Below are 57,671 nucleotides of genomic sequence, written 5' to 3' on the forward strand. Positions count from 1 at the left end.
TAAGCCGCTCTACACCCATTCCCGTAGCCGCAATATTTATACTTGTAAACAATCCCATATTTTTTCCTCCGATTCCTTATTCTACTTTAAAACCGATTGTACCTGATTGTACTGAAAACCTGCCATCATACTTAAAAGCTGATACTGCATTTGAACTTTCAATACCTTCATAGCTTCATCTTCAGGATTTACATTATTTCCGTTTGCTTTTTCGGAACTCAAATAATCCAAAACACGTACGGGCTCAACCGTTCTATAATCTATAGGTTCATTTGATTTTATGTGTAAGGGATGAGTTGTTGCAAGCTGAAAAGCGCCTTTTGCATTTTTTTCCGAATCAAATGCCCTTTTTAGTTCCGATTCAAAATTTACCTCAGTCCTCTTAAAATTAGGAACATCCGAATTTGCAAGGTTATTTGACGTAACGGTATAGCGCAAAGAGCTCACATCCAAGGCTCTGTGCAATATATCAGTTGTTCTTAAAAAACTATTAAAACCCATAATTCACTCCTAAGAACATTTTCGGCAAATTTTAAATACCCCTTAACCATATTATAGAATATATCGGGATAAATCCTGGTCCTGTACTATATCCTTTAACCTTTCATCAACATAGGCTACATCGATTTTTACCGTTTCGCCTCCCATTTCGCTTGCATTAAACGAAATATCTTCCAAAAGCATTTCCATAATCGTATGGAGCCTTCTTGCCCCAATATTTTCGTTTTTGCTGTTTACATCGGCAGCTAAAAAGCTCATTCTATCAATAGCTTCATCCAAAAATTCAATTTTTACGCCTTCAGTTTGCAAAAGCTCTGCGTACTGTTTGGTCAAAGCATTTTTAGGTTCAAGAAGAATGCGTTTAAAATCTTCTGCATGCAAGGCTTCAAGTTCTACACGTAACGGAAAACGCCCTTGAAATTCAGGAATCAAATCGCTAGGCTTTGATACGCTGAAAGCACCGGCCGCTATAAAAAGAATGTGGCGCGTATCGACAACACCGTACTTAGTGGAAACCTTTGAGCCTTCAACTATAGGAAGAATATCGCGCTGAACCCCCTCTCTTGAAACATCGGGACCGCCGCCTCGATCGGAACGGGAAGCAACTTTATCGATTTCATCAATAAATATAATTCCCATTTGCTCAACTCTTTGTTTTGCCTCATCCGTTACCTTATCATGATCTACCATACGGTCAAGCTGTTCAGCCATTATAATTTCTCTGGCTTCTTTTATGCTTACATTTTTACGTTTTGATTTTGCGCCTCCCATAAGCATGTTGGAAATATTTGACATTGCAGATTCTATATCTTCCATATTTGAACCGCCTGCAAAAAATTCGAATGTGGGTGCTCCCATGGAGGGAGAAATAGTAACCTCAACCATCTTATCTTCAAGTTTATTTTCGCGGAGCATTACGCGGAACTTTTCCCTTGTGCCGCTCATATCGTTTTCATTTTGAACCTTATGCTCTTCCGCCGGAGCCGTAGAACTCACACTTGGAAGGATTATCGTTGTTCCGCTAGAGGCTTGAGAAACATTTTGCGGCTGAGCAGAAGTTGCAGCAGTTTTCTTTTTATTTGAACCGGGCAAAAGCAAATCCAATAAAGATTCTTCGGTATTTTTTTCTGCCTGTTCTCTTAATTTTTCCTGCATTTCACTTTTTACCATTGTGTAGCCCACAGCCATCAAATCTCTGATCATAGATTCGACATCGCGGCCTACATAACCTACTTCAGTATACTTTGTAGCCTCTACTTTTAAAAATGGAGCGCCCGACAACTTTGCAAGCCGTCTTGCAATTTCTGTCTTACCCACCCCCGTTGGGCCTATCATTAAAATATTTTTAGGGGCTATTTCATCCCTGATTTCTTCAGGCAGTTTTAGACGGCGCATTCTGTTACGAAGAGCAATAGCAACGGCCCTCTTTGCCTTGTTTTGTCCTATGATATATTTATCCAATTCTGCGACCGTTTGTTTAGGCGTCAAATCTTTTATTTCTTCGTTCATTATATTTCCTCCATAACTATTTTTCCGTTTGTGTAAATACATATTTTTCCTGCAATCTGTAAACTCTTCTCTGCAATTTCACGGGCGGAAAGGTTTGTGTTTTGCATCAAAGCCAAAGCCGAAGCATAGGCATAGTTTCCTCCGGAGCCTATAGCAAGTACATCTTCTTCAGGTTCGATAACATCTCCGTTTCCTGAAATTAAAAGAGTAGTTTTTGCATCGGCCACAAGTAAGAGGGCTTCTAAATTTTTTAACATCTTATCGGTACGCCAATCTTTTGCAAGCTCTACAGCAGCTCTGGTCAGATCTCCTGAAAATTCTTTTACCCTGATTTCAAACTTTTCCAAAAGAGTAAAGGCATCAGCCGTTGCACCGGCAAAACCTGTGATAATTTTTCCGTCATAAATTTTTCTTACCTTTCGAGCATTTCCTTTCATAACGGTTTCGCCCATGGTTACCTGTCCGTCTCCGGCCATAACAATTTTTCCGTCTTTTCTTACGGCAATCACCGTAGTACTTCTCATTTTTTGACTCATCTAAAACTCCTATGAATGAGGATGAGCAGCCTTATATAGATTTTGAAGCTGCGCAGCCGTAATATGCGTATATCTTTGAGTGGTTGAAACACTTTCATGACCAAGCAATTCCTGTACAACCCTTATATCTGCACCACGTGTAATCAATGTCGATGCAAAACTATGCCGAAAAGCATGGGGTGAAAGATGTTTTAATTCGGGAGATACTTCAACATACCTGTTTATTATATAACGAATTCCTTTGCTTGTTAAGGGTTGAGCTTTTTGATTTATAAAAAGAGCATCCCTTATTTTTCCCGTATTGTCTTTTTGAACTTTTCCTTTATGCTTTTCAACTAAGACTGTTCTTTCTTTTAAATACTCTCTTAAATACTCTTTTGCAAATTCTGCGAAAAATACCTTTCTTTCTTTTTTTCCTTTACCGAAAACAATGGCAGAGGAAAGAGATTTATCCAAATCTTTTATATTGAGTCCGGCTAATTCCGAAACGCGGCAGCCGGTAGAATAAAGAGAAGCAAATAAAGCAGCATCCCGCGCTTCCCATAAAATACCTGCATTTGAAGGCAGCTTACAAAATTCTTGAGCTTGTTTTGGAAACATAAACACCGGAAGTTTTTGAGCAAGTTTTAAATTTCTTACAGAAGATATGGGATTTATCTTTGTCAAGTTAAATCTTAAAGCATACTTATAAAAACCTCTTAGCGTAGACATCATTCTGTTAATAGAAGCCGGAGCAAATTTTTTATCGGCAAGTTCAGCAATAAAAATTCTAATGTCTGAAGCCTTTAAGTCAAAAACATTTAGTTCAAGTTCTTTCAGCCATTCTTCAAAAATAATCAAATCATTTTTATAAGAATCTATTGTTGCCTTTGTAAATTGCCGCACTCCCGCACTATAGGAAAGATAGTTTTCAAATACTTCATTCATCACTTCTATCTACCTCCACATCTTCTACACCTTCTACTACGCTGTGCAAATAATCGCAATTAGGATTAATACAAGCCTTATAGTTTCCGTTTTTCTTATCATACTTTTCTACCATAAACCATCTGCATTTTGGACAAGAGGCATTTATTGGTTTAAAGTGCGAAATAAAATCACATTTAGGAAAATTTGTGCATCCGTAAAATTCTTTTCCTCTCTTCTTGGATTTACGGGCAATGATATCTCCGCCGCATCCTTCACGCGGACATTTTGCCAAAGGAATGGATTTCGTGTTTTTACATTCAGGGAAAGCACTGCAAGCTAAAAACATTCCGAAGCGGCCTAGTTTTTTAACCATCTTATTTCCGCATTTTTCACAAACTATGTCCGTGACTTCATCCAATGAACCTTTAATACTTTCTATATTTTCCAAAGCGGTATCTACTTTTTCTTTAAATGGGCCGTAAAAACTTTTCATCAACTTAGGCCATTCTATTTTATTTTCGGCAACTTCGTCCAACTTATTTTCCATTCCGGCAGTAAAGTTCACATCTATTATTTCGGAAAAATTTTTGACTAAAAGATTGTTGATAATTCTACCTAATTGAGTCGGAACGAGTTGTTTATTTGATCGTGTTACATAATAGCGCTCAAGCAAAACGGAAATAATAGGAGCATATGTAGAAGGCCGGCCTATTCCTTTCTCTTCAAGCATCTTTACGATACTTGCATCAGTGTAGCGTGCAGGCCCCTGAGTAAAATGCTGTTCCGGTCTTAAATTTTCAACACTAATTGCATCTCCCTTTTTCATAGAAGGCAAAGATAATCCTTTTTCATCTTTTGAAATTAATGTTTTTGTAACGGTGTAAAAACCTTTTTCGGTTATTTTTGTAGAGGTTGCACGAAAAATTGCATTTCCTACTTTTATTTCATAACTTGCCGTCTCTGTCTTTGCATTTTTCATTTGGCTTGAAACAAATCTCTCCCAAATTAAAGAATAAAGTCTTAACTGATCACGGCTTAAAAATTCTTTTAAATAAGCAGGCGTATATTCAACATAAGTGGGACGTATTGCCTCATGAGCATCTTGAGCTTTTTTTCCTGCAGCATACACATTTTGTTTTTCAGGTAATTCCTTAGGATGATTTTCATTTATCCACTTACGTACAGCATCTATTGCCGTATCGGAAATCCTTATCGAATCGGTACGCATATATGTAATTAAACCTACTCTATTAGAACCTACAGCAACTCCTTCATAAAGCTGCTGGGCTACTTGCATTGTTTTTTTCGATGTAAAACCTATTCGATTTGCCGCAACCTGCTGCAATGTAGAAGTCGTAAACGGAGGGCGAGGCTTTATACTTTTCTCCGTTGTTTTAATATCCGAAACCGACGCCGGCAAAGAGCTTAATTCTTTTATAATAGCATCAACCTCTTTTTGATTTTTTAATTCAGGTTTATTGTCTTTGTATTTTACAAGCTGAGCCTCAAAAGAAGTTTTATTGTATTTAAAATCACCGTCAAGAGTCCAGTATTCATCAGGAATAAAATTTTCAACTTCTTCTTCCCGCTCACATATTAAACGTAATGCAACGGATTGAACGCGGCCTGCCGACAATCCGTTTTTTACTTTTTGCCAAAGAAGAGGAGATAGGTTATAACCTACCAGTCTATCCAAAACTCTTCTGGATTTTTGAGCATTAACCTTTCCCATATCTATATCCATGGGATTTTTTACGGCTTCTTGAATTGCATTAGGAGTTATTTCGTTAAAAACTATTCTTTTTATCGGAGAAGAACATTCCGGAACCAAAGCTTCTTGTAAATGAAAAGCTATAGCTTCACCTTCACGGTCATTATCACTTGCAAGAAAAATACTCGAAGATTTTTTTGCTTCCTTTTTTAGTTCTTTTAAAATTTTAGCACGGCCTCTAACCGTTATATATTCGGGAGTAAAATTATGTTCTATATCAATTGCCAATCTGGATTTAGGTAAATCTATCAAATGTCCCATTGAAGCTCTTACGATATAATCGCTTCCTAAATATTTTTCAATCGTCTTAGCCTTTGCAGGAGACTCGACTATAACCAAGCAATGCTGTTTAGTTTTTTTTGCAGTACGTTTAGTTTTTTTTGTTTCATTCATAGTGTTTTCCATAAATCAATACCTCATAATCTATAAATTAGTAAACAGCATATTTTGCTGATTGTTTTTTAAATGATTTTCCGTAGGATATTTCCAGTCATGTAAAATATCATCTATGGATTTTATAGCAAACGCCCCTTGTTCGTAAAGAGCTTTACCGCCTTCATTTTGTAATGAATTAAGGAGAAGATTGCATACGTAAACATCCCTGCCTTGCTCCAATGCAAAGTCGGCAGTAATAAGAGCCCCCGATTTTTTCGGAGCTTCTACAATTATAACCGAACGTGAAAGTCCCGAAATAATTCTATTTCTTTCGGGAAAGCGGTAGGACAAGGGTTCCGTTCCCGAAGCATATTCACTTAAAATGCAGCCGCCAGATTCCAAAATATTTACAGCAAGTTTTTTATTTGAACGGGGATAAATCATTTCCGGCCCGCAGGCCAATACGGCCAAGGTCTTACCCTTTCCTTCAAGGCAGCCTCTATGAGAAAAAGCATCTATACCGAAGGCCAATCCTGAAACCACCGGAATATTTTTTTCGGCACATTCTTTTCCTAAATTCAATGCTTGCTCAATTCCGTCCCCAGTCGGACGCCTTGTTCCTACCATTGCAAGCATAGGTTGTTCAAGAGACGGAAAATCCCCGCGATAAAACACGGTAAATGGATGATCGGGAATTTCCCGAAGCTGAGGAGGAAATACCGAGTCATAAAAATAAAGCATCCTTATATCGTATAAGTTCATAAGTTTTATACTTGAATCCGTAAGAGATTTAAGTAAATCTTTATCCCATTTTTTAGGTCTTACCGGCCTTTCTATAATTTCAGAAATATCCTTTATAGAAAGAGAAAGAAAGGAAGATAAGGAATCAAGTTTTTCAGACAAGATAAGCTTTTCTTTTCCTTTGAGAAAATAACAATGAGATAATCCTATATACAGCCTTTCTTTTTCGGATATATTCATTTTTATCTTCCTCCAGAACTCCTAATCTCCCTAATATTGCTTTCGGCCTTTGCTTTTTTTTCTGCACTGCTTGAAATTTCTATTATGCGTTCATAAACGGCAATAGCTTTTTCATTTTCACCTGTCATATAATAAGCAGTCCCAAGTAAAAATAAATGATCTATAGGCTTCTTTTCCCACTCTGCAATTTTTTCCAAAACGGGAATCGCATCCGCAGGTCTATTTAATTCAAATATATACAATACCGACAACGCATAAGCAGCCTTGGAATGTTTAGGATCTATTTCAAGCGCACGAGTGTGAGCAGAAACTGCAAGAGCAAAATATCTTTTTTTCTCAATATCGGTTCCGGTTAATTCAAAATCTAAAGAATTTTTTGCCGTTAAACTCGCAGCAAGTCCGGTTTGATAAAATAAATTTTGATTCTCCGGATAATATTCCAATGCAGATTGAAAGGCCTGTAATGCTTTCTTATACATTTTTTGATCCATATATCTTGACCCGAGTATTTTATACCAAATACCTATGCGTCCTTCTGCAATAATTATATCATCAACTCTTTTTTCATATTTTCTTATAGCATCCTTTAATTCAGCTTCTGTATTAGGGTTGCTTACACCCTCTTCCAACTCTTGAAGACGGCGAAGACTTGTAACCTTATTACAGCTTCCCAATATAAAAGCCAACAACAAAATAATTATGACAGCGCAAAAATATTTTTTCATTTTATACCTCTTTCTAATTCTTTAGTATCAAAGAATTTATTATGATACATCTGCAAAGACTTATCCTCAATGTGCGTATAAATTTGAGTCGTAGAAATATCTGAATGCCCCAAAAGACATTGTACGGATCTTAAATCCGCTCCTCCGGCAAGTAAATGCGTAGCATAAGAATGCCTTAAAGTATGAACCTTTGTTTCAATACCGGAAAAATTTGAAAGTTCATTTATTCTTTTCCAAATTCCTTTTCTGGTTAAAACAGAACCGTGATTATTTAAAAACACGGAACCTGAATTAAAAGTGTTTTCAGAATGCTTAGGTTTTAATAGCTCGGTACGGGCTTCAAGTATATATTTTTTAAGCCAGTACTTTGCAGCACTTCCAAAAGGAACTATCCTTTCTTTATTTCCTTTTCCGGTAACCTTAATTAAGTCTTCATCATAAAAAATATCTTCCAGCTTTAAATTAACAATTTCGCTGACTCTAAGTCCTGCCGAATAAATCAACTCAAACAATGCCCTATCTCTGATGTTATTGGGAGAATTCAAAGGAATTGCAGCAAAAAGACTGTCTACTTCATCCGGAGATAAAACTCTGGGTAAAGTTTTTTCTCTTTTAGGTCTTTCGATACTCTCACTCGGATTATCTTTTCTAACTCCTTCGATAATCAAAAATCTAAAAAAGGAATTAAGAGCTGCAATATCCTTAGCAATGGTTTTAGCCATAATCCCGGATTCGGATCTATACAAAATAAAATCAATACAGTCGGCTTCAGTTGCATTTTCAATTAGAGCGACGGACATATGCTCTTGGAATAATTGTAAAGTGTTAATATACGTTTGAGCTGTTGCCTTGGAATGAGATTCCGCTGAAATTAAAAATCCGTAAAAAGCCCTTAGCTGTATTTTTGTCAGTTTATTTTCCTCCTTTAATAAATCATCTTAATGCACTTTGATTTCTGTAATATGCAGGAGTATCCAAATCACTTTCTACGGGAGGAACAATTGAACTAAATGAAGGTTTTTTTTCTGAAGCATAAACACCTTCATATTGCTTTTCTAAAGGAGCTTCGGTTCTATTTCTTAATCCTAAACCGGAAAGACTTGGCGCCTTAGTTTTATTTAATATATTCCATTCGGTAGATGTCATAAAAGAATTATCGTTTAATGACGAGGCTTCTTCTTTTTCACGGGAAGATTTTACATTAACATTCAATTCATCCATCAAAAATGTATCATTAGGCCTAAAGCCGGTTGCGATCAATGTAACAACAACTTTATTGCCTACTGACGGATCAATAGTTGCCCCAAAAAATATAGCTGCATCGGGATCGGCACTTGCCGTTATAATTTCCATTATCTCCTGTATTTCATGCATGCTCAGCTTCTCATCACCACAAATATTTACCAAAATATTTTGAGCACCTTCAACTCTAGCTTCTTCCAAAAGGGGATTGTTTATTGCATTTGTTGCAGCATCCACGGCTCTATTTTGTCCTTCACCTACGCCTACGCCCATATGAGCATTCCCTTGAGCCTTCATTACTGATTTAACGTCAGCTAAATCAACATTAACTTCTCCATGTTGATAAATCAAATCGGAAATACCTTGAACGGCTTGACGTAATACATCATCAGCTTTTTTAAATGCCTCTACAACGGGAGTGGAAGGTTCTACCATTTTTAAAAGGTGTTGATTGGGAATAGTAATTACAGTATCAACCGATTCCTTTAATTTTTTTATTCCTTCTTCAGCAAGACTCATTCTTTTTCGGCCCTCAAATGCAAAAGGCTTTGTAACGACGGCTACAGTTAAAATCCCCTGTTCTTTTGCAATTTCTGCAATAATCGGAGCCGAACCGGTTCCCGTGCCTCCGCCCATTCCGGCAGTAATAAAAAGCATATCGGCATCCTTTATTGCATTTGCTATAGCCTCTCGGTCTTCAATAGCAGCCTGCTCGCCTATTTCAGGATCACCTCCGGAACCCAAACCCTTGGTAATTTTTGTTCCTATGGGCAATTTTAGCGGAGCATTTGAATGACTTAAAGCTTGAAGATCAGTGTTTGCAACTATAAAGTCAACATATCTCATATTGCTTGACAACATTCTGTTAACGGCATTTGATCCGCCTCCACCGGCACCTATAACTTTAATTACAGCCGGAGACCCTGCTCCAATTTGTTCGGTATTAACCTTATCTTCTACAATTTCATATAACATACCAATAACCCTCCCGTATGCAATTTTAAAATAATTCTTTTATAAAATCTTTTAATTTTGAAAAAACAAGTCCCGAATTTTCTTTTCTGGAACTTGAAATCCGACCAATCTTATTTTGATCATCGAATCTATGTAATATTAATCCCAACACTGTAGCAAATTCAGGGCTTCTATACTCGCCGACAAGACCTCCTATAGTTGAAGGGATTCCCAATCTGGCAGACTGCATTCCAAAAATTTCATCTGCTAACTCTGTAGTGCCGTTTAACAATGCGCCTCCGCCGCATATAACAACGGAGCCTCCAAGATGAATACCATGCAGCATACTGTCCACCTTGTTTTTTACCATTACGAAAATTTCAGCCATACGTGCCTGCAATATTTCGCATATTTCACTTCTATATATTTCTTCAGGCCCTCTGCCTCCAAAAGAAGGCAGCAAAACTTGTTCGTCGGATTCCACAAACGGCATCCAACAGCAACCGCTTGAAATTTTTATTTTCTCTGCCATATCAAACGGAATATTTTTTACAATTGCAAGATCATTTGTAACCTGCACTCCTCCTACAGGTAAAGAATATGTAATTATAGGACCTCCATTTTGCATAACAACTATATCGGTGGTCTCTGCTCCAATATCTATTAGAATTGAACCAAGTTCTTGCTCATCGGTTGTCATTACAGCTCTTACATCAGCCAATCCGTTATACATTAAGCCGTCAATATTTAAATTGGATCTTAAAACACAATTAGGTATATGCTTTATAGGCGTAACGGCACCTGTAATTACATGCACTTCCGCTTCAAGTCTGATACCTATCATGTTCAAAGGATCTTTAATTCCATGTTGTTTATCCACACTATAAGAATAAGGAATAACATGAATTATTTGTCTATCCATAGGAAGCTCAAAAGTTTTCGCCGAGTTAATTACAGCTTCTATATCCGTTCGATCAATCTCTTTATTGTTTTTACCCTTATCTCTTATAGGAAAAACGCCTTTAGAATTTATACCCTCTATATGAACTCCTCCTAATCCCACGGTACATTGAGAAATATCCACACCCGACATTACCTCAGCCTCATCTACCGCCTTATTTATTCCCTGGACAGTATTTTCTATATTTGTAACTATTCCCTTACGCATACCTGTAGACTCGCTTATTCCGATACCCGTAATTTGTAAATGGCCTTCTGCATTTTTTTCGGCAACAACAGCCCTAATATTTTTAGAGCCTATATCCAACCCTACAATTATATCATCACTCATACTCAGCCTCTCTTTTTATATAAACGGCATTAGCTCCCCGTAAATCAATTCCAATAATATCTTTCTCTAAATTTATATCTTTTACAACATCAAGAATAAGCATCATGTACCGTAAAGATTCATCCGTCAAAAATTTATCCGTTATTACAGATAATCGGCTTTTCAACGGGTAAATAACCAAATCATATCCTCCGTATTTTTTAGGTTGAATTTTTATTTCTGAAATTTCATTTACTAAAACCGGATATTTTTTTTGTAGAATATCAAGTTGAACAAAAAGCTGAGAGAGTTTTTCATTAATTTGCATACCTTCACGCGGATTTTTAAAAGTTAGTCCCGTAACAATCGGTAAATTCGTTTGAAGTATAGGAGAACCTATTCTAAAAACGACTCCGCATCCGTCAATCTCCATTGGAACAGTCTTTCCGTTAACTTCAGTAAAAGCTACGGCAACAGCTTTTCTCTCAACTATCTTAATCGAAACTTTATCAGGAAATTTTTTTTCTACTGTGGCAGATGATATTCCGGGATATGACACTAATCGTCTGGAAATTTCAGATGAATTTATACTAAGCCATTTGGTATTATTATCTATACCCGCAAGTTTTTTTACTTCGATGGAACTAATATCCAAACAACCTGATACATTTATGACAGCTATGGAATTATAAGGCAAAATAACGGCATAAAATACCGCTTCACCTATTAAAGTTAAAACAAGTGTAATAATAAAAATTTTAATTATAATAGGTTTAAATTTAGATTTTTTTTGAGATGCGGCTTTTTCATCTTTAAAAAACGCATCACTCAAATATTCATCTTTATTCCAATTATATAAAATATCCGCCATTTATTTCTCCTTTTTTTTCACATAGCCGGATGCATTTAAAACCAAACCGCATAAACAAAATGTAACTACCAATGAAGATCCTCCGGATGAAAAAAACGGAAGAGGTATGCCTGTAGCAGGAAGCAGTCTTGAAACAACAGCACAATTCACAAGAGACTGAATTATAATACAACTTACAGCTCCGAAAGATACATAAGCCCCGAATCTGTTTTTACAACCGAATGCTATGCGATAACCAAAAAATGCAAAAAACGCAAGCAGTGCAATATAAAAAATAACGCCGATAAATCCCATTTCTTCCGCCCATACAACAAAAATAAAATCGGAATATATTTCAGGTACACTTGCAATTTTTCGAATACCGTTACCTAAACCCTGCCCCCAAAAACCGCCGCTGGTTAAAGCATTAAGAGAGGCTTGTATTTGAAAACCAGAATCTAAAGGATTCCGTGAGGGATCTAAAAAAGAAAGAATCCGTTCCATTCTATATTCCTTTGTAACAATCATTAAAATCACGAGCGGACTAAACGACACTATAGCTTTTACAAACCATAAAAGAGGAACTCCTGCTATAAAAAACATAAGTACACCAATCAATAAAATAAATATTGATCCGAAAAAATCATTTCCCAAATATACTAATAAAGCAAAGAAGGACATTATAATAAAAGGTGTAATTACTGAAATTAAAGGCTGATCATAATTTCCTTTTTTCTTATCAAAAAAATTAGCTAAAAATAAAATCAAAGAAAGTTTAAGAAGTTCCGAAGGTTGAAATATAAAACCGGCGATATTAACCCATCTTAAAGCTCCGTTTCTCTCTTCTCCAATACCCGGAACAAACGGTAATAAACAAAAAATTAAAGTTACAAACATTATAGCAGGCAATATTTTTCTTATCATAGAAAAATCGGCAAAGAGAAAAAACGTCATTGCGATAATACCTAATATAAAATGTTTTATCTGTTTAGTTACAAAATAAAGATGATTATCAAAAATACGTTGAGCGTAATAAATAGATCCTGAATATAATGTTGCAAAACCAACTCCAAATAAAAGAAGAACGGACATAGCAAACACAAAATCATATTTTTCGGAACGAATATTTTTTTTTGCAATAATATGTTTTACCATTTAAAACTCCCCTTCTTTTAAAACAGGTTCCAGTCTTTCAAGAGCCATAGATCTTGAACCTTTTAATAAAACAAAATCATCCTTACATAAATTCATTTTAAGATTTGTTTTTAAAGAATCGAATTCATCCGTCTTAAACAAATATATTTTCTTTGAGCTATCAAATCTTGTATTTTCATAGGCGGCCTTACAGACAGCCTTACAGACAGCCTTACAGGCAGCCTTATAGGCGGAACAAATATCATCTCCAAAAAAATATAAACTATCGGCATTTGATTTTAATGCTTCCTCTATAATTTTTTTGTGTTGAATTTCAGACTCCTTTCCAAGCTCAAGCATTGAACCCAAAACATAGTGTTTTTTTGACTCGATGTTTAAAGAATTACAAAACCTGATTGCACTTTCCATTGAGTCGGGATTTGCATTATAACAATCTAAAAAATAGGTTACAAAGCCGTGCAGCACTTGAGATCTACCAAACAAAGGCCGCACAGCTTCTAAACCCGATTTTATTTCCTTAGCTGAAAATCCTTTTTTTTCCGATAAGGCTATACATAAAAGAGCATTTTTTACATTATAAACTCCGGGTAATGGAAATAAAATTTCTTCTCCTCTATAAAAAATTTTTGACCCCATCACTCCGGCATCTTCAACCTTTTGAACTAATGAAGAATCATTATCCGAAACCGTAAAAATCGAACCATGCAAAACATCTTTTAAAAAATCGGTAAATTCACATTCCGGAATAAAGCCTAAGGCATCATCATTAAAGCATGAAAAAATTTCTTTTTTTTCCTCAGCAATTGCCTGCTTTGTGCCGAGAATACCGATATGGGCGGTTCCTATATTTGTAATTATAGCTGCGTTTGGTAAAAGAACTTTTGTTATTTCAGCTATCTCACCCCTACGATTCATACCGAGCTCAAATATGCCGGCTTCATGTTCGGGACGGACATCAAAAATCGAAAGAGGTAAACCCGTTTCTGAATTCAAATTGCCCTTTGTCCAAATAGTATTATATTTTTGAGAATATATTGAAGCTAAAATTTCTTTTGTAGTAGTTTTTCCGCTCGATCCCGTTATACCGATTTTATATAAATTCGGAAATTTTTTCAGATAATAACCGGCAGCATCCTGCAAAGCTTTTAAATTATTTTTTACGGCAAGACAAGAAGCTCCATACTCTTTACAAAGAGAGATAAGATTGTTTTCATTTTTTTTAAGATGTTCAAAATCAACAACAAAAAATTTACTCCCCTTTTTTAACGCAGACTCTATATAAATATGTCCATCCTGATTTTCACCTCGTAAAGGAATAAAAAGAGAATTATTTTTTACCTTACGGCTGTCTATCGCTACAGAAGAAAAACTTTTCGACGGTAAAGATAAAAAAACAAGTTTACCCTCCGTACTTCGTAGCAGTTCTTCAAAGGTCATAAGAGGATATTCTAAATTTGTTTTGCAGTTTTCTTTATCCATCCTTATTCTCCTTTGAAATTGAAACCCTCAAAATCTCGCCCGACAAAGCCTTTCGCATTTTTAATTCTTCAACGGCAATTTTTTCTATACGCTCCGGTTTTGATAAAATTGAAATTCCTGAAATTTTATTTTTATTTTCTTCTACAATTCTAGCCTGTTCTTTATTATAATCCGCCAACTCCCTCTCAACACTTACATATCTTGATGATTGCAAAACAATCAAAAACAATAAAAGAGGAATTAGTAAAGTTAAAACGATTGCAAATATTTTTTTCATTTTTGAATCTCCCTATAATCAATTTTTCGTAAAACCCTAAGACGGGCACTTCGCGAGGGAGGATTCAATCTTATTTCTTCATCCGAAGCCTTAACGGCTTTTTTTGTTAAAATTTCAGCTTTAGGCCTGCCCCCGCACTTACATATCGGCACATTTTCAGGACAGGTACAGTTTTTTCCAAGTTCTTTAAAATAGAACTTTACAATTCTATCTTCAAGAGAATGAAAGGTAATAACTCCAAACCGTCCATTAGGAGCCAAAACCGAAAAAGCCGCCTCCAAAAGACGAGGAAGTCTATCCAGTTCTCCATTCACTGCAATTCTAAGAGCTTGAAAAGTTTTTGTCGCAGGATGAATTTTCCCATGTCTGTAGTTTTGAGGAACCGCCTTATAAATACAATCAGCCAATTCTTTTGCATTACTAAAAGCAGTCACGGATCTTTGTTCAACTATACGGGAAGCTATTTTCCTTGAATAACGTTCTTCGCCGTAATTAAAAATCAAATCCGCCAAATCTTTTTCATTATAAGAATTGACAATATCGGCGGCACTTACACTAAGCTCAGGATTAAGTCTCATATCCAATGGTTCGTCAGAAGAAAAAGAAAACCCCCTTCCCGATTTTACATAGTGAAACATAGATATACCCAAATCCAAAAGAATTAAATTGGGAGGAACAAAGTCTTTAGGATAGTTTTTAAAAAATCCATCTGACCAGCCTAAGTGAAAGTTCACACGATCTCCAAAAACCTTTAATCTTTCTTTTGCACGCTCTTGAATAGAAGCATCGGCATCAACACCTATCACCTTCAGTTGAGGATATCTTTTTAAAAAAGCTTCAGTATGCCCTCCTTCGCCCAATGTTCCGTCTACAAAAAGATTATCAGAAACATTCGGTTTTAATAATTCAAGACATTCTTCAAGCAATACCGATCTGTGAACTGGCTGCATAAAACCTAAAAACCTATTTCCCCTAAAGCTTCTGCGGCTTCAGAAAAATCCGGCTCACTCTCCTTTAAATATTTTTCATATTGCTTTAGATCCCACAATTCACAGCATTTACCGAGACCTAAAACAATGCAGTCTTTTTCGAGACCTGCACACTCGCGCAGACTCTGGGGAATAGATATACGGCCGTTTTTGTCAATCTCAATTTCTTGTGCAGGGGCAATTAACCGCCTCATAACCAACAAAGATTGAGCTTTGAATAAAGAAGTTTTCTTCATAATTTCATCCGAAAACTTTTTCCATTTATCTGCAGTAAAAATCCAAAGACAGTTATCTACACCTCTTGTAATAACTAAATTTGAGTCGGGTAATTCTGCACGGATTTTAGCCGGAAACATAATCCTTCCTTTTTCATCAAGAGTATTCTTATATTCTCCGGTCATTGCAAAATTACCCACTTTTTACTACTTTCTCCCACCTACACCCATTTTATCATAAAAATTTAGAATGTCAAGCGGGTTATCTAAAAAAAGTGTATTTTTTTTCGATTTTTTAATATTTTTTAAACTACTTGAATAAAAACGAACTTTCTTCTATTATTTATCGATATTTTATAGGAGGTGTGATAAACAGTTCGCCACAAATGGTGCCTCGCTGTTTATCTGCCGAGTTTTGTACCAAAGGTACAAAACGTCGCATTATTATATGCGGTTTGTAAACAAACCGCTTGAAAAAACTTTTTTCGGAAGCTGAAGCTTCCTACAAAAAGTTTTTATAGGAGAAGCTGATGCAATACAAAAAATCCGATGTTTATGATAATTATTTTGGAACTATCGTTCCTGATCCGTACCGATGGCTTGAAGATGATAATGCCCCTGAAGTCATAGACTGGGTAAAAGAAGAAAACAAAAAAACCGAAGACTTTTTATCCAAAATCTCCTTAAGAGGAGAGCTAAAAAAACGCCTTGAGGAAATTTGGGATTATGAAAAACGCTCAGGACTTTTTAAGGCCGGAAATTTTTACTACTTTTTTAGAACGGAAGGCTTACAAAATCAAAGTATCATGTACCGTCAAAAAGGAAGCGAAAAATCGGAAAACAATCCCGAGCTCTTTTTTGATCCGAATAAGCTAAGTTCGGACGGAACTACAGCTTTAAAAAACATAGCTTTTTCTAAGGATGGAAAATACATGGCCTATTCCGTCTCAGGAAGCGGCTCCGACTGGGAAGAAATCTTCGTCTTTGATTCCGAAAAAAAGACCGATACCGAAGAGCACATACATTGGGTAAAATTTTCCAATATAGCATGGTATAAGGACGGCTTTTTTTACAGCTTCTATGATGCTCCTGATAAGGGAAAGGCTTTAACCGAAAAAAATGAGTTTCAAAAACTCAAGTATCATAAACTTGGCACAAGCGAAAATGAAGATATCCTTATCTTTGAGGACAAGGATCATCCCTTGCGTTCTTTTACTGCAAACACAACTGAAGATGAGAAAACCCTCCTTATCACGGCTTTTGAAGCCGGAAGTGAGGGCAACATGCTTTTTGTTGCGGATCTAAGCGAAGGGATCCCCAAATCTTCACACTGTTTTAAACAATACAATAAAAATTTTAATGACAGTATATACCCTCTTGAAACGGAAAAGGGCTTTTTATATTTATCAACCAATAAAGAAGCCCCATTTTACCGAATTGTAAAGACATCTTTAAACAATATAAGTGAAGCAGCCATCGAAGAAGTAATACCGCAAAAAGACTGTCTTTTATCAAGTGCAGCCCTTTGCGGCGGGAAAATCCTTACGGTTTACTTGCGGGATGTTCAGGATGAAGCCTTTATCAGTGATCTTGACGGAAAAAACAGCACAAAAATAAATCTGCCTGCAAATGGAAGCATCACCTTTTCAGGAACACGAAAAAATGAAGACTCTTTATTTTTCAATTTTACCTCTTATACAACTCCCAACAAAATCATACGATATGATATAAAAACAAATACTTTAACCGATTTTTTTGTTCCTGCAATTCCAATCGACACGGAAGAATTTAAATGCGAACAAGTCTTTTTTAAGAGCAAGGACGGAACAAAGATTCCTATGCACATTGTTTCAAAAAAAGATATTAAACTCGACGGAAATAACCCAACGATTCTGTATGGGTACGGAGGCTTTGCTATTTCCCTTCCGCCAGCCTTTTCTGCAGCCAGAATGGCCTTTTTGGAAAAAGGAGGCATTTTCGCCTGTGTAAATTTACGCGGCGGTCTTGAATACGGAGAAGCATGGCACTCAGCCGGAAAAAAGATGAAAAAACAAAATGTTTTCGACGATTTTATTGCAGCAGGGGAATATTTGATAGAGCACAAATATACCTCAAATAAAAAACTTGCAATTCAAGGAGGCTCAAACGGAGGCCTTTTAATAGGAGCCGTAACAAACCAACGCCCAGATCTTTTTGCCGTTGCAATCCCTCAGGTTGGAGTTTTGGATATGCTCCGCTACCAGCATTTTACCATAGGTTGGGCTTGGGTTGATGAATACGGAAGCAGCGAGGACAGTAAGGAGATGTTTGAATATCTTTATGCCTACTCGCCCCTCCATAACGTAAAAGAAGGGATAAACTATCCTTCCATTATGATATGTACCGGTGACCATGACGACAGAGTTGTTCCTGCACACTCCTTTAAGTATGCTCAAGCCTTGCACGACACTTACAAGGGAAAAAACCCGATCCTCATCCGTATAACCGAAAAAGCAGGCCACGGAGCAGGCAAACCCACTGCAAAAATAATAGAAGAAACGGCCGATATCTACGCCTTTATATTTAATCAAACGGTTTAACCAAATCGGTTTTATTAAACAGGTTTACTAAACCGATTTTACTAAATCGGCCAAGAGAGCCTTTAAATCTTTTTTAAAGGCTCTCTACTTTTCTTCGGTTTTTCCAATTTCAACTTTTCCAAACTTTTTTAACATGGGCTGAATTGCATAGCTCAATAAAAGAAGAGCAACTCCAAACACCAAAGAAGTGATAACCTTCGATAAAATATTCAAAGTATTTAAGTCAACAATAATCAGCTTTGCCGCAACAAATATTATCAGCCCAAGCGAAATATAAACCATCTTAGCCCTTCCCTTCCGTAAATAATAAACAAATGAAGCTATGGAATAAAAAGCCCAAAGAAGGGTTAAGATACCTCCATTTTTTACGGGGAGATAAATATCTACAAAACTCAAGAAAACAAAGATAATACTTATAACTGCAAAGTAAAGAATTTGAGGCAGCTTTAATATCTTAAAAAAAGCAATCAATATAAGGGCATTGACAATATTTATTACAACCGAAATAGCATCTATATTCAAGATTTTAATGAGGATTGCATCCTGATGCGGCATACGGCTGTAAATAAACCCATAATAAAAAAATGCAACGGTAATCAAAAATATACGGCCAACGTTTAAACTTGCCTTATCCTTATTAAGCTTATTTTTATAAAATTTATCCAAGGCTAAAATAAAAAGTCCCGAAAGTAAAATTCCGTATCTAAATTGCTCTGCCGCAATAGAAAAGTCGAAGAGCAAAATTTTCAGCATTAAAATAAAAAAGCAAAGTCTGTAAAAAAATCGGGCATTTTCAGTTTTTTCTTTTATTAGAGAAAGACCGTAAACGGTAAAACTTAGAGCCGCTTCAATTCCAAAGAAAAGATATAAATAAGAGCGGTTCCATTTAAAAAAACAATTTAAAGTGTCTGCAAACGAAAATAAAAATAAAATAAAAATTCCCGCATCTACAGCCCGCTCATAGAACCATCCTTTTTTAAGTTTATGATGCATAAGGTTATAAACAACTATGAGGACGAGCACAAGGCCTTGAGCAAAAATTTCCGTCCTCTTCATATCAAGTTTATACAAACTGAAGATCAAAAATATAAAAATATAGGCTTGAAAAACAAATCCTTGATAAGCCTTTTTAAATTTTTCTTTTTGTACAAAAACCGATAAGCCCATCGGAACAAGATAAAAAGCTCCTTGAAGGAAAAAGAACAGCGGCATAAGATTGTCAAAATCCCGCCCAAGTGAAATTATCGCCATTATATAAGCTGCAGCAAAAAGAAGGTGAAGCAAAACAAAAACTTTTAATTCTTCTTTTTTGCGGAAAAGCCAAAATCCTAAAAAGGCCATACTTAATATAAGGACGGGCTGAATATCGTATGTAAACCTATCCACTACCGTTACATAAAGAGAAAGCAATGCCCCCGCAAGGTAAATAAGCCCCAAATTATCCATTCTTTTTTTTCGGAAAGCAAGATAGGCTAAAACTACATAAAAAAATGAAAAAATAAGATAGACGCTGCTTTGAGGCGCAAATTTATAAACAGAAAGTTTATATGTTAAAAATAAGGAAAAGCCTAAATTTAAAACGCCAAAAGCAGGAGAGAGAATTTTATCCCTTTTCTTTTCATCATCTTTTAAATAAAAATAAAGATCCGGAATGCTATGAACGGCCATCAATAAAAGCACAAGGCCGAAAAACAGAACCGCATCATCGACATTCAAAGCCGTGGTAAGTAAAAGGCGGGTTAAAATTCCTAAAAATGAAATCAGCGAGATAAACTGCAAAAGCCTCCATCGCTTAAAAAAGTAAACCGCCGATGAAAGGGTTGAAACTGCAAATACATAGAGCCCGAAGCCTGTCAAACCTAAAAAGCCTAAATCTACAGCAAAGGGTATTATAAGGGAACCAAGCAAGCCGATTATTGAGATTGATGAAGATGTGGTCATAATTGAGAGGGTGTAAGAAAGAGCCGTAATCAAGCTTAAAAATATAAAGGCAGAAAAATCCCCTAAAATACCGTACCTTAAATAGGCTGCGTAGGCAGTAATATAAAAGACGGCTATACCTCCCCCAAATAGAACCTGACTTAACACAAGCCTCGATTTAGCCGAGCTCCTAAAGCCAAAAAAGCAAAGAGCCGCACCAATCAAACCGCCTATAATCAAGGCGACTTCTTGCGTTATATATCCCTTGTCATAGCTTAGCTTAAAGATAAAGCCCACCCCTATCAAAAGAAGGATAATCCCCAGCTTACTGATAATGGATTCTATTGAAAATAATTTCTTAAAATAGGGAGAAAGAGCAGCATGTTTTTCTTTAATTCCTTTTTTTGTAGAACTTTCGCTTGAACAGGATTTATCTACAGGTGTAGCAGATTCTTTAATAAAAGAATAATTTTCATTTTCTTCATTCTTAAAACCTTCTCCAGCCTTAATCCATACTTCAGGCTTCGCTTCATCAGTCACAGACCCAACCTCTTCATAGGCAATATCAGGCACCTCAACCTCTGGAGAAACATTAGAAAATTTCAATTCCAAATCCGAAAGTTTAGTTTTTAAAAGAATAATTTCTTCTTTCTGTTTTTTTATTTCAACAGCATTTTTGATAGGAAAAAAAATAATATAAATTATAAGACAAATTAGAACAATCAAAAATAATACCATGACTTAACTCCGGTTTTGAACATAAGAGGTACATCCTAACATTTTTTAGTTAAATAATCAAGGAATGGACAATCCGATAAACCGGTGGTGGAATAAAAAAAAGCCAGGCAGCATCCTACTTTCCCACTTGATCAGCAGTATCATCGGCGTAAGAGAGCTTGACTTCCGTGTTCGGGATGGGAACGGGTATTACCTCTCCACTATGGCCACCTGGCAATAAAAAACAAATTAAGGACTTAAAACCGTATCTTCAGTTTTAAGTGCAAGAATAAGGTAAGAGAATGAAGAAAAAAGGTTAATTTTTTATATATAGAAAAAAGAAACAATAATATGGTCAAGCCTCACGACTTATTAGTATTGGTCGGCTTAACACATTACTGTGCTTAGACCTCCAACCTATCAACCTTGTAGTGTGCAAGGAGTCTTTAGGAGGGTTAAACCCTCAGGGATACGTAGTCTTGAGGCGGGCTTCCCACTTAGATGCCTTCAGCGGTTATCCCTTCCGAACGATAGCTACCCGGCAATTACCCTTGGCAGGATAACCGGTACACCAGAGGTTCGTCCATTTCGGTCCTCTCGTACTAAAAACAGCTCCTCTCACGTATCCAACGCCCATAGCAGATAGGGACCGAACTGTCTCGCGACGTTCTGAACCCAGCTCACGTACCGCTTTAATTGGCGAACAGCCAAACCCTTGGGACCTGCTTCAGCCCCAGGATGCGATGAGCCGACATCGAGGTGCCAAACATTCCCGTCGATGTGAACTCTTGGGGAATATCAGCCTGTTATCCCCGGAGTACCTTTTATCCGTTAAGTGACGGCGCTTCCACTCGCTACCGCCAGATCATTAAGACCTACTTTCGTATCTGCTCGAGCTGTCACTCTCGCAGTTAAGCCTCCTTGTGCCTTTACACTCGCTGCGCCGATTTCCAACCGGCGTGAGGAGACCTTCGCGCACCTCCGTTACTCTTTAGGAGGCGACCGCCCCAGTCAAACCGCCTGCCTATCACTGTCCCCATCCCGGCTTCACGGGAAGAGTTAGAAACCTGATTTATCAAGGGTGGTATTTCACTTGCCGGCTCCACTCAACCTAACGGCCAAGCTTCATAGCCTTCCACCTATTCTACACATGATAAACCAAGTCCCAATAATAAGTTGCGGTGAAGGTTCACGGGGTCTTTCCGTCTAACTATGGGTAACCGGCTTCTTTACCGGTATATAAATTTCACCGAGTCTCGCGTTGAGACAGTGCCCAGAATCGTTACACCATTCGTGCGGGTCGGAACTTACCCGACAAGGAATTTCGCTACCTTAGGACCGTTATAGTTACGGCCGCCGTTTACCGGGGCTTCAATTCAAAGCTTCACATTGCTGTTAACCTCTCCTCTTAACCTTCCGGCACCGGGCAGGTGTCACCACCTATACGTCCCATTGCTGGTTCGCAGATGGCTGTGTTTTTGATAAACAGTCGCCTGGGCCTGCTTTCTGCCGCCTCCTCAACTTTTAAAAAAAGGAGGCCACACTTTTTCCGAAGTTACGTGTGCATTTTGCCGAATTCCTTAACGCGAGTTCTCTCGAGCGCCTTAGATTTCTCATCCCATCTACCTGTGTCGGTTTACGGTACGGTCTTTTATAACCTAACCTTAGACAGTATTTCCCGGCACCTTGATTACGCCCGCTTCGCTCCACCTTAGTTTCACTCGCTGTCGCAGCTTACCTTGGATGACGGATTTGCCTATTCATCCTTTTTAACGGCTCGCTTACTTTGACCGGCATCCGTTAGCCGGCCGGGTTTCACCTCATGCGTCCTGCCATCGAAATTATAAAAGGTATCGGAATATGAACCGATTTCCCATCGACTATGACCTTCGTCCTCGCCTTAGGGGCCGACTTACCCTGGGAAGATTACCTTTACCCAGGAAACCTTAGATTTTCGGCGGGGAGGGATCTCACCTCCCTTTTCGTTACTTATACCTGCATTCTCTCTTCCATTTCCTCCAGCACCTCTCGCGAGTATGCCTTCATCAGTTAATGGAATGCTCCCCTACCGCCTTATGCTTTAATCGCATAAGACCCGTAGCTTCGGTATACTGCTTAGCCCCGTTACATTATCTGCGCATGGACACTCGACCAGTGAGCTGTTACGCACTCTTTAAAGGAATTGCTGCTTCTAAGCCAACCTCCTGGCTGTCTAGGTATCCACACTTCATTTCACACTCAAGCAGTATTTGGGGACCTTAGCTGACGGTCTGGGCTGTTTCCCTTTTGACTTGCGAACCTTAGCGCACGCAGTCTCACTCCCATACGTTGATTATCGGCATTCAGAGTTTAACTGGGTTTGGTAGGCTTTGACGCCCCCTAGTCCAACTAGTGCTTTACCTCCGATAATTTTATATGAGGCTGTCCCTAAAGGCATTTCGGGGAGAACCAGCTATTTCCGGGTTTGATTAGCCTTTCACTCCTAGTCACAAGTCATCCATACCTTTTTTAACAGATTATAGTTCGGTCCTCCACAAGGTTTTACCCTTGCTTCAACCTGCTCATGACTAGATCACTCCGGCTTCGGGTCTACGACATGCAACTAAACTTCAGCTTTCGCTGATACGCCCTATTAAGACTCGGTTTCCCTTAGGCTCCGGAACTTCTATTCCTTAACCTCGCTGCATATCGTAACTCGCAGGCTCATTCTACAAAAGGCACGCTACTACCCCATAAAGGGGCTGTAACATCTTGTTGGTTTACGGTTTCAGGTTCTATTTCACTCCCCTTACTGGGGTTCTTTTCACCTTTCCCTCACGGTACTTGTTCACTATCGGTAGCTTGAGTAGTATTTAGCCTTGGATCGTGGTCGACCCGATTTCCGACAGGATTCCTCGTGCCCCGCCGTACTCAGGTACTGCATCAACAAGTCCGATTTATTTCGCTTACGGGGGTTTCACCCTCTGCGCCAGGCTTTCCCAAAACCTTTCTGCTATAAATCGAATTTATCACTTGTCGGTCCCACGCCGATGCAGCCCTTCAACTCCCTCTATAAGGGTTTAGGCTCCTCCAATTTCGCTCGCCGCTACTTTCGGAATCTCTTTTGATTTCTTTTCCTTGAGTTACTTAGATGGTTCAGTTCACTCAGTATCGCTTTACCTCTCTATTTTATTCAAGAGCGTAATGTTAGTATCACTACTAACGGGTTACCCCATTCGGCTATTTCCGTATCACAGGATGTGTGCTCCTACACGGAACTTTTCGCAGCTTACCACGGCCTTCTTCGCCTCTCAGCTCCATAGGCATTCGCCATAAACCTATTTCTTCGCTTGACCATATTATTGTCCCTTCTTTCTTTCACTTTTCGCTTAAAAAGAAGTTTTGTATTTTTCTTAAGTTTCACGCTGTAATGTACTTACATTCCAGCGCCTTCATTCCCTTCCCTATCTATGTCAAATATCTTTTGCAAAATCCTAAAAGGACACGCTGAGCCGATTTTCAATCGGTTTGGGCCTGATTAGAGTTGAACTAATGACCCCTTCCTTATCAGAGAAGTGCTCTAACCGACTGAGCTACAGGCCCTATAAAAAAGAGTTTCAGGAAAGAACAGAAAGAAGTATCAAATTGTCTTGTGTACTTCAAGACTATTATACAAGTATTAGTTTGTATATTATTTAGAAAGTTAAAACAACCTTCTATACTTACCCTTTCTCTTAGAAAGGAGGTGATCCAGCCGCACCTTCCGGTACGGCTACCTTGTTACGACTTCACCCTCCTTACCAAACGTACCTTCGGCACCGTCCTCCTTACGGTTAGACTAGCGACTTCGGGTACCCTCGACTCGGATGGTGTGACGGGCGGTGTGTACAAGGCCCAGGAACGTATTCACCGCACCGTGCTGATGTGCGATTACTAGCGATTCCAACTTCATGAAGTCGAGTTTCAGACTTCAATCCGGACTACGATTGCTTTTTTGCGTTTTGCTTGACCTCGCGGTGTCGCTTCGATTTGTAGCAACCATTGTAGCACGTGTGTAGCCCTGGACGTAAGGGCCATGATGACTTGACGTCATCCCCACCTTCCTCCGATTTGTCATCGGCAGTTCCGCCAGAGTCCTCAGCTTTACCTGTTAGTAACTGGCAGTAGGGGTTGCGCTCGTTGCGGGACTTAACCCAACACCTCACGGCACGAGCTGACGACAGCCATGCAGCACCTGTCAAGAGCCGTATTGCTACGCTGCCATATCTCTATGTCATTGCTCTTGATGTCAAACCCAGGTAAGGTTCCTCGCGTATCATCGAATTAAACCACATGCTCCACCGCTTGTGTGGGCCCCCGTCAATTCCTTTGAGTTTCACCCTTGCGGGCATACTTCCCAGGCGGTACACTTAATGCGTTTGCGTCGGCACCGAAGCTCTTGCCCCGACACCTAGTGTACATAGTTTACTGTGCGGACTACCAGGGTATCTAATCCTGTTTGCTCCCCGCACCTTCGTATATCAGCGTCAATCATCGGCCAGAAACCCGCCTTCGCCACCGGTGTTCTTCCAAATATCTACAGATTCCACCCCTACACTTGGAATTCCGGTTTCCCCTCCGTGATTCAAGTTAAGCAGTACCCAATGCAGTTTACGAGTTGAGCTCGTAGATTTCACACCAGGCTTACCTAACCGCCTACATACCCTTTACGCCCAATAATTCCGAACAACGCTCGCCCCTTACGTGTTACCGCGGCTGCTGGCACGTAATTAGCCGGGGCTTATTCGCATGACTACCGTCATCAGAGAAGCATTCCCTCTTCCCCTTATTCTTCATCTGCAAAAGAATTTTACAACCTTTCGGCCTTCTTCATTCACACGGCGTCGCTCCGTCAGACTTTCGTCCATTGCGGAAGATTCTTAGCTGCTGCCTCCCGTAGGAGTTTGGGCCGTATCTCAGTCCCAATGTGTCCGTTCACCCTCTCAGGCCGGATACCCATCGTTGCCTTGGTGAGCCTTTACCTCACCAACCAGCTAATGGGACGCAGGCCCATCCTAAAGCGGAGCCGTAGCTCCTTTTCCTTATACGGCTTTATCCGTATAAGCACATTCGGTATTATCTAATATTTCTACTAGCTATCCCCATCTTCAGGGCAGGTCACCCACGCGTTACTCACCAGTCCGCCACTCTAGGGGAGAGCAAGCTCTCCCTTACCGTTCGACTTGCATGCTTAAGACGCGCCGCCAGCGTTCGTTCTGAGCCAGGATCAAACTCTCCATCATTATTATTTCAAGCCGCCCTTAAAGAGCGGTTGATTTCTAATTTTAGTTTGTCCCTTACTTATATTGTTAAGGAATTTGGTAAAGGTTAATCAGCTTAACCCTTACCGGTTTTTGATACTTTCCTTACCAAAAGCTTTTCGCTTTGGCTATTTTTGTTCTTTCCCTTCCCTCTTAGTTTCAAATATCATTTGCTAAAAAGCATAAAATGCTATTTAGCGAGCAAAAGTGAGTATACATTATTTCCTCACTTTTTGTCAAGTGCTTTCTAAAAGTTTTTTTATTTTTTTTAACATTTTTGCAGCTTTTAAACTGCTAAACTTAAGAAGCCTCGTCTTCATTCAAAAAGCAAAACTTTCAAAACTTTTCTGGTGTTTTCTGCGCTTTTCAATGCAATCCCGCCCTCTCAGACGGTGAAAGCGAATATATACCTTTCTACAACTTTTGTCAAGTCCTTTTTATAGGATTTTTTGTAAAATTTTCATTTATTTTTAACAAAAACAGAAAGACATTGATTTGATATTTAATACTCACCCGGAGTAAGTACGATGGTAAACAAACTCTCTTTATTTTTGTCATTATATACAAATTCCATATTCAATTTATCCTTTCGAAATTGTTCAACACTGGTCTGAGACTTAAATTCCGTGGTAAGAGCTTCTTTTGTAGCAGATTCAATCAGTTTCCATACATCTTCCGTATTATCGCTTTTAAGCATGGCAGTAAAGGAATAAATATATTGCAGGGTATGAGAATCTTCAACATAGTTAACCTCATCCAGCTGAATATTATCATCTATTTTTGTAGGGCACTGCTTGTTTAAAGAATCAGCTATAATTTTATAGTTAGTTTTATATCCGTCTTTATCGCTGTCTTTAGCACAAGCAAAACAACATACAAAACAGATCATTATTGCCGTTAAAATACTTATTTTTTTCATTATTTTCATCTTAATCTCCTAAAATTTTATATGTTTTTTAATATTCCGTGTGTTTAAAATCAAATACAAAAAGCTCTTTACCTTCCTTATCTTTAAAAACATAAACAAGTTTTACCTTGTCTTTTCTAAACATATCCAGTGCAGCCTGACCTTTTAAGCCGGATAACATAGCATCTCTCATCATTCCTAAGGTGAGGTCTACAGTATTAGCAGGAATATCCGATTTTTTTATGTTCATTATGCTGTAGCTATAAACTAGAGCATGTTCTTTTGCATTGTATTGAACGGAATCAAGCCTTGTTATTTCATCAAGCATTACGGGACACTGTTTTGTTGCAGCTTCTGCTACCAGCTCATATTTACTTAGATCACCATTGTTTTTTGCCGGACTGCTTTTGTTCTCATTTGTTTTACATGAAAAAACAAACACAACAGACAGCGTTAAAGCCAAAAGAATAATTTTTCTACATGTTTTCATTTTTTTCTCCTAAATTTTTAATTTAGTTGGTATACGCACAACTTAAACTATGAGTATGGTTTTATCACAATTTTAAAAAAAAGATAAGAGCTTAAATAAATAAATTTAAAAATATGCTAGCAAGACTATCAAAAATACATCAAAAATCGAACCTTGACGGTAATGGCGTACTATGGTATAATCGATTGAAATTAAGAGTTCAGTAGAGCTATATAAAACTGTACTCTATAGGAGGATTTTATGATTATTGGTATTCCTAAGGAAATCATGCATGGAGAAGACCGTGTTGCCGCTACCCCGGAAACATGTGAGCTTTTGGTTAAAGACGGACACAAAGTTTTAGTAGAAAAAGGGGCCGGTGAAGGCGCCTATTTCCACGATCCGGAATATGAAAAGGCCGGAGCAGAAGTAGTTTCCGATGTTAAAAAACTTTTTTCCGATTCGGAAATCATTTTAAAGGTAAAAGAACCCCTTTATAATGATGCAATGGGCTGTCATGAAATCGATATGATGCATAAAGGACAGTATCTTATCACGTTTATTCACCCTGCAGCCCCTGTTAACCATGAAATGGTTAAAAACATGGCGAAAAAAGGCGTTATTTCTTTAACACTCGACGGAGTTCCTCGAATTTCAAGGGCACAAAACATGGATGCTCTTACTTCGATGAGTACTTGTGCAGGTTACAAAGGAATTTTAATTGCTGCAAATCTCTTGCCGCGCTTTATCCCTCAAATTTTCTGTGCTGTAGGTATGATTAAACCTATGAATGTCTTAGTAGTCGGAACAGGTGTAGGAGGCTTACAGGCCCTTGCAACAGCAAAAAGACTTGGAGCTGTAACTTATGCAGCAGATATTAGGCCTGCAGCCCGTGAACAAGCTCAGTCCCTCGGTGCTAAGATTATCGATTTAGGTGTTCCTGAAAATGAAGCCATCGGTGAAGGCGGATATGCTCTTCATCTTAAAAAAGAGACCCTCGAAAACGAAAGAAAGCTGCTCGCTCCTCATATTAAGGACATGGACATAATCTTCCTTTCGGCCCTTGTTCCGGGAAAACTCGCTCCGGTTATTATAACGGAAGAAATGGTAAAAACTATGAAACCCGGTTCGGTAATCGTTGATATTTCAATCGACCAAGGCGGAAACTGTGAGTTAACACCTCCGGGCGAAGTCGTAAAAAAACACAATGTTCACCTTGTAGGTATTAAAAACATCCCCGGACTTCTTCCTTCAAGCTCTACATGGATGTTTGCTCAAAATATTTGCAACCTCACCCGCTATCTTATCAAGGACGGAAAAATCGAGCTTGATAGAAACGATGACATCGTCAAAGGTATCCTTACCACTATTGACGGCGAAATCGTTCATAAGGGAGCCAGGGAGGCAATGGGCATATGAGTTTGGAATTGATACTGGTTCTTGTCTTTGTTGTAACGACCCTTATAGGCTACAAGCTGATCAAGAACGTACCAAGTCTTTTGCATACCCCTCTTATGTCGGGTATGAATGCCTTATCCGGCATTACCATTTTGGCAACTATGACCGCTACGGCATATGCAGTTACAACAGGCAGCAAGATTTTCGGCTGTATAGGCATCATTTGTGCAACAATAAATGTAGTTGCCGGCTTCGGTCTTACGGACAGAATGCTTAAAATGTTTAAAACGGGCAATGAATCTAAAGAGGGTATAAAATGACGAATACGGTTTATTATATTATTTGCGGAGTACTCAGCATTGGGGTTCTTTTAGGAATCAACATGATGAGTAAGGTTAAATCGGCAGTTAAGGGAAACCGTTTAAGTGCCCTTTGTATGCTCGCAGCCGTATGCGTAACCCTTTATAAATATAATATATTCTCTGCAGGAATGATGTGGGCAGGACTTGCGATAGGAGCGGCAATCGGTATTTACCTCACAATAAAAGTAGAAATGATTACCATGCCCCAAACGGTTGCCTTACTCAACGGTTTAGGCGGAGCAGCTTCGGCTGTTGCAGCCCTCTTAACTCTCGCAGCGGTTAATTCTCAAACAGGAATATTTGCTATCGTTACGGGAGGGATAGCCTTAGCAGTAGGAGCTTTAACCTTTTCAGGCAGCTTAATAGCCGCAGGAAAGCTTCACAAGCTTCTTCCTCAAAAACCAACGGTTCTGCCTGCTCATCAGGCTTTGACCACAGTCAGCTTTTTAGGAATGATAGCCTTCATCGTTCTTCTTCCTATTAAGCCTGAACTAATGATGAGCATTTCGGTTGCAGGGCTTGTAATAAGCCTTCTTTTCGGTATCTTCTTTGCTATACGTGTAGGCGGAGCGGACATGCCGATTACGATTTCTCTTTTAAATTCCACTTCCGGTGTTGCAGCCTCAATTGCAGGTATGGCAATAAGAGATATTCTTTTGGTATCTGTCGGAGGCATAGTCGGAGCTTCAGGGCTCCTGCTTACCCAGATTATGTGCAGAGCAATGAATAGGAGCCTCGCAAATATTCTTTTCAGTAAGGCGGCTTCACCGGCTAAGCCGGCACAGCCCGCAAAGCCTTCAGAACCTTCATCAAAAGGAGCATCGGAAGCAAAAGCTCAGCAAACGGAAGAAGCAAAACCTGCTCAACAAGCGCTTACGGCAACAGGACATGCCGATAAATCACAGCTTCCCTCATGGTTTAACAACGCAAAGGAAATTATCATTATTCCGGGCTACGGCATGGCTCTTTCACAGGCACAAGGCTTGGTAAAACAACTCGCAGATAAACTCGAAGCTATGGGAAAGAACGTGCGCTTTGCAATCCATCCCGTCGCAGGAAGAATGCCCGGCCACATGAACGTACTTCTTTGCGAGGTCGATATTCCCTATGACAAGCTCTACGAAATGGAAACCATAAACCCGGACTTCGATAAGACGGATTTGGCCATAATCATAGGAGCAAGCGATGTTGTAAACCCTGCCGCAAACACGGCAGAAGGCACACCCATCTACGGAATGCCTGTCTTGGCTGCAGAAAAAGCGAAAAAGCTAATAATCTGTAACTATGACCTTCAGCCTGGCTATGCTGGAGTTCCAAATCCATTGTATGAACCTAATCCCAACACTATGATGCTCTTAGGAGATGCAAAGGAAAGCATAAACACCATGCTAGACTCCCTCAGAACTAAAAACTCAAGCGGAGAGTCAGGGAACGCCTCAGAAAACACATCGGGAGGAGCTTCTTCAAGTCCGGCATCAAGCACTAACCGGCCGGCCGAAGCTCAAATCGGCCCTTGGTTTAACGATGCAAAGGAAATCATCATTATTCCGGGCTACGGCATGGCTCTTTCACAGGCACAAGGCTTGGTAAAACAACTTGCAGATAAACTCGAAGCTATGGGAAAGAACGTGCGCTTTGCAATCCATCCCGTCGCAGGAAGAATGCCCGGCCACATGAACGTACTTCTTTGCGAGGTCGATATTCCCTATGACAAGCTCTACGAAATGGAAACCATAAACCCCGACTTCGATAAGGCGGATTTGGCTATCATAATCGGAGCAAGCGATGTTGTAAACCCTGCCGCAAACACGGCAGAAGGTACGCCCATTTACGGAATGCCTGTCTTGGCTGCAGAAAAAGCTAAAAAGCTAATCATCTGTAACTATGACCTTCAGCCCGGCTATGCGGGAGTTCCAAACCCCTTGTATGAACCTAATCCCAACACTATGATGCTCTTAGGAGATGCAAAGGATAGTTTAAACAAGATATTGGAAAATCTATAAGTTAAAGGGGCTTTTTAAAAGCCCCTTTAACTTGAAAAAGGACTAAGGACGTACATTCATAAACGGACTCAGGATGTCCGTGGTTATGTCAAATGCGTACGTCCTTGTACGCATTTGACACCGAGTTTTTCAAAGACAAGCTTTGAAAAACATCGCAATAGTCTACAGTAATCGACCTCCTGTCGATGTTTTGCCTTCAGGCAAACTTGAAGTTCAAAAATGTACTCTGGATGTACATTGTTCATCGGCACTTGAATTTTCTCCCTCTTTTATATAAAATGCTTTCCGTCAATTTAATATACTCGGAGTAAAACATGGCTTATCCTTTTAGTACGATAGAACCTAAATGGCAAAAATATTGGGAAGAAAACAAAACCTTTAAAACAGTTGAAGACAAAAATTATCCTAAAGATAAGAGACTCTATATTTTGGATATGTTTCCCTATCCTTCGGGAGACGGTCTTCATGTAGGACACCCTGAAGGCTATACTGCAACGGACATTTACAGCCGTTTTTTACGTATGAACGGATACAATGTGCTGCATCCGATGGGTTTTGACTCCTTCGGACTGCCTGCAGAAAACTATGCCATTAAGACGGGCGTTCATCCTCTTATTACCACCCGAAAAAATATCGAAACCTTTAAGAAGCAAATAAAATCGATAGGTTTAAGCTATGACTGGGATAGGGAAATTTCTACAAGCGAAGAATCCTATTATAAATGGACCCAGTGGATATTCCTTCAATTATTTAAAAAAGGACTAGCCTACGAAAAAGAAGCGCCCATCAACTGGTGTCCTTCCTGCTTAACAGGCCTTGCAAACGAGGAAGTAAAGGATGGAAAATGCGAAAGATGCGGAGCTCAAATAAAGCGCAAAAACTTGAGGCAGTGGATTTTAAAGATAACCGAATATGCCGAACGCCTCTTAGAAGACTTGGACGAACTCGACTGGCCCGAATCCATCAAAATCATGCAAAAAAATTGGATAGGCAAGAGTACGGGAGCTGAGGTTGACTTTGCCCTTGTCGATAAGGACGGAAAAGAAACGGGGCAAAAAATCAAGGTTTATACAACCCGCCCCGACACGATTTTCGGAGCGACCTACATGGTCTTGGCCCCGGAACACGAGCTAGTAAAAAGCATAACTACAAGCAGCCAAGAAAAAGCCGTTGCCGCTTATATCGAAGAGGCCGCAAAAAAAAGCGACCTCGAAAGAACAGACCTCGCAAAAAACAAGACCGGCGTTTTTACGGGAGCCTATGCAATCAATCCATTGACGGAACAAAAAATCCCCGTCTGGATTTCGGACTATATTTTAATCTCCTACGGCACGGGAGCAATTATGGCAGTACCCGCCCATGATGAAAGAGACTTTGAGTTTGCTGCCCAATTCAATCTGCCTAAAATCAAGGTTGTAGCCGGTGCGGAAGAATGGGAAAGCGGAAAAAGAGACTTTTCTGAGGAACCTGAGGCTTGTACAACCGAGGACGGCTATTCGGTAAACTCAAAACAGTTTGACGGTCTAAAAACGGAAGAAGCAAAGACAAAGATCACGGAATATCTTGAAAACTTAGGCCTTGCAAAAAGAGCCGTAAACTACAAACTCCGTGACTGGATTTTCAGCCGTCAGCGCTATTGGGGTGAGCCCATACCCTTGGTACACTGCCCCTCTTGCGGAATAGTGCCTATAGACGAAAAAGACCTTCCCCTAACCCTCCCCCAAGTAGAAAGTTATACTCCCACAGGTACAGGAGAAAGCCCCTTGGCTGCTATCGACTCTTGGGTAAATACAAAATGTCCCAAATGCGGAAAGGAAGCAAAACGGGAAACCAATACAATGCCTCAGTGGGCCGGTTCTTGCTGGTACTATCTCCGCTTTATAGACCCTCATAACAACGAAGCCTTTGCCGACAAAGAAAAATGCGATTACTGGATGCCTGTAGATCTCTATGTAGGAGGAACCGAACATGCAGTTCTCCATCTATTATATGCAAGGTTTTGGCACAAGGTCTTGTATGATCTGGGTCTGGTCTCTACAAAAGAACCCTTTACACGGCTTGTAAATCAGGGAATGATAACCTCCTTTGCCTACATGAGAAAAAACAAGAGCCTTGTTCCGGCCGATAAGGTAAAAAAAATATCGGAAACCGAATTTGAAGACATTGAAACCGGAGAAAAACTTGAACAGGTAATAGCCAAGATGTCCAAGAGTTTAAAGAACGTTATCAATCCCGATGACATCATAAAAGAATACGGAGCAGACACTCTGCGCCTCTACGAAATGTTCTTAGGCCCCTTAGAGGTTTCAAAACCTTGGAACACAAGCGGTATTATGGGAGTATTCAGGTTTTTGGAAAAAATATGGAATCTATCCGATAGGGAAATATATAAAACGCCGGTCAACGATACCTCGACCCCTGAAACCAAGACACTCACTGTTCTTTTAAATAAGACCATAAAAAAGGTAACCGAGGACACAGCCTCTCTTAACTTTAACACTGCCATAAGCCAGATGATGATTTTTATAAACGAGGTTTCAAAGCACAAAAAAACACCCCACTATGTTTGGTATAATTTTGTAAAACTTTTAAACCCCTACGCTCCTCACTTGGCTGAAGAGCTTTGGCAAAAGATGGGTAATGATGAATCGATAGCCTATTCTCACTGGCCGATGTTTGTAGAAAAATTCTGCGTTGACCAAACCTGCACGGTGGTAGTACAGGTAAACGGAAAACTCCGAGGTAAATTTGAGGCAGAGGCAGGTACCTCTAAAGAGGAACTGGAACGCCTTGCACTTTCAAATGAGGGTGCTGTCCGCAACATTGAAGGCAAGGAGATAAAAAAGATAATTACAGTGCCCGATAAACTTGTAAATATTGTTGTACAATAGGGCATCCTACTTAACAAGGGCTATTCTTTTTGGCCTTTAGGCCAGCCTTTAGGCCGGCTTTTTTTAGAGCATCATTTACAGCTTCTAAAAAGGCCTTGCTCGTTAGGGTAGCACCGGCTACGATATCCACATCCGTAGAATTTTTTTCGACAATCCTTTTAGGCAGGTATTCAAAAACGGCATCGCTGTAGCCGGGCGTATCGGCATACTCTAAGATATCTATATGTTTAATTTCGTTTTTTTCTATCACAACCCTTACGCTCATATTTCCCATCAGACTTTCTGCCTTTCCTTCAAAAATACCTGAAACAATCTTTTCATCATTTTTTTCATTACAAGAAAATAAAAGGCTGCTAAAAATAAAAACTATAAGGGCAAAACAAATTTTTTTAATCATATTTGAAAGTTCACCTGCCTAAAAAATATCCTATGTCCCCCCAGAGGGCAAATACGAAAACTATTGCAATAAAGGCTATGCCGATAAACTGAACATAGTACAGCACTTTCGGATGGATTTGCCTTCTAAAGATAAATTCTATAAAAGCAAAAAGAATTAAGCCTCCGTCCAAGATTGGAATGGGCAATAAATTCATTATAAAAAGAGAAATAGAAATTATACTTATAAAGTTTAAGATATCGGAAAGGCCTATTAAAAAACCGGCCTTAAAACCTTGGGCAGCTACATCTCCCAACATGTGGGTAATACGGACAGGGCCTGAAACAGCCTGCCTTAGATCAACCCCCTTAAACAAAAGACCTAAACTTTTAAACGTTAAAACAAAGGCCTTGTGGGTTGAAACAAAACCGTTCACTATGCTCCTAAAAAAGCCTGTTCCGGGAATTTCGACCTTGATAGATTTCATGCTTAAACCTAGGTCTACCCCGTTTTCGGTTCTGATAAGGCTTACGGTTTTTGTAATCTTGTTTCCGCCTCTTAAAATTCCCAGTTCGGCAGTCTTGTCGTTTATACCATCTAGAGCTCGGCTAAAATCTACAGTATTGGCAACTTCAATTCCGTTCAATTCCGTAATAAGGTCGCCTTTTTTAAGGCCTGCAAGTTCGGCAGATGAAGAAGGCTTTACTTCACCTATTTCAAGGGGAATAAAAGAATAAAAACCTATTATTCCTGCACCGGTTTTTGGGTCGAGCTTGGGCTTAAGTTTTTTTATGATAATTTGCCCATCTCTTTCTATTTCTAAGGTAACCTCTTCCTGTGCTTCAGGCACAATGAGACGCACAATATCTGCAAAGGTCTCGGTTTTTTCACCGTTAATGCTTAAAATTACATCCCCCATCCTTAAATCGGCCTCGCGGGCAGGAGAGTTGTCGGCTTCGTTGTAATAATAAACCGGAGCTATCTTATTTGAGCTTGTATAATAGCTTGAACCTATAGCACTTACAATAGCAAGGGCAAGAACCGCACTTATATAGTTTGCAAAGGGGCCGGCAAAGGCAATTATAATCCGCTTAAAAGGGTGTACACCGTAAAGCTCTCCCTTTTTTTTAGGAATTGCAGAGAGGTTTTCTTCGATAGCTTGCTGAAAGGCTTTTTCTCCTTTCATGCCGCAATAACCTCCCATTGGGATTGCAGAAATTCTATATTCCGTGTCTCCTTTCTTTTTTTTAAAAAGAACAGGTCCCCAGCCTATCGAAAAACTTTCTACTACAACACCGCAGAGTTTTGCGGCAATAAAATGACCAAGCTCATGGATAAAGACCATGATACTCAATATAATCAAACCTATTAAAATCTTAACCATAAATTATTCCGTTTTACTTTTATTGCAGGCCGTTTACTCTGCCAAGTATCCTTGCCAAAGCGATCGCTCTTGCCCTGTTTTCATAGTCATAAACTTCTTCATAAGAAGAAGGTTTCATAGTCCAATCCGAATTTAAAACTTCTTGCGTAATATCCGCTAAATCGGTAAAGCTCACCTTTCCATGCATAAAGGCATCAACGGCTTCTTCGTTTGCAACATTAAAAGCTATAGGATAGGCTCCGCCTTTTTTAGCCGCCTCAAAGCCCAAAGCCAGCATGGGAAAATCATCGGTTCTGGGAGGCATAAATTCCAACCTTATAACTTGAGAAAAATCCAAGGGGTTTAAAAATGGTTCAGGCATTTCAGGAAAACTTAAAGCATTTAAAATAGGATTTTTCATATCGGGAGGAGAGGCTTGAGCAAATATCTCTCCGTTTTTACACTGTACCATCGAATGGATTATACTTTGAGGATGAACCGTAACTTCGATTTTTTCGGGCGGAAAAGAAAATAGCTTTACAGCCTCAATTACTTCCAAGGCCTTGTTTGCAAGAGAAGCCGAATCTATCGTAATCTTTCCTCCCATTTTCCATGTCGGATGCTTTAAAGCATCTTCAAGTTTTATGGTGCAAAGCTTTTCCTTAGGCGTATTTAAAAAAGGGCCGCCTGAGGCGGTAATTATAATTTTTTCAATATTTTCTTTTTTATGAGCGTTTATAAGCTGAAAAATCGCAGCGTGCTCCGAATCAACGGGAATTATTTTACTCCCCGTTTTTTCGGCATCTTGAAAAATCAATTCTCCTGCCTCTACTATAGTTTCTTTATTGGCAAGAGCCAAATCCAAACCGCTTTTTATAACTTCTACCGAAGCCTTTAAGCCTGCCGAACCCGCTATACCGTTTATAACGATGTCGGCCTTTGATTCTTCAATCAGCCGGTTTATAGCTTTTACATCTATCTCGTGTTTTAAAGTGGAATCGTTTTTTTTTGTAGAAACAAATTGTGCACCGATAAATTCGGCTTTTATTTTTTTTGCAAAGTCCAAATTTGAATGAACCGAAAAACCGGCAAGTTCAAACCTATCGGAAAATCTTCTTATTACTTCTAAAGAATTTTTTCCTATCGAGCCGCCTGCACCCAGCAATAAAACCCGTTTTTTTTTCATTAAAGGCCGCCTATGTTTCATTAAAGGCCGCCTAATAAGAGTACGCAAAAGCAGTAGAATACGGGAGCGGCTATGAGCAAAGAATCAATGCTGTCAAGAATACCGCCCCGCCCTAAAATCACCTTCCCTGAATCTTTAACATCTGCAGAACGTTTTAAAATTGATTCTATTATGTCTCCGATAATGGCAAAAAAGGCGGTAAAAAGAGCTATTATTATAAGTTCTTTTAATTTTCCGTTAAACTGTTTATTAAAAAAATAAAAGGAAAATACTGCAGCTGTGATTGAACCTATGAAGCCGCCTATAAAGCCTGCAATACTTTTTTTAGGGCTTGCCTTAATAAGGCCTCTGTTGTTTTTTCCAAGCAGCATACCGAAAAACCATGCAAAGGAATCGCAGCCGAAGGTCATAAGAAAAAACATGATGATAAGGGCGCCTGCATTGGGAAGTATTGTTATTAAAGATAAATAAACTGCCAAACCCCAAGGATAAATCAGCATAAACACACCCGCTGTAAATCGACTGATGCTGTTAGTAAAATTTCCAGAAAATGAAAAGATAATTTCCATAAACATCATTCCGGCGGTTACACAGCCGAAGATAAGAAAGATGCAGTAGAACGGTAAAACATTTAAGCCTATTAGGTATGATGAAAACAAAAGGATTGATCCGAAGAAAGCAAGAATTTTTTTAGGATAGGCCGGTGATTTTTGGGATAAAATATTATATATTTCATAATTTGCAATTAAGGCAGCTATAAATAACTCAATATGATAAGCTAAAAAATTATAATTAGGAATAAAATAAATGGAAGCTAAAATTAAAGGTGCACCCACAAAAAATATGACAAGTCTTTCAATAATTTTTTTTATTTTCATTTTATTCTCCGTTTATTACATTAAGCGTTTCCATAACGTCTGTTTCTTTTTTTATAATCTTCTATTGCTTCATATAGGTCTTCCGCTGTCCAGTCAGGCCACAAGGTATCCGTAAAATATAGTTCCGCATAGGCACTTTGCCAAAGCAGAAAATTACTTAAACGCTTTTCTCCGCCCGTCCTTATAAGCAGATCTACAGGTGGAATTTTACCCGTATCCAACTTCGAATCAAAAAGTTCTTCGCTTATTGTAGACAGCTCGTCCGGGTTTATTTTTCTTATCGCCCTTATTATCTCGTTTTGAGAACCGTAATTTATTGCAAGCACAATTGCAGTCCCTGTATAATTTGCAGTTTGGGCTTTTACTGTAGCTATCTCATTTTGAATATCTTGAGGTAAACCGTATAAATTGCCTATATGTTCAATACGTATATTATTATCGGCATAAAATTTAAGCTCAGCCCTCAAATGCTGCTTAATAAGGCCCATCAAAAACCCGACCTCGGACTCGGTTCTTTTCCAGTTTTCGGTAGAAAATACATAAAGCGTTATATAAGGAATTCCCAGATCGGATACGGCCTTGGTTATTTTTTTTGCGGTATTAAGCCCTTCCTTATGTCCCATAGAACGGGGAAGTCCTCTTTTTTTTGCCCATCTGCCATTGCCGTCCATGACAATGGCAATATGTTTTAGGTCATCGGACATTTAGTTTTCCATTATTTCCTTTTCTTTTGCTTCAAGAACTTTATTTATTTCGGAAATATAAGCATCCGTAGATTTTTGTAATACATCTTCAGCTGTTTTTAACTGATCTTCGCTTATCTTTCCGTCTTTTTGTAATTTTTTTGCCTCATCGATTCCGTCCCGTCTGATATTGCGGATAGAAACCCTTGAATTCTCGGCAATGGTCTTTGCCTTTTTTGCAAGGTCTTTTCTGCGGTCTTCCGTCAGAGGCGGAATTGCAATGCGGATAACCTTTCCGTCATTTGTAGGATTTACCGAAAGGTCAGCCTGCAGCACAGCTTTTTCGATTTCGACCAATAAGGATTTATCCCATGGCTGAATTACTACAAGCCTTGCTTCAGGAATAGAAATATTTGCAAGCTGGTTAAGAGGGGTGCTCTCTCCATAACAGTTTACCTTTATCTTATCAAAAAGGGCTGAAGATGCCCTTCCGGTTCTAAGCATATTAAATTCTTCTTTTAACGCAGAAACCGTTTTTTTCATTTTTTCTTCGCAACTTTTTTTAACTTCCTCTATCATAATTTGCCTCCGATTTATTTTTACCGGTTATATGCTGTCCCCCTTAAACTTAAAGAGAGGCAGCATAACATCTTAAATTGTGTTTTAGGCTTTAACACCTAATTGAAAAATAACCAGCTTTGATAAGCTCAAAGAAGCTCCGGCTTCTTTTCCGACCTCAGCCATTTTCTTTGAGACTGAAAGTTTGTCATCCTTGACAAAGGGCTGTTCAAGAAAACAGATTTCGGATAAATGCTTTGAAATTTTTCCTTTAACAATTCCCTCTTTTACATTATCCGGCTTATCCATGTCTGCAACCTGACCTCTAAAGATTTCTTCTTGTTCTTTGATGTAAGATTCATCCACATCTTCTTTTTTAACATAGAGGGGCAAAAATGCTGCTGCATGTAAACAGCAGTCATAAGCAAAGTCTTGAACCGCACTTTTTTCAAAGATTTCCGGCTTATCCGACTTTAAAACTACAATGACTCCAGTTTTTTTATCGGAATGAATATAGCGTGAAAGGTACTCGTCTGTACCGGCCTTTACACTGATTAAGCGTGTAAGGTTCATGTTCTCGCGTACGCGGGTAGCCAAATCCAAGAGCTTATCATTTAGTTCGGGAGTAACTTCAGAAATGTCTTTATCAAAGGCCGTTTTTGCAATGTCTTCTCCGACGGCGATAAAGTCCGCATTTTTTGCAACAAAGTCGGTTTCGCAAGTCATTTCAAGCATAACAGCTTTCTTATTATCATTTTTGATAACAATAATACCTTCACTTGTTGCTCTATCGGCACGTTTTTCGACGGCAGCCAGACCTTTTTCTTTTAAATATTTTTCAGCCTCTTTGGCATCCCCGTTACAGTGCTGTAAAGCCTTTTTGCACTCCATCATACCTGCACCGGTTTTATCTCGCAATTCTTTTACATCAGATGCTTTAATATCCATAAATTTCTCCTATAAAAACTAGAAGATTAACAGTGAGGCAGAATTTCTGCCGAGCTGTTTATCGAATCTCCTATAAAAACTTTTATTTACTTGTCGTCATATAAATCCTCATCATTTACGAGAGGATTTTCTTCTTCATCCACATCATCTCCGGAAGTTTCATCTTTGGGAGTGTAGTTGGAATAATCGGTAATTTCTTCTTCTCTGTCCTGATAAGGATCAACACCTGAATCGCCGGACTCCTCATCTTCCTGAAGATTTTCGATGATTTTAAGGCCGTGTTCGTTATCGGCCTCGATAACGGCATTAGCGATTACGCCTGTAAAAAGCGAAATAGCTCTGATTGCATCATCGTTTCCGGGGATGGGATAATCGATGCCTTCGGGATTGCAGTTGGTATCAACAACGGCAATAATAGGAATACCTAATGAGCGGGCTTCTCTGATAGCAATTTCTTCTTTTCGGGTATCGATAATAAATAGAATTCCGGGTAGATCCTTCATCTCCTTAATGCCGCCTAAGTTTTTTTCAAGCTTTGCTTTTTCTTTTTGGAGAGAAGCGATTTCTTTTTTTGTTAGGTTATCGAATGTCCCGTCAACTTCCATTTTTTCGATTTTCTTAAGACGGGCCAAACTCTTTTTGATTGTTGAAAAGTTTGTAAGCATTCCGCCAAGCCAGCGGTTGTTTACATAGAACATTCCGCATCTTTCAGCTTCTTTTTGAATTGTCTGCTGGGCCTGCTTCTTTGTTCCTACGAACAAAACCGACTTCCCTTCCGAAGTTGTTTTGCGGACAGCTTCATAGGCCTCACGGATTGCAACGATTGTTTTTTGTAAATCGATGATATGAATTCCGTTTCTTTCCGAAAAAATGTATTTTTTCATTCTCGGATCCCAGCGTTTTACTTGATGGCCGAAATGTACGCCTGATTCAAGTAAGTTTTTCATGGTTACTACTGCCATGTGTTTCTCCTTTGGAGCTAAAAAGCTCCTGCCTTCTCTATTTCTCGGAACAGAGTACAGCCAATTAAACTGCCTAGGGGCTAATCTTATAGCCGTACATCCTTCCGGATATTTACCGTAAAAACGGCATATCGGTATTATATAATTTTTTGAAGTTTTTGTATAGTGCTTGACAAAGTTTACTTAAAAGAGTTTTATCTAAGGCCTTAAATTCGCAGGTTTTTCGATTAAAGAATACTGAATCCCTTTTCATTTAAGATTTCATAAAGCTCTTTTATAGGAAGGCCGACTATGCCGGTATAGGAGCCTTCGATTTTTTCAATAAAAAAAGAAGCCTTACCTTGAATTTTATAAGCCCCTGCAGCATCCTTCCATTCTTCGGTTTTTATATATGCGGAAATTTCTTTATCGGAAAGTTTTTTAAAAAAGACCTTAGAAATATTGTGTTTTTCATTTACTTGACCTGTTTTACAGTCAAGAAGGCAGATTGCACTCACCACAAAATGGGCTGAACCGGAATGGCTTTTAAGCATCATTTCGGCTTCTTTTTCGGTTTTAGGTTTACCGAAGATTATCTTTTTATTTGGAATTTCAGTATCGATAGCAAAAACAAGAGTATCTGCCGCCAATATCAGCTTATTAAGGTTATTGTCCGCAGTTCGCGGTAAGGTCTTAAAAAGGCTTTCCGCCTTACAGTGCGCAGTTAAAATACATTTTTTTACCGGATCTTTTTCGGTTATTAAAGATTCATCAAAATTAGACGGTTTAATATAAAATAAAACACCCAGCGAATCGAGTATCTCTTTTCGTCTGGGTGATGCAGAAGCTAAAATCAGCTCTTTCATTCTTTTAGCTAAATTTTAGTTCTTATTTTGTCCGCTCACTATTGATTTTAGGACTTCCATAGCTCTGTTTCTTACAGGAGTTATGTAGTTAAAGTTATTTGCAATTCTCATAATACTTTCAGTCATAGCTCTCTTATCTTTTACAGTGGGAGCCAATTTTTCATAAGCATTGAGTACTTCAAGGGCCAAGGAGCTTTGAGGGTTAATAATATCGAATTTGCGGTTGATAAAATTTATCATATCTACAACCTCATCATTATTGTTGTAACCCAATTCTCCTAAAGATTTAACGGCTTCCATAATTACTACCGGCTCATTATCGGTGTACATAACGGTCATAAGAGATTTCTTTGCCTGTTCGTTTTTAATTTTTCCTAAAAGACGGCATGCCTCCCTTCTGACATCGGGATAGTTATTGGCAACTCTTCCGTTTTCACGTACGACCGAGGTAAGGCCTACAGTCGCAAGAGAATCAAGAGCTTCCTGCAGTTCAGGTGTTACCCTCCCGCTCTCAATAGCTTCTTCAACCATCTGCAAGGCTACAAACTTAGAATCGCGGCCTTCCGCTGTAACCATCTCTTTAAGAATTATGCCCTCCATCGAATTAAGATAGGCTTCTTCAACTGTCATCATAGAGCCGGGCTTTTCTCCCTCCTCTGCAAATACAAAGCATAATCCTAAACATAATATCATCATTACAAAAACTAAAGACTTTCGTCGCATGTTCAATTACCCCCTAGTTTGGTACATTACCTTTATTTTCAATCATTTTCATTGTAAAGTCAAGTAGTAAAACTTGCTTTTTTTATTTTTATAGTCAAAATAGTCAAATTCGATGAAAAACCTCTAAAAGCCCGTTTTAAGGAACCAAAAGCCATCTGTCATCTATTTTTTCAAATCTATAAAGCACCTTAGAGTCTGTCGTCCTAGCTTCAACCTTAGTCGGTGATAAATAAGTAATATCATCAAACACTTTGTTTTGTCTTGAAGGAACAAAAACATAGTAAAAATAGTCTTCAATACTTTTTAACTGCGTTCCTTTTTGATGAGCAGGAAGTCCCTCGCTGGCTTTTTTCAAAACTTCAGGCTTTGAAAATTCTTTTATATAATCTTTTGAAAGCCAGTATCTCCAACGTCCATAGTCCTTTTTTGCCGTTATATCGTTTAGTTTTTTTACAACCTCTTCAATTTCGGACTTAGCTATCTCCTTGTCCTTTTTGGTAATGGAAACGCCCTCAAATTGAGCAACAACTTCTTCATCCGCAGGTTTTGATACTTCAGCCTGAGGCTTTTCCTCTTCTATAGGCTTTTCAGCCTCTGGTTTTTGAACCTGCTGAGGCTTTTCTTCCGGTACAGGAGTTTCAACAACAGAAACAGGCTTTGTTTCAGGTGCGGATGCACATGAACCTATTAAAATTACAACAAGGCATAGGCCTAAACAATAAAAAGTCTTTTTCATACAATTATAATACATTTATTTTCGGCTTACGTCAACTGAAATGTTATTTCTTTTCATAAATTAAAAATTCTCTAATGCTTTTTTTTTATATGCCGATACTGCCTCTGAGGAGTAGATTGCTATGGAAAAACATTCGGTTGCGGCAGACATAAAAAGCATTTTACATGAACAAATTGATTTAATCGATAATATCTATAATTTGCAAAAGGCTATGTACCAAGGTGTTTTGGATAGAGACTGGCAGGAAAGTGAAAAAAACTTGAGTTCCTTAAACGATGCTTCCGTAAAATTTTCGCATTTGGATAAAAAATTATACGGACTTTTGCAAGCTGATGAAAATGATTCTCACGAAATTGACTTTTATGCACAGACAAAACAATTTGCTCCGGCAGATAAGAAGCAGATCGATTCTTTATATGAAAAATTAAAAGAAAGAGTTTTCTATTCAAAAATTGAAAATGATGTTTTCTCAAATTATGTTTCACATGCTCAAGCCTTGGTGAATGGTGTAGTAAATATTATTTCGGAAGAAAGAAACGGAAAATGTTATACTGCGAAAGGGAAACGGGTTAATACGGAAATAACAAGCCTCGTTTTAAATGAGGTCTTATAAAGGAGGTGCGATAAACAGTTCGGCAGAAATTCAGCCTCACTGTTTATCTACCGTAATTATTATGGAGGTATAGATGGCGACATTTGATGCAATAGAATTAGGAAAAAGAAGTTTGTTTGCTCACCAGCAGTCGATTCAAACGGCGGGTCATAATATTTCGAATTCTTCGACAAAGGGATATACAAGGCAGAGGGTAAACCTCGATGCTTTTGAGCCTCTTTACAGGCCAGACTTAACCAGAGCAGAAACACCCGGGCAAATCGGACAGGGAGTTACCATAGGTTCCATTACCCGATTAAGGGATGAGCTTTTGGATCAAAGAATTATAGGGGCTGCCGATGACCTAGGCTATTGGGAAACAAGAAACTCTTATATTGCTCTTTTGGAACAGGTTCATAACGAACCCGAAGACATTTCCGTCCGAAGCCGAATGGACCAGTTTTGGGAGGCTTGGCAAGAACTTTCACTCTACCCTGAGTCGGATGCTGCCCGTCAGGTAGTCCGTACACGGACTGAAACTTTAACGGATGCCATTCATCATCAATTCCGCGGCTTACAGGGCATAAGGGACATGGTACACGGCGACATAGAAGCAACCGTAAAACAGGTAAACGACCTTACAAGCCGTATAGCCAAACTAAACGAAGAAATAGTTAAGGTTAAGGCTATGGGGGACAATCCCAATGACTTGATGGATAAAAGAGACCTTTTAACCGAAAAACTTTCCTCCCTCATAGATATTTCAGTAGATAAAAGAGATGAAGACGAAACATACGTCATTCATACGGCCGGTTTGGAAATAGTACAGGGAAGAACACACCGAACATTCGATTTTAGGGCCTCAACTGAAAACGATAAATATGCAGACGTTATCTGGGAAGATTCCGGTAATTTAGCTCATTTTGAATCGGGAAAACTAGCCGCTTTGATTGAGCTTAGGGATACGGATATTCGGGACGAAATCAGAAAACTGGATACAATGACAATGAACTTTGTCGATTTGGTAAACGATGTACACAGAAATGCTATGAGTCCCAACGGAAAAACAGGCATCGATTTTTTTAAGGAACAATATTTTATAAACAATACCCTCGGTAATTTTGACAGAAACGGAGACGGAGAATATGATTCTTCCTACATCTTCAGAATTACAGGTACCAACACCCTTGACCCGCGTGAACAAATAGGCCTTGAAGGAACCTTAACCCTTTCGTCTGGGGACGGCATTGTGCAGGTACCCTATTATTCGACTGATATGGTTTCAGACCTTGTAGAAAGGATTAACAGATCAGGCTCCGAAGTAGCGGCTTACCTTGACCAAAACAATAAACTTGTTTTAAAAGGTATGACAAGCCTTGATAAAGAAAATCCTGACTTTGTTATCCGTCATGTCGAGGATTCGGGAAGATTTTTAGCAGGCTATTCGGGCGTGCTTTCTCAGGCAGGGCAGGAAGGTGCCTATGACTGGGGAAGAGCAAATGCAGTTGATGTATTGGCAGGAGCCCAATATGCGGTTTCTCCTATAGCCCATCCTTCAGGCTGGATGGAAATAAATCCCGTAATCAAAAGCGATATACAAAATATAGCTTCGGGCTATAAGGGCCCCGAAGGTGTCGCCTATCCGGGAGACAACAGAGCCGCTCTTGCAATAGCTGCAATCAGAAATACTCCCGTAATGGTAGGGCACTCAGCCACTTTTGACGACTTTTTTGCCGATACTGTAACAGAAATCGGTCTAAAAGGCGAACAGGCAGAAATGACCTTAAACACACAGATAGCCATTGTAAAGGAATTACACGATATGAGAGATTCAGTATCGGGCGTAAACATAGACGAAGAACTATCGGATATTATCAAATTTCAGCACGGGTATAATGCTTCTGCAAGATTTGTTTCGGTAATCAACGAAATGATAGACACCGTTATAAACAGAATGGGTGTCTAGCTTTTAAGGTTTGGAGTAAAATATGATGAAAAGAATTAGTACAAATATTCAGCACACGGACAGCAATTTTTCGATGAGGAATCAGGAATCGAGGCTTCATAATCTAAATAATCAGATACAGTCCCAACGGCGGATAAACCAGCTTAGAGATGACCCCGTTTCTGCAGGACACTCGGTAAGGTACAAGTCCTATCTTGCCCGCCTCGAAAGGTTTGAAAAAAACACAAAAACCTTGCGCGATCAATATATGTCGGCCGAAACCTATATGAATAATTCGCTCCAAGTTGTTCAGCGTTTAAGAGAACTTTCAGTACAGGGAGCAAACGGAACCTATACACCGGATGACCTAAAAGATATGGCAGCCGAGGCCGATGAACTTTTAAAAGAACTTATTCAAAACGGAAATGCCGTAAATTCGGACGGTGTCAGAGTTTTTTCGGGAACCAAAAGTTTTACAGAGCCCTTTGAAACCGTAATGGGAGATGTGGACGGAGCAGGTTCCGCCCTTATAACTCAGGTCAGATATAACGGTACGGTCGATTCAAAAGAAGTTGAAACCGATGAGCTTTCTTTTATGAGGGCAGATCAGGCCGGTAACAGGGTATTTTGGGCAGAGCAGCAAATTCTTATTTCTCAAACTGATGCCCGAAACTTTGTTATAAAAGAAGACACAAGCATCGAGGTTGACGGGGTTGAAATTCCCTTAATTGCAGGCGACAATGTTTATGCAATTATGTCAAAGATAAACGATTCGGGAGCCGCAGTAAAAGCAAGCCTTGACCCGATAACAAGCGGCTTAAACCTTACAACTACCGATGCCCGCCAGCTTTGGCTTAGAGATGCGGAAGGAAGCACCGTTTTATCCGAATTGGGCTTAATAAAGGCCGAACAAAGACCGCCCTACAATTTGGCAAATTCGGTACGCGTTTCGGGGGGCTCTCTTTTTGATGCAGCCATTGCCGTCCGCGATGCTTTCCTTTCGGGAGACCAAGAAGCCCTAGGCGGAAAGATTTTAGGAAGCCTCGATGAAGGCATACACAATCTTACTACAAGAATGGCCGAAACGGGTTCCAAGTATGCAAGAGCCGAAGTAATATTAGCCCGCATTGATACGCAAACCTTAAATGTAACGGCGGCAGAGGCGCGCGAAGCAGACTTGGACATTACAAAGGCGATAACCGATCTAAAGATGTTTGAACATACTCATCAAGCTTCTTTAAGCGTATTGGGAAGACTTTACAGGGATTCACTTTTAAACTACTTAAAATAGAAATAGGATGGATTTACAATGGAAATTAAGACAAAAGCCATGGGGCTTGTTGAGATTCAGGATGAACAGATAATAGAATTGGTTGACGGATTTTACGGATTTGAAGAATTTCATAAATACGCCTTATTGGATTCGGGAAAAGCCCCCTTCTTTTGGGTTCAATCCCTTGACGATGAAAATTTAGCCTTCATCGTTATAGATCCTTTTTTGTTCAGACCCGATTATGAGCTGGATATCGATGACGAATTATTAAAACCGATAGAGGCAGAATCTCCTAAAGACCTCTTGGTTTTTGCCCTTGTTACCATTCCGCCTACAGGAGCACCTATTACGGCAAATTTGCAGGGCCCTCTTATTATAAACAAAAAGAATAAAAAGGCTTTTCAGGCTGTCTTAAATGACGGAAAATGGAATACAAAACACGACATTCTTGCAGAGCTTAATACTGCGGGGAGGAACTGATGCTCATACTTTCCCGTAAAACAAACCAAAAAATTCTAATAGGCGATAACATAGAACTTACCATAATCGATATTCGGGGAGATCAGGTAAAGATAGGTGTAGATGCACCGGCATCGGTCAAGGTTTTCCGTGAAGAAATCTACCAAGAAATCCAAAATGAAAACAAGGCAGCCTTAGTCCGCGATGCAAAACTTAATTTACCCGAACTGCATATTAAAAAGAATAACTAAATCCCAATTGTTTATATTGTAAAATTTATATATAATGAAACAATGTTAAACTATATAAAGAAAATAATTGCAGGTATTGCCATCGGTATAGCGAATGTTATACCGGGAATTTCGGGTGGAACAATAGCCGTCATTTTCGGAGTTTATTCGGATCTTATAGGAGCGGCAAGCCTTGACGTAAAAATCATTAAGAATAATTTTAAAATTTATCTTTGTCTTTTCGGAGGAGTCGGTCTGGGCGTTCTCCTTTTTGCACGCCTATTCAAACTTGTTTATGAAAGGTTTCCTGTACAAACAAGTTTCTTTTTTGCGGGTCTAATAATCGGAAGCATATTTATAATTTTTGAATTTGTCAAAGAAAAAGAACAAAAAAAGCCTATAAAAATCGTACTTAAAATTATTTGGTTTTTGATAGGTTTAAGCATAATGCTTGCCCTATACTTTTTTAAAGGTGCAGAGGGTTCATCAAATGCGGTTATAAAAACATTGAGCTTAACTAACTTCATATTTTTATTCATAGCAGGCTTTGCAGGAGCTGCCGCAATGGTAATTCCGGGCATATCAGGCTCCTTCATTCTTTTAATAATGGGAGCCTATTACACAGTCTTAAAAGCAATTACAGACTTTAACATTCCACTTCTTATACCTGTCGGTCTAGGAATTCTTGCAGGTATCATTTTATCTGCCAGATTAATAGGTTTTTTAATGGAAAAATTTCCTAAGATCACCTATGCCTTTATTTTAGGCCTCGTTTCAGGTTCAATCAGACATATATTGCCGGAAGACTGGCTGCAACATTCTATGAAGCCAATTACACTCCTCTGTATGCTTGCAGGCTATGGCTTGATAATTCTTTTTGAAAAAAAGAAAACACGGAAATAATCAACACCCCCGACGCAAGCGTGCATTGCACAGCAACAGGATATTAAACCATCCGCACGAATAAAAGACTTCACCCGTTGCAATTTTTTTGATTTTTTATTATACTTTTTGTCTAAAAGAGTGAATAAATTTCACTCTTTTACCGATAATTAAGATAATTTATATGGAAAAGTTTTGCAGGTTTAAATGAAAAAAACTCATTATTTGATTGCAGGTATAATCGGTTTCCTCCTAGTCGCAGGTACAGTCTACTTTGCCTTGAACGGCTTTAATTTTGCTAGTGTATCTCAAAACTCACAGGATGACGGAATGGGAGGCGGAGATACAAGATTGCCTACTTTTAGACCTGATAAGGAAATTTCTGAAATAACGCTCCCTCCTCTCGACTACATAGTATATTCGGTAAAAAAAGGCGACATGGTGGGCGAAATTGCAGCCCGCTACGGCGTAAGTCAGGACGCAATTATAAGCTTAAATAAACTAAGAAACACTAGAACTCTTCAAATAGGACAGCTGTTAAAAATTCCTTCAATGGACGGAATTGTTTATACACCAAAAAAAGGCGACACGCCTGAAAAATTGGCCGACACCTATAAAATTTCGCTTGAAAAATTGGCCTTAGTCAATAAAATTTCGGATAATAATGTACTAAAAGCAGGAGCCGTAATATTCTTGCCGGATGCAAAACTCGACTGGGTAACCCTTCAAGAAATCAATGGAGACCTTTTTAAGTCTCCCATACACGGAGGATATAGGATAACCTCCCGTTACGGCTGGAGGCGGGACCCTTTTACAGGAAACAGGAGCTTTCATAACGGAATAGACCTTGCAACATACCTCGGTGCCCCAATCTATGCAGCCCTTCCGGGAACCGTAGCCGCAACAGGTTACAGCAATGTATACGGCAACTATGTAATAATAAGACATCACTCAGGTTATCAAACCCTTTACGGACATATGAACTCCATTCTAACCTCGCGCGGAAAGTATGTTACCCCTCAAACTAAAATAGGAACCGTCGGCACAACAGGCAGAAGCACAGGCCCACATGTTCATTTTACGGTTTACAAAAACGGAGCCACAATAAATCCTGCCGCCGTATGGAATTAAACCTTTTCTATTTTTTGATCCTTTAGATCGAGCTTCTTTACAAAAAAATCCAGATTACGGTAAACGAATATGCCTGAATAAACGCTTACAAAGATAGCAAAAACAAGAGCAAAAGGAATTACAAAACTAAGCTTAAAATTCGTTGCAGCCCATTTACCTATTTCCGTAAACGGTATGTAAGCAAGGCCGACAATCATTAGTATCCCGACGATGGCCCATGGTAAGATGCTGACATTAGGAAGCTGATATTTTTCCGCTTGCAGGCTCAAAAAATCGGGAACCGCCGCCTCAATTTTTACCATAGTTTTTTCGGTAAGAACCTCATCTGCCTTGGTTCTAAAAGAAGAGGTATACAGATTTGAGGCTTGAGTAAGAGCACGCACAAGGCTGCGGCATTTCTTACACCTCAAAAGATGGAAAGTAACTGCAAAAGGAACCGCTTCATGCTTATCAAGCATCATATAACGGTTAATAGCTTCATTACATGTCATAAGCCAAATTCAATTTAAATAAAACCGGATACTTAGGACTTTCTTCTTGTCCGTAAATTCCTTGATTTTCAAGTTCGGTTTTTAATATTTTTTTTGAGCGGAAAATATGAGACTTAATAGTATTTACAGGGATGCCCGTAACCGATTCTATATCCGCATAGGGCATATCATAAAAAAAATAAAGGTCTATACATATTCTGTATTTTTCGGGGAGGTCGTTTACAGCCCGCCTGATTGCATTTTTTACACAATTTTGAATTTGCCTCTCTTCCGGGCTAAGATCATTAGTCCTTATCTCAAAATCATCAAAAGCAGAAACGAATTCCCTTTTACGTTTAACCGAGTTTATCGCCGAATTATAGGCAATTCTCATAAGCCATGTAGAAAAAGAAGACTCTCCGCGGAATTTAGGCAGAGCCGAAAAGGTTTTAAGCATTATATCCTGAACAAAATCTTCAGAGTCATCATGGTTTTTAAAAAAGCTCATCCCCAAAGAATAGATGCGCTTTTGGTATTTTGAAGCAATCAGGCTGAAGGCTTCGGTATTTCCTGCAAGGACAGCTTTACATAAGAGGCGGTCTTGTACGGCTTCAGGAGATTCTTTTCTAAGTAAATTGGTAAATTTAATCATCTTTCAGATCCTCTTTCTTGCCTTTAGATGAAATAAAATAGTAGGCCAAAAGGCCTATGCCGCAGCTTAAAGGTACAAGGCCTCCTAAAAGTACATAGCTCACCCCGTCTATTACCGAAAACAGAACAGTTAGAACGCTTCCTATCATTAATAAAAGAATGCCTGAAATAAGGCAAAAACCCGATAAATTAAATTTTATCGGAATATATGTTTTAGTTTGAATTTGACAGATTATTTGTTTGTTACGCCAAAATAAGTAGAAAAAAATTAAAACGCCGGCCATAACAATACCGACTATGGGAACAACAGCTATAATAATCTGTGCAGCTGCAACAGGTTGTCCGCTCATTTCAATTCCTCCAAAATTTTATTTTAAAAATTTTATTCTAAAATAACAAAGTCCTTAAAATATATACGCTTTATACGGGATAAATTCAAGATAGAATTTATCTCGGTTAATAATTCTTTTTTTAACTCATGTTCAGGTATAGTATAAAGCTCATATACCGTTTTTTGCGAAAACCAGTCAATTATGTGCTTACGTATATCTTTCTTCTTTTGAACAAGTTCTTCTTCAAAGGCTTTATCTTCAGAATTATACTCCAAAATGGGAAAAATGACAAGGGTTGCGGGTGTGGTATCGGCTGTAGAAATCCTAAGTTTGCCTAAATCGGAATAAAGAGCTTTTTTTCCGCGTATTTCCGAATGGTTTTCAGGTTTTAAGGTCTCCCCGACATTTTTTCTTTTAAAAAGAGAAAAAACCGAACCGGCAATTATAATAAGGATTAATGCAAAAAGTACATATTTAAGAAATTTATATAATCTTAAGCCTTTCCGGTTATTTTTAAGCATACTCAATTATATAAAATGGGAGCCAAATATTCAATAGAGCGGCTTATTTGAAAGGCTCACGTATATTACTTTTTTGGCAAAAAGCCGCCTACAGGATATTGGAATATCCTAAGATCGAATTCGTGGACGGATGCAAAAAGATGGTCGAAAATATCGGCTTGAATCTTTTCATATTCTGCCCAGTTGGTAGTTGCAGCAAAAACATAAATCTCCAAAGGGACGCCTGTAGGTCCCGGTTCAAGCTGGCGCACCAAGAAGGTCAGGTCTTTTCTTAAAGTATCAAGGCTTTGAAGATAGCGCGTAACGTACATTCTAAAAGTGCCGATATTGGTAAGCCTTCTATCGTTTAAAGGATTCTCGGTATTGTTACCGTACTGAGCACTTATATCGGAGCTTTCGACTTCGGCAAAATAAGATTTTAAAAGGTCTATCTTCCCTACCCTGCGCCTCAGTTCTTCATCCATAAATTTTACGGAAGAAACGTCCAAAAAAATTGAGCGCTTGATACGCCTTCCTCCCGTTTCCTGCATTCCGCGCCAATTTTTAAAACCGCTTTGCAGCAGGTCGCTTGTCGGTAAAACCGAAATGGTTTTATCCCAGTTTTGAATTTTTATCGTATGCAGAGCGACCTCGGTAACATCCCCGTCGGCATCATATTTAGGAACCGAAATCCAATCCCCGCGGCGCACCAAATCGTAGGAAGAAATCTGAAGGCTGGCCACAAAGGAAAGAATCGTCTCGCGGAATACTAAAAGAAGAACGGCCGTCATAGCCCCAATTCCGCTTAAAAGGGACCATGGGGATTTTCCGCTGATTGTTCCTGCAGCTATGATAAAGCCTGCAATATAAACAATTAAGATAAAAACCTGAATATAGCTTCGGTAGGGCTTTCCTTTAAATCGGGGCTCATTTTCAGTATAGGCTGTAAGCCCGTCCAAAAAGCCGTGCAAAAGTCTTATTATTATCCATATCGAAATAAGGCTTGCAAGTTTTTGCATAAGCCCTGCTCCGAAACTTAATTTTAGAGACAAAAAATTAAAAGCAAAAATATATATAATGAGCGACGCGCGTTCTACATGAATTTTATCAAAAATATAATCGTCCAGTTTGCTCTTTGTTTTGGCTGTAATGCGGGACAATATTTTTTTCCCCGTTCCCGACAATATTTTCTTTAATAACTTATGAAGAATAAAAGAAAGAATCAAAACGGCAATCAGCCAAAAAAGCTCTTCTCTAACGGAATATTCCGAAAGCCAGCTTTGTGCCTTCCCCAACAAATTTTGCATAAAATACAATACCTCTTAAAATTTTCTTATTAAATTCCAATTTTAATTAAAAGGGGTAAGTATGTAAAGAGCTCGCTTTTAACGCTTTTAACATTTCACTTGACATTTTCGAGAAAATTTATTATAGTAATCCCACTAGTCTGTGTGAATTAAGCCTAAAATATGGAGAAAAAAGAAATGAAAAATATAACTAAACTGATATTGTCGGCACTGCTGCTTTTAGTGCTGTCGATAACCGGCTGCCCGCAAACGGGTACGTCTTCCGGTGCGGAAAATCAGGGAACAAATCCCGCCGTTCCGCAAAATCCTGATGAATTGGTTGAGGCGGATGTGCTTACGGCATTCGGTTTACAGCGAGGGAAGATTACGGCTTCGGCTGCCGCTAAAAAGATTGAAAACAGTTCGCCGACAGGCGGAATTACGTTTACCGAAAAGACGGCAGTAAGCTACGACGACGAAGCGGGAACCTTTACCGTAAAAGTAAAAGGTACAAAAAATGGAAAAGAATTTGAAAAAGAAATAACGGTCAGCGGCTTTGTCAATCCCTATGCTGCTAATCCGGAAAGTGTGGATACGACCGACGACAAGGGCGAGTTAAACCTTGATGAAGGCATTGAGCACAACCATTCAATCGAAAAATATGCGGAAAAAGCAAACGCAGATATTAAAAACTTTTTTAAAGCACCACTTACTTTTTCTCTTGTAAACGGAACTTCAGTAACACTCGGCGATTCTTCCGGTTATACATTGACTGCTACCCTTGAAAAAGAGGGGCTGGATAAAGTTAAAATCGTACCTGTATATACGGTAAAAAATCACAAAAAGACTGCTGACGGAACACCTACGGTAACGCCGGAAACAAAATATTCCGTATTCCCAGCGAAGTTTGAGGCTAATCTTACAAAGCCGTATTTTACCGAAAAAGATGTGTTTGCCTATGTTCTAAAGAAAACGCCTGATAGTGTTATAAAGGTTTACGCCGATGAATTTGCTTCGGCATTTTATGCGTTTACCAAATTAACGGAATTTGCTCCCGACAATCTTTTTGATACTACTGCAATTGCTCTTTATACTGCTCTGTATCAAACTAAAGATACCGATGAATACATGGCGCTTGATATTACCTGCGGCGTTGCAAATCCGAAAAACGGCGGTATTGATGCAGATGACTATAAAGGCGAGCTTACGGTGCAATTTTGCATTGCAACAAATGAGATGTTGGCTGATCCCGGAAAAATTACGGCAAGTAGAGAGATAAAGAAAACCGGCTTTGCAAATATTCCCGATGATGCGGCGCTGGCAACACCGGAAACACATCTTTTCTTCAATCTTTTAAAGAAGCATTCGCTATCATCGACGGATGAAACTAAGTGGGAAAAAGAAGAGTTTAGCAAAGCATTGTTGCGTATAAATGAATCCGGTGCCGCTGTAATAGCCAATCCTTTTGGCGGCAGCAGCTCTCTTTTCAACTTATTTGTAAACGGTTCCGATCCGAATCCTGCAGTTTATTTAGGCAGCGCCGGCGCGGCTTATGGAGGAGCTTCAAAAACCAGAAATAATAAGGTGATTTTTATTGAGCATATACAATTGGTAAAAAAAGCAGGAAATAAATCTCTTGAGGTTCAGGTAACGCTCAAAGGCTCTCGTACAGAACCGCTTAAAGTAATTGCTACTCCGGATTATTGATACAATCCCCCTTGTCCGCACCAAGTCGGACTTTTATGTATAAATTATGGAGGTATGAAAAATTATGAAAAAAATATTATTGATTACAACGGCTGTTATAACACTTGCCGCATTTTTTGCAGGCTGTAAAAATCCTGTAGGAAGTAACTCCGTACCGTCTTCACCGCAGCAAGGCGGCGGAAGCGGCCGCGGTTCAAATCCAGTAAAAATAACGATAACCGTTGCGGGGGATACAAACGCTGTTCCCAAAGCGGACGGTAATACTTTTCCAGTAACAGTCGGTACAAAATGGGACGATATTAGAGTGCTGGCAGACAGTAAAATCGATTATACGCCAGGTTATGAAAACGTTGTATGGAAATTTAACGATGCTTCCGGTGCGGTTATTTCTGCCGGTCATAGGTTTAATACGAATGTGACCGTCTATTCCGTATCGAAACGGCCGGAAAAACAGCCGGTCAAGGTAACGATTACCATTGCAGGAGATCCGCAGGTTATTCATAAAGGTCAGAATTATACATTTAAAGTAGATAAAGGTGAAACATGGGCTCACATCAAAACTCGGGCAGCCGATACAATCGGATATGCTGAAGGCTTTGAAAACGATACGTGGAAACTGACCGATGCTTCGGGTACGGAGATTTTACCTGACTATAAGTTTGAAGCAAACACAACCGTCTACACCGTATCGAAAAAGATAGCGGTAACGATAACCGTTCAAGGGGATACAAACGTTCTTTACAGAGTAGCGGGTGATGTATCTTTTCCGGCATATTACGGCGATACGTGGAGTACACTTAAATCGCAAGCGGAAAGAAAAATCAAGTATAAACCCAATTATGAAAATAAAGACTGGAAACTTAATAGTTCTGCGGGTGAGGCTTTGATCGGCACTCATAAGTTTACCGCCAACACCGTTGTTTTTGCCGAACCCAAACGGAAAGATGTAAAGATTACCGTTACAGGCGACAGCCGTGTTACCGTAACCCCTCCCGCTGCAATCAAAGTACCGAAAGGCACTAAGTTCAGTGCAATTAAGACCAAAATCGAAAGTAAGGTTTCATGTCCGGCCGACTTTATTATAAAACAGTGGAAAAAAGACAATGCAAGCGGCCGTGTCATACATGATCATACTCCTTTCGGAACGGATACGACACTGTATGCCGAAATAAAATCGGTGAATGTTACTATAACGATACAAGGCAGCGCCCATGTGCACATAGATACGGATAATAATATCATAAGACCGAACGGTGAAACATGGAAAAATATAAAAAACTTTGCAAAAAGCAAGGTAACATGCGATCCGGGCTATATCGTGTCTGCATGGAAAAAAGGCGGCACAAGCGGAATCCCCCTTGCCGACGTTGATGCGTTTGAAGAGGATACTATCGTGTATGCAGCCGAGCAAGCTGTTACTGTTCCTGAAAGCGCAGCGGTAACACCTCCAGTAGGCGGCATTACGGGGCATGCCGTTTCATATGCCTTACCCGGTGCGGATGCTTCATGGAAAGGCGTCTTTGTTGACGGGCGTACGGTTAATTTAAATCCTTATAAAATAGGCAAGTATGAAGTAACGGTAGAACTATGGAATGAAGTATATTACTGGGCAAAAGAGAACGGGTATTTGTTTGATTTTGAGCCGGATAGCGAAGATACTCCTACCGAAGACGATCAGCCGATGGCGAATATAAACTGGCGCGACTGTATAGCGTGGTGCAATGCGTATACCGAAATGTGTTTCGGAAGTAAGGATGAATGTGTGTACCTCAATGGCTCGGCATCGGGAGATGTAATAAAAGACGGAGCCGCCAATGGAGATAGTGCTTATTGCAATTTTTCAAAAAAAGGCTTCCGTTTACCGACCGAAGCCGAATGGGAATACGCCGCCCGCTATCAGGGTGCCGACAGCACCAATGCCGAAAACTATGGCAACGGCATCTATCTGACAAAATTGGATTCCGCAAGCGGATCTGTAAAGCCTATCGGTTTTCAGGGAATGACGCCGCCTACCGGGGAAACGTATGAAACCTTACGCGATGAAACCGCCCGTGTTGCGATTTTTAATAAATGGTGGGACGGTACGGCAACAGCATTTGTAACGCAAACGCCGCCCGTAACCGATAGGGCAAATGTCGGAAGCAAAGCTGCAAATAAACTGGGGCTTTGCGACATGAGCGGCAACGTTGCCGAGTGGTGCTGGGACTTGTATAAGGCAACCGTAACTTCAAGTACGGATGCCTATCCTGCAGGACCTTTCCCGAACTATGATACAAAACGGGTAGTACGCGGCGGCAATTGGTCTGAAAGTACCGGACAAGCTGTGTATGACTGCATGACCGGCAAACGCAAAATGAATTATTCCAGCCAAGCCGATCCCATCAGAGGCTTCCGCTTAGTCTGGAAAGAGTAGCGGACGCTTATTAAAAAAATGCCGATTAAACTGCTTCAGGTTTAATCGGCATTTTTTTTAATCCGGTGTTATTCTGTTTTGAATTTGCCTACTTCTACGACAAGCCCGTCAATACTTTGTTTATTTTTTACGGCAATTTCAAGAGATTCTTTTGTAGCTTCATTTATCAAATCGACTTGTGATGAAATCCTATTCATATTTTCCCGCAAGGCTTCAGTTAAATTGCCGAGCCTGTCCGTTTCGGCTATAATTTTTTCGCTGCCTAACAGCATTTCGCCT

General features: G+C 39.3%; 51 protein-coding genes, 1 tRNA gene and 3 rRNA genes (2 of these 55 only partly in view). 14 read left to right on the forward strand and 41 right to left on the reverse strand.

Annotated features, from left to right (window positions below; translation table 11 throughout):
* The 17 genes in view from flgC to mraZ are tightly spaced (at most 51 nt apart) and all read right to left on the reverse strand, a layout consistent with a single transcriptional unit that may run on beyond the window.
* On the reverse strand, window positions 1-58 hold the beginning of the coding sequence (gene flgC / locus E4N74_RS06790; protein ID WP_002671661.1) for a flagellar basal body rod protein FlgC. 398 nt of this gene lie to the left of the window's left edge; only the first 58 of its 456 coding nucleotides appear in the window; it begins with the start codon at window positions 56-58; the stop codon falls past the left edge of the window.
* Window positions 59-81: 23 nt separating this feature from the next.
* On the reverse strand, window positions 82-501 hold the full coding sequence (gene flgB, locus E4N74_RS06795; protein ID WP_255804745.1) for a flagellar basal body rod protein FlgB: 420 nt from the start codon (window positions 499-501) through the stop codon (window positions 82-84).
* A gap of 51 nt (window positions 502-552) precedes the next feature.
* Complete coding sequence (hslU, locus tag E4N74_RS06800) at window positions 553-2,010, reverse strand: ATP-dependent protease ATPase subunit HslU (protein WP_255817094.1); 1,458 nt, start codon at window positions 2,008-2,010, stop codon at window positions 553-555.
* Complete coding sequence (gene hslV, locus E4N74_RS06805) at window positions 2,010-2,546, reverse strand: ATP-dependent protease subunit HslV (protein ID WP_044979617.1); 537 nt, start codon at window positions 2,544-2,546, stop codon at window positions 2,010-2,012. The genes hslU and hslV overlap by 1 nt, the downstream gene beginning before the upstream one ends.
* 9 nt (window positions 2,547-2,555) lie before the next feature.
* On the reverse strand, window positions 2,556-3,473 hold the full coding sequence (locus E4N74_RS06810) for a tyrosine recombinase XerC (RefSeq protein WP_044979618.1): 918 nt from the start codon (window positions 3,471-3,473) through the stop codon (window positions 2,556-2,558).
* On the reverse strand, window positions 3,466-5,631 hold the full coding sequence (gene topA / locus E4N74_RS06815; RefSeq protein ID WP_255817095.1) for a type I DNA topoisomerase: 2,166 nt from the start codon (window positions 5,629-5,631) through the stop codon (window positions 3,466-3,468). The genes E4N74_RS06810 and topA overlap by 8 nt, the downstream gene beginning before the upstream one ends.
* Window positions 5,632-5,649: 18 nt before the next feature.
* The gene (gene dprA, locus E4N74_RS06820) at window positions 5,650-6,582 is read right to left on the reverse strand and encodes a DNA-processing protein DprA (protein ID WP_044979620.1); all 933 of its coding nucleotides are present in this window, start codon (window positions 6,580-6,582) and stop codon (window positions 5,650-5,652) included.
* A gap of 2 nt (window positions 6,583-6,584) precedes the next feature.
* On the reverse strand, window positions 6,585-7,307 hold the full coding sequence (locus E4N74_RS06825; RefSeq protein ID WP_255804749.1) for a tetratricopeptide repeat protein: 723 nt from the start codon (window positions 7,305-7,307) through the stop codon (window positions 6,585-6,587).
* Window positions 7,304-8,218 carry a site-specific tyrosine recombinase gene (locus tag E4N74_RS06830; RefSeq protein WP_044979622.1) on the reverse strand — a complete coding sequence of 305 codons (915 nt, stop codon included), beginning with the start codon at window positions 8,216-8,218 and terminating at the stop codon, window positions 7,304-7,306. Before E4N74_RS06830 ends, E4N74_RS06825 begins: the two co-directional genes overlap by 4 nt.
* 22 nt (window positions 8,219-8,240) lie before the next feature.
* Window positions 8,241-9,524, reverse strand: coding sequence for a cell division protein FtsZ (ftsZ, locus tag E4N74_RS06835; RefSeq protein ID WP_044979623.1), 1,284 nt, complete (start codon window positions 9,522-9,524; stop codon window positions 8,241-8,243).
* A 25-nt stretch (window positions 9,525-9,549) separates the two neighbouring features.
* Entirely contained in the window at window positions 9,550-10,794 is a 1,245-nt protein-coding gene (ftsA, locus tag E4N74_RS06840) for a cell division protein FtsA (protein WP_044979624.1), read from the reverse strand.
* Window positions 10,787-11,644 (reverse strand): cell division protein FtsQ/DivIB, encoded by an 858-nt coding sequence (locus tag E4N74_RS06845; RefSeq protein WP_044979625.1) that lies wholly within the window; start codon window positions 11,642-11,644, stop codon window positions 10,787-10,789. The genes ftsA and E4N74_RS06845 overlap by 8 nt, the downstream gene beginning before the upstream one ends.
* Window positions 11,645-12,778: a putative lipid II flippase FtsW gene (ftsW, locus tag E4N74_RS06850; protein WP_255817096.1), complete on the reverse strand. Its 1,134-nt coding sequence runs from the start codon at window positions 12,776-12,778 to the stop codon at window positions 11,645-11,647.
* Entirely contained in the window at window positions 12,779-14,257 is a 1,479-nt protein-coding gene (locus E4N74_RS06855) for a UDP-N-acetylmuramoyl-tripeptide--D-alanyl-D-alanine ligase (RefSeq protein WP_255817097.1), read from the reverse strand.
* Complete coding sequence (locus E4N74_RS06860) at window positions 14,250-14,534, reverse strand: cell division protein FtsL (RefSeq protein WP_044979627.1); 285 nt, start codon at window positions 14,532-14,534, stop codon at window positions 14,250-14,252. The genes E4N74_RS06855 and E4N74_RS06860 overlap by 8 nt, the downstream gene beginning before the upstream one ends.
* On the reverse strand, window positions 14,531-15,484 hold the full coding sequence (gene rsmH / locus E4N74_RS06865; protein ID WP_255804752.1) for a 16S rRNA (cytosine(1402)-N(4))-methyltransferase RsmH: 954 nt from the start codon (window positions 15,482-15,484) through the stop codon (window positions 14,531-14,533). The genes E4N74_RS06860 and rsmH overlap by 4 nt, the downstream gene beginning before the upstream one ends.
* Window positions 15,485-15,489: 5 nt before the next feature.
* Window positions 15,490-15,924 carry a division/cell wall cluster transcriptional repressor MraZ gene (gene mraZ / locus E4N74_RS06870; RefSeq protein WP_255806594.1) on the reverse strand — a complete coding sequence of 145 codons (435 nt, stop codon included), beginning with the start codon at window positions 15,922-15,924 and terminating at the stop codon, window positions 15,490-15,492.
* A gap of 344 nt (window positions 15,925-16,268) precedes the next feature.
* Between mraZ and E4N74_RS06875 the strand changes: the two genes are divergently transcribed.
* Window positions 16,269-18,317, forward strand: coding sequence for a prolyl oligopeptidase family serine peptidase (locus tag E4N74_RS06875; RefSeq protein ID WP_255817098.1), 2,049 nt, complete (start codon window positions 16,269-16,271; stop codon window positions 18,315-18,317).
* A gap of 84 nt (window positions 18,318-18,401) precedes the next feature.
* On the opposite strand, the gene E4N74_RS06880 is transcribed toward E4N74_RS06875, so the two are convergent.
* From E4N74_RS06880 to E4N74_RS06910, 7 genes are all read right to left on the reverse strand, one after another.
* Entirely contained in the window at window positions 18,402-20,975 is a 2,574-nt protein-coding gene (locus E4N74_RS06880; RefSeq protein WP_255817099.1) for a DUF2339 domain-containing protein, read from the reverse strand.
* 102 nt (window positions 20,976-21,077) lie between these two features.
* Window positions 21,078-21,189 (reverse strand): 5S ribosomal RNA (gene rrf / locus E4N74_RS06885).
* Between the two features lie 116 nt (window positions 21,190-21,305).
* Window positions 21,306-24,289 (reverse strand): 23S ribosomal RNA (locus E4N74_RS06890).
* 173 nt (window positions 24,290-24,462) lie between these two features.
* Window positions 24,463-24,536 (reverse strand) — tRNA-Ile (locus E4N74_RS06895).
* Between the two features lie 135 nt (window positions 24,537-24,671).
* A 16S ribosomal RNA gene (locus tag E4N74_RS06900) occupies window positions 24,672-26,215 on the reverse strand.
* Together the 16S, 23S and 5S rRNA genes with 1 tRNA gene alongside form the textbook arrangement of a ribosomal RNA operon.
* A gap of 520 nt (window positions 26,216-26,735) precedes the next feature.
* Window positions 26,736-27,161 (reverse strand): hypothetical protein, encoded by a 426-nt coding sequence (locus E4N74_RS06905; protein ID WP_044977248.1) that lies wholly within the window; start codon window positions 27,159-27,161, stop codon window positions 26,736-26,738.
* Between the two features lie 28 nt (window positions 27,162-27,189).
* Window positions 27,190-27,630 carry a hypothetical protein gene (locus E4N74_RS06910; RefSeq protein ID WP_255817100.1) on the reverse strand — a complete coding sequence of 147 codons (441 nt, stop codon included), beginning with the start codon at window positions 27,628-27,630 and terminating at the stop codon, window positions 27,190-27,192.
* A 240-nt stretch (window positions 27,631-27,870) separates the two neighbouring features.
* On the opposite strand from E4N74_RS06910, the gene E4N74_RS06915 reads away from it, so the two are divergent.
* The 4 genes from E4N74_RS06915 (at window position 27,871) to leuS (ending at window position 34,263) form a co-directional block, all read left to right on the forward strand.
* On the forward strand, window positions 27,871-29,028 hold the full coding sequence (locus E4N74_RS06915) for an NAD(P) transhydrogenase subunit alpha (protein ID WP_255817101.1): 1,158 nt from the start codon (window positions 27,871-27,873) through the stop codon (window positions 29,026-29,028).
* The gene (locus E4N74_RS06920) at window positions 29,025-29,327 is read left to right on the forward strand and encodes an NAD(P) transhydrogenase subunit alpha part 2 (RefSeq protein WP_255817102.1); all 303 of its coding nucleotides are present in this window, start codon (window positions 29,025-29,027) and stop codon (window positions 29,325-29,327) included. The genes E4N74_RS06915 and E4N74_RS06920 overlap by 4 nt, the downstream gene beginning before the upstream one ends.
* Window positions 29,324-31,372 carry an NAD(P)(+) transhydrogenase (Re/Si-specific) subunit beta gene (locus E4N74_RS06925; RefSeq protein WP_255817103.1) on the forward strand — a complete coding sequence of 683 codons (2,049 nt, stop codon included), beginning with the start codon at window positions 29,324-29,326 and terminating at the stop codon, window positions 31,370-31,372. Before E4N74_RS06920 ends, E4N74_RS06925 begins: the two co-directional genes overlap by 4 nt.
* Window positions 31,373-31,686: 314 nt before the next feature.
* On the forward strand, window positions 31,687-34,263 hold the full coding sequence (gene leuS / locus E4N74_RS06930) for a leucine--tRNA ligase (RefSeq protein WP_255817104.1): 2,577 nt from the start codon (window positions 31,687-31,689) through the stop codon (window positions 34,261-34,263).
* A 10-nt stretch (window positions 34,264-34,273) separates the two neighbouring features.
* Here leuS and E4N74_RS06935 read toward each other — a convergent pair whose 3' ends face one another.
* From E4N74_RS06935 to E4N74_RS06985, 11 genes are all read right to left on the reverse strand, one after another.
* The gene (locus tag E4N74_RS06935) at window positions 34,274-34,657 is read right to left on the reverse strand and encodes an FMN-binding protein (RefSeq protein WP_338113391.1); all 384 of its coding nucleotides are present in this window, start codon (window positions 34,655-34,657) and stop codon (window positions 34,274-34,276) included.
* A 13-nt stretch (window positions 34,658-34,670) separates the two neighbouring features.
* Window positions 34,671-36,023 (reverse strand): RIP metalloprotease RseP, encoded by a 1,353-nt coding sequence (rseP, locus tag E4N74_RS06940; RefSeq protein ID WP_255804759.1) that lies wholly within the window; start codon window positions 36,021-36,023, stop codon window positions 34,671-34,673.
* Window positions 36,024-36,042: 19 nt separating this feature from the next.
* Window positions 36,043-37,188, reverse strand: a complete 1,146-nt coding sequence (gene dxr, locus E4N74_RS06945; RefSeq protein ID WP_255817106.1) for a 1-deoxy-D-xylulose-5-phosphate reductoisomerase — start codon at window positions 37,186-37,188, stop codon at window positions 36,043-36,045.
* Window positions 37,189-37,208: 20 nt separating this feature from the next.
* Complete coding sequence (locus E4N74_RS06950; RefSeq protein ID WP_044977255.1) at window positions 37,209-38,066, reverse strand: phosphatidate cytidylyltransferase; 858 nt, start codon at window positions 38,064-38,066, stop codon at window positions 37,209-37,211.
* Between the two features lie 20 nt (window positions 38,067-38,086).
* Window positions 38,087-38,770 carry a polyprenyl diphosphate synthase gene (gene uppS, locus E4N74_RS06955; RefSeq protein ID WP_044977256.1) on the reverse strand — a complete coding sequence of 228 codons (684 nt, stop codon included), beginning with the start codon at window positions 38,768-38,770 and terminating at the stop codon, window positions 38,087-38,089.
* Window positions 38,771-39,328: a ribosome recycling factor gene (frr, locus tag E4N74_RS06960; protein ID WP_044977257.1), complete on the reverse strand. Its 558-nt coding sequence runs from the start codon at window positions 39,326-39,328 to the stop codon at window positions 38,771-38,773.
* Between the two features lie 84 nt (window positions 39,329-39,412).
* On the reverse strand, window positions 39,413-40,255 hold the full coding sequence (tsf, locus tag E4N74_RS06965; RefSeq protein WP_044977258.1) for a translation elongation factor Ts: 843 nt from the start codon (window positions 40,253-40,255) through the stop codon (window positions 39,413-39,415).
* 86 nt (window positions 40,256-40,341) lie between these two features.
* Window positions 40,342-41,217, reverse strand: a complete 876-nt coding sequence (gene rpsB, locus E4N74_RS06970) for a 30S ribosomal protein S2 (protein WP_044977259.1) — start codon at window positions 41,215-41,217, stop codon at window positions 40,342-40,344.
* Window positions 41,218-41,444: 227 nt separating this feature from the next.
* Entirely contained in the window at window positions 41,445-42,062 is a 618-nt protein-coding gene (locus tag E4N74_RS06975) for a Maf family protein (protein WP_255817107.1), read from the reverse strand.
* A gap of 15 nt (window positions 42,063-42,077) precedes the next feature.
* Window positions 42,078-42,785, reverse strand: a complete 708-nt coding sequence (locus E4N74_RS06980) for a HEAT repeat domain-containing protein (protein ID WP_338113351.1) — start codon at window positions 42,783-42,785, stop codon at window positions 42,078-42,080.
* 136 nt (window positions 42,786-42,921) lie between these two features.
* Complete coding sequence (locus tag E4N74_RS06985; protein ID WP_044979632.1) at window positions 42,922-43,521, reverse strand: hypothetical protein; 600 nt, start codon at window positions 43,519-43,521, stop codon at window positions 42,922-42,924.
* A gap of 121 nt (window positions 43,522-43,642) precedes the next feature.
* On the opposite strand from E4N74_RS06985, the gene E4N74_RS06990 reads away from it, so the two are divergent.
* From E4N74_RS06990 to E4N74_RS07020, 7 genes are all read left to right on the forward strand, one after another.
* On the forward strand, window positions 43,643-44,134 hold the full coding sequence (locus E4N74_RS06990; protein WP_044977262.1) for a hypothetical protein: 492 nt from the start codon (window positions 43,643-43,645) through the stop codon (window positions 44,132-44,134).
* Between the two features lie 73 nt (window positions 44,135-44,207).
* Window positions 44,208-46,079, forward strand: coding sequence for a flagellar hook-associated protein FlgK (gene flgK, locus E4N74_RS06995; protein WP_255817109.1), 1,872 nt, complete (start codon window positions 44,208-44,210; stop codon window positions 46,077-46,079).
* 22 nt (window positions 46,080-46,101) lie between these two features.
* Window positions 46,102-47,349: a flagellar hook-associated protein 3 gene (locus E4N74_RS07000; protein ID WP_084224496.1), complete on the forward strand. Its 1,248-nt coding sequence runs from the start codon at window positions 46,102-46,104 to the stop codon at window positions 47,347-47,349.
* An 18-nt stretch (window positions 47,350-47,367) separates the two neighbouring features.
* Complete coding sequence (locus E4N74_RS07005; RefSeq protein WP_255804764.1) at window positions 47,368-47,811, forward strand: flagellar assembly protein FliW; 444 nt, start codon at window positions 47,368-47,370, stop codon at window positions 47,809-47,811.
* Window positions 47,811-48,041 carry a carbon storage regulator CsrA gene (gene csrA / locus E4N74_RS07010; RefSeq protein WP_044977265.1) on the forward strand — a complete coding sequence of 77 codons (231 nt, stop codon included), beginning with the start codon at window positions 47,811-47,813 and terminating at the stop codon, window positions 48,039-48,041. The genes E4N74_RS07005 and csrA overlap by 1 nt, the downstream gene beginning before the upstream one ends.
* 27 nt (window positions 48,042-48,068) lie before the next feature.
* Entirely contained in the window at window positions 48,069-48,923 is an 855-nt protein-coding gene (locus E4N74_RS07015; RefSeq protein WP_084224497.1) for a DUF368 domain-containing protein, read from the forward strand.
* A gap of 186 nt (window positions 48,924-49,109) precedes the next feature.
* Window positions 49,110-50,033: a M23 family metallopeptidase gene (locus tag E4N74_RS07020; RefSeq protein WP_044977267.1), complete on the forward strand. Its 924-nt coding sequence runs from the start codon at window positions 49,110-49,112 to the stop codon at window positions 50,031-50,033.
* Here E4N74_RS07020 and E4N74_RS07025 read toward each other — a convergent pair.
* The 5 genes from E4N74_RS07025 to E4N74_RS07045 form a co-directional block, all read right to left on the reverse strand.
* Entirely contained in the window at window positions 50,030-50,524 is a 495-nt protein-coding gene (locus E4N74_RS07025; protein WP_255804765.1) for a hypothetical protein, read from the reverse strand. The two genes, E4N74_RS07020 and E4N74_RS07025, sit on opposite strands and share 4 nt — an antisense overlap.
* Window positions 50,514-51,155 carry an RNA polymerase sigma factor gene (locus tag E4N74_RS07030; protein ID WP_044977269.1) on the reverse strand — a complete coding sequence of 214 codons (642 nt, stop codon included), beginning with the start codon at window positions 51,153-51,155 and terminating at the stop codon, window positions 50,514-50,516. The genes E4N74_RS07025 and E4N74_RS07030 overlap by 11 nt, the downstream gene beginning before the upstream one ends.
* Window positions 51,148-51,504, reverse strand: a complete 357-nt coding sequence (locus E4N74_RS07035; protein WP_044977270.1) for a hypothetical protein — start codon at window positions 51,502-51,504, stop codon at window positions 51,148-51,150. The genes E4N74_RS07030 and E4N74_RS07035 overlap by 8 nt, the downstream gene beginning before the upstream one ends.
* 32 nt (window positions 51,505-51,536) lie before the next feature.
* Entirely contained in the window at window positions 51,537-52,007 is a 471-nt protein-coding gene (locus E4N74_RS07040) for a flagellar basal body-associated FliL family protein (RefSeq protein ID WP_255804766.1), read from the reverse strand.
* 65 nt (window positions 52,008-52,072) lie between these two features.
* Window positions 52,073-53,293, reverse strand: coding sequence for a mechanosensitive ion channel family protein (locus E4N74_RS07045; protein WP_255804767.1), 1,221 nt, complete (start codon window positions 53,291-53,293; stop codon window positions 52,073-52,075).
* A 177-nt stretch (window positions 53,294-53,470) separates the two neighbouring features.
* Here E4N74_RS07045 and E4N74_RS07050 point away from each other — a divergent pair, with 177 nt between their 5' ends.
* Both E4N74_RS07050 and E4N74_RS07055 read left to right on the forward strand, forming a co-directional pair.
* Window positions 53,471-54,979: a lipoprotein 17-related variable surface protein gene (locus E4N74_RS07050; RefSeq protein ID WP_255817110.1), complete on the forward strand. Its 1,509-nt coding sequence runs from the start codon at window positions 53,471-53,473 to the stop codon at window positions 54,977-54,979.
* A 64-nt stretch (window positions 54,980-55,043) separates the two neighbouring features.
* On the forward strand, window positions 55,044-57,392 hold the full coding sequence (locus E4N74_RS07055; RefSeq protein ID WP_255804769.1) for a formylglycine-generating enzyme family protein: 2,349 nt from the start codon (window positions 55,044-55,046) through the stop codon (window positions 57,390-57,392).
* 68 nt (window positions 57,393-57,460) lie between these two features.
* Here the strand turns inward: E4N74_RS07055 and E4N74_RS07060 are convergent, their stop codons facing one another.
* Window positions 57,461-57,671: the 3' end of a methyl-accepting chemotaxis protein gene (locus E4N74_RS07060; RefSeq protein ID WP_044977275.1), read on the reverse strand. Its footprint extends 1,916 nt past the window's final position; 211 of the gene's 2,127 nt are visible here — the last part of the coding sequence; its start codon lies beyond the right edge, outside the window — the gene reads right to left on this strand; it ends in the stop codon at window positions 57,461-57,463.

The sequence above is a fragment of the Treponema putidum genome, assembly GCF_024401155.1.
Classification (GTDB): Bacteria; Spirochaetota; Spirochaetia; order Treponematales; family Treponemataceae; genus Treponema_B; species Treponema_B putidum.

Coding starts and splice junctions, on each gene's coding strand:
- flgB (WP_255804745.1), bottom strand. CDS start 501: ATGGGTTTTAATAGTTTTTTAAGAACAACTGATATATTGCACAGAGCC.
- hslU (WP_255817094.1), bottom strand. CDS start 2,010: ATGAACGAAGAAATAAAAGATTTGACGCCTAAACAAACGGTCGCAGAA.
- hslV (WP_044979617.1), bottom strand. CDS start 2,546: ATGAGTCAAAAAATGAGAAGTACTACGGTGATTGCCGTAAGAAAAGAC.
- E4N74_RS06810 (WP_044979618.1), bottom strand. CDS start 3,473: ATGAATGAAGTATTTGAAAACTATCTTTCCTATAGTGCGGGAGTGCGG.
- topA (WP_255817095.1), bottom strand. CDS start 5,631: ATGGAAAACACTATGAATGAAACAAAAAAAACTAAACGTACTGCAAAA.
- dprA (WP_044979620.1), bottom strand. CDS start 6,582: ATGAATATATCCGAAAAAGAAAGGCTGTATATAGGATTATCTCATTGT.
- E4N74_RS06825 (WP_255804749.1), bottom strand. CDS start 7,307: ATGAAAAAATATTTTTGCGCTGTCATAATTATTTTGTTGTTGGCTTTT.
- ftsZ (WP_044979623.1), bottom strand. CDS start 9,524: ATGTTATATGAAATTGTAGAAGATAAGGTTAATACCGAACAAATTGGA.
- ftsA (WP_044979624.1), bottom strand. CDS start 10,794: ATGAGTGATGATATAATTGTAGGGTTGGATATAGGCTCTAAAAATATT.
- E4N74_RS06845 (WP_044979625.1), bottom strand. CDS start 11,644: ATGGCGGATATTTTATATAATTGGAATAAAGATGAATATTTGAGTGAT.
- ftsW (WP_255817096.1), bottom strand. CDS start 12,778: ATGGTAAAACATATTATTGCAAAAAAAAATATTCGTTCCGAAAAATAT.
- E4N74_RS06855 (WP_255817097.1), bottom strand. CDS start 14,257: ATGGATAAAGAAAACTGCAAAACAAATTTAGAATATCCTCTTATGACC.
- E4N74_RS06860 (WP_044979627.1), bottom strand. CDS start 14,534: ATGAAAAAAATATTTGCAATCGTTTTAACTTTACTAATTCCTCTTTTA.
- rsmH (WP_255804752.1), bottom strand. CDS start 15,484: ATGCAGCCAGTTCACAGATCGGTATTGCTTGAAGAATGTCTTGAATTA.
- mraZ (WP_255806594.1), bottom strand. CDS start 15,924: ATGACCGGAGAATATAAGAATACTCTTGATGAAAAAGGAAGGATTATG.
- E4N74_RS06875 (WP_255817098.1), top strand. CDS start 16,269: ATGCAATACAAAAAATCCGATGTTTATGATAATTATTTTGGAACTATC.
- E4N74_RS06880 (WP_255817099.1), bottom strand. CDS start 20,975: ATGGTATTATTTTTGATTGTTCTAATTTGTCTTATAATTTATATTATT.
- E4N74_RS06905 (WP_044977248.1), bottom strand. CDS start 27,161: ATGAAAATAATGAAAAAAATAAGTATTTTAACGGCAATAATGATCTGT.
- E4N74_RS06910 (WP_255817100.1), bottom strand. CDS start 27,630: ATGAAAACATGTAGAAAAATTATTCTTTTGGCTTTAACGCTGTCTGTT.
- E4N74_RS06915 (WP_255817101.1), top strand. CDS start 27,871: ATGATTATTGGTATTCCTAAGGAAATCATGCATGGAGAAGACCGTGTT.
- E4N74_RS06920 (WP_255817102.1), top strand. CDS start 29,025: ATGAGTTTGGAATTGATACTGGTTCTTGTCTTTGTTGTAACGACCCTT.
- E4N74_RS06925 (WP_255817103.1), top strand. CDS start 29,324: ATGACGAATACGGTTTATTATATTATTTGCGGAGTACTCAGCATTGGG.
- leuS (WP_255817104.1), top strand. CDS start 31,687: ATGGCTTATCCTTTTAGTACGATAGAACCTAAATGGCAAAAATATTGG.
- rseP (WP_255804759.1), bottom strand. CDS start 36,023: ATGGTTAAGATTTTAATAGGTTTGATTATATTGAGTATCATGGTCTTT.
- dxr (WP_255817106.1), bottom strand. CDS start 37,188: ATGAAAAAAAAACGGGTTTTATTGCTGGGTGCAGGCGGCTCGATAGGA.
- E4N74_RS06950 (WP_044977255.1), bottom strand. CDS start 38,066: ATGAAAATAAAAAAAATTATTGAAAGACTTGTCATATTTTTTGTGGGT.
- uppS (WP_044977256.1), bottom strand. CDS start 38,770: ATGTCCGATGACCTAAAACATATTGCCATTGTCATGGACGGCAATGGC.
- frr (WP_044977257.1), bottom strand. CDS start 39,328: ATGATAGAGGAAGTTAAAAAAAGTTGCGAAGAAAAAATGAAAAAAACG.
- tsf (WP_044977258.1), bottom strand. CDS start 40,255: ATGGATATTAAAGCATCTGATGTAAAAGAATTGCGAGATAAAACCGGT.
- rpsB (WP_044977259.1), bottom strand. CDS start 41,217: ATGGCAGTAGTAACCATGAAAAACTTACTTGAATCAGGCGTACATTTC.
- E4N74_RS06975 (WP_255817107.1), bottom strand. CDS start 42,062: ATGAAAGAGCTGATTTTAGCTTCTGCATCACCCAGACGAAAAGAGATA.
- E4N74_RS06980 (WP_338113351.1), bottom strand. CDS start 42,785: ATGCGACGAAAGTCTTTAGTTTTTGTAATGATGATATTATGTTTAGGA.
- E4N74_RS06985 (WP_044979632.1), bottom strand. CDS start 43,521: ATGAAAAAGACTTTTTATTGTTTAGGCCTATGCCTTGTTGTAATTTTA.
- E4N74_RS06990 (WP_044977262.1), top strand. CDS start 43,643: ATGGAAAAACATTCGGTTGCGGCAGACATAAAAAGCATTTTACATGAA.
- flgK (WP_255817109.1), top strand. CDS start 44,208: ATGGCGACATTTGATGCAATAGAATTAGGAAAAAGAAGTTTGTTTGCT.
- E4N74_RS07000 (WP_084224496.1), top strand. CDS start 46,102: ATGATGAAAAGAATTAGTACAAATATTCAGCACACGGACAGCAATTTT.
- E4N74_RS07005 (WP_255804764.1), top strand. CDS start 47,368: ATGGAAATTAAGACAAAAGCCATGGGGCTTGTTGAGATTCAGGATGAA.
- csrA (WP_044977265.1), top strand. CDS start 47,811: ATGCTCATACTTTCCCGTAAAACAAACCAAAAAATTCTAATAGGCGAT.
- E4N74_RS07020 (WP_044977267.1), top strand. CDS start 49,110: ATGAAAAAAACTCATTATTTGATTGCAGGTATAATCGGTTTCCTCCTA.
- E4N74_RS07025 (WP_255804765.1), bottom strand. CDS start 50,524: ATGACATGTAATGAAGCTATTAACCGTTATATGATGCTTGATAAGCAT.
- E4N74_RS07030 (WP_044977269.1), bottom strand. CDS start 51,155: ATGATTAAATTTACCAATTTACTTAGAAAAGAATCTCCTGAAGCCGTA.
- E4N74_RS07035 (WP_044977270.1), bottom strand. CDS start 51,504: ATGAGCGGACAACCTGTTGCAGCTGCACAGATTATTATAGCTGTTGTT.
- E4N74_RS07040 (WP_255804766.1), bottom strand. CDS start 52,007: ATGCTTAAAAATAACCGGAAAGGCTTAAGATTATATAAATTTCTTAAA.
- E4N74_RS07045 (WP_255804767.1), bottom strand. CDS start 53,293: ATGCAAAATTTGTTGGGGAAGGCACAAAGCTGGCTTTCGGAATATTCC.
- E4N74_RS07050 (WP_255817110.1), top strand. CDS start 53,471: ATGAAAAATATAACTAAACTGATATTGTCGGCACTGCTGCTTTTAGTG.
- E4N74_RS07055 (WP_255804769.1), top strand. CDS start 55,044: ATGAAAAAAATATTATTGATTACAACGGCTGTTATAACACTTGCCGCA.